We start from the raw sequence: 42,458 nt of genomic DNA, 5'->3' as shown, positions 1-42,458 counted from the left end.
CGAGCGCGTTCAGCGACCCGCAGTGGATCCAGGTGGATCTGGGCAGCTCGCAGCAGGTCTGCAAGGTGATTCTGAACTGGGAGACCGCTCGCGCGCAGACCTTCAAGATCCAGGTGTCGCCGGACGGGTCGTCGTGGTCGGACGCGACCGCCACGGTGACCGGTGTCGCCGGGACGCAGTCGCTCGACGTGTCGGCGACCGGCCGCTACGTGCGGATGTACGGGCTCACCCGCGCCACGGCGTACGGCTACTCGCTCTGGGAGTTCGCCGTCAACACCACGGGCGGCGGTGACGACGGCGGCGGCGATCTCCCCGGCGGCGGCGACCTCGGGCCGAACGTGAAGGTCTTCGACCCGTCGATGTCGAGCGCGAGCATCCAGGGCACACTCGACACCATCTTCGGCCAGCAGGAGTCGAACCAGTTCGGCAGCCAGCGCTACGCGCTGCTGTTCAAGCCGGGCACCTACAGCGGCCTCAACGCCCAGATCGGCTTCTACACCTCGATCGCCGGTCTCGGCCAGTCGCCCGACAACGTGACGATCAACGGTGACATCACCGTCGACGCCGGGTGGTTCAACGGCAACGCCACCCAGAACTTCTGGCGGTCGGCGGAGAACCTGGCCGTCGTCCCGGTCAACGGCACCGACCGGTGGGCCGTGGCCCAGGCCGCGCCGTTCCGGCGGATCCACGTGCGCGGCGGGCTGAACCTCGCCCCCAACGGGTACGGCTGGGCCAGCGGCGGCTACATCGCCGACAGCAAGATCGACGGCACGGTCGGCCCGTACTCCCAGCAGCAGTGGTTCACCCGCGACAGCACCATCGGCGGCTGGACCAACGCCGTGTGGAACATGGTGTTCTCCGGCGTCGTCGGCGCCCCGGCGCAGAGCTTCCCGAACCCGCCGTACACGACGCTCGCGACCAGCCCGGTCACCCGCGAGAAGCCGTACCTGTACGTGGACTCGGGCGGCGCCTACCGCGTCTTCGTCCCCTCGCTGCGGACCAACTCCAGCGGTGTGAGCTGGGCGAACGGCGCGACCCCCGGCACGTCGATCCCGCTGACGCAGTTCTATGTCGCCAAGCCGTCCGACAGCGCCGCCACGCTCAACCAGGCGCTGAGCCAGGGCCTCAACCTGCTGTTCACGCCCGGCATCTATCACCTCAACCAGACGCTCAACGTGACCCGGGCGGACACGGTGGTCCTCGGGCTCGGCTACGCCACGCTGATCCCGGACAACGGAGTCGTCGCGATGAACGTCGCGGACGTCGACGGCGTGAAGATCGCCGGTCTGCTCTTCGACGCCGGCACGGTCAACTCACCGGTGCTGCTGCGGGTCGGCCCGGACGGCGCCTCGGCGAGCCACGCCGGCAACCCCACCTCGATCCAGGACGTGTTCTTCCGGATCGGCGGCGCGGGACCCGGCTCGGCCACGACCAGCGTGGTCGTGAACAGCGACAACACGATCATCGACCACATCTGGGCGTGGCGGGCCGACCACGGCGCGGGCGTGGGCTGGAACACCAACCCCGCCGACACCGGCCTGATCGTCAACGGCGACAACGTCACGGCGTACGGCCTGTTCGTCGAGCACTACAGGAAGTACGAGGTGATCTGGAACGGCCAGGGCGGTAAGACGATCTTCTTCCAGAACGAGCTGCCCTACGACCCGCCGAACCAGGCGTCGTGGATGAACGGCTCGACCCGGGGCTACGCCGCCTACAAGGTGGCCGACAGCGTGACCAGCCACGAGGCCTGGGGCATGGGCAGCTACTGCAACTTCAGCACCGACCCCTCGATCGTGGCCGAGCGCGGCTTCGAGGCCCCGAACAGATCCGGGGTGAGGTTCCACGACCTGCTCACGGTGTCGCTGGGCGGGGTCGGCACGATCGCCCACGTCATCAACGACACGGGCGGCGCGGCCCAGGGCACGGCCACCGTTCCGGTCAACGTGGTCAGCTACCCCTGACGGTCGCCGGCCCCTGACAGCAGGGCGCGGCGGGAGGCTCGTCGCCTCCCGCCGCGCTCCGCGCGTCCACGGGGATCCACTACATCCGGGCGCCGGCGGGCTCGAGCGTGTGGATCCGCACGGCGTGCCGTACGCGCATCTCGAGCTCGTCCAGCTCGGCCGGGGTGGCCGCGTCGATGAGGAACGTCACCGCGCGGTCGTCGGAGCTGTGCAGCGGCCCGAGCTCGGCGCCCCGGTCCTTGAGCACGAGCACGGCGCGCAGGGTGGGCGGGTCGTCCGGGGCGCCGGGCTCGACCTCGGGCCACAGGCCGCCCTCGCCCACCCAAGCCGGTGAGATACCCGGCCAGTCCACCGTCACGTCGCCGAGCCGTCCGGGCTCGTGCTCCAGGTAGACCTGCCGGGCGTACCGGCGCGGCGCGGGATAGTCCGCGGGCTCTCCCAGGGCGATGCGGATGATCTCCGGCTCCATCGGGGCGCCGGTCGCGAGCGAGTAGAGGATCGACAGGCCGTCGCCGGGAGTGCGCGCGGCCACCTCCATCAGGTAGGGGCGGCCCGCGTCGTCCACCCGCCACTCGGCGTGCGCGATGCCGTCGGCGAAGGCCAGCCGTTCGAGCATGCGCCGGTTGGCGTCGAGGATGATCCGGTTGACGCCCTCCAGCTCGTTCGGGACCGAGTGGGACAGCTCGACGAAGGTGCGGGTGCCCGACTCGGTCGTCTCCTTGCGGGTCACCGAGGCGAAGACGACCCGGCCGTCCTGCACCAGGCTCTCCACGGAGAACTCCTGGCCGGTCACCTTCTCCTCCACCAGCACCGTCTCGTGCGGCAGGTACGCGTCGAGCTGGGCGCGCAGCTCGGCCGGGTCGCGGACGGTCTCCACACCCGAGCTGGAGTGCCGGCTCGCGGGCTTGACCACGGCGGGGAACGAGACGCCGGCGGCGGTGAACGTCGCGCGCTCGGCCGGGGGGACGACCACCGAGGCCGGGCTGAACTCCGGCAGATACCACCGCTGGAGGTACTTGCTGCGGCAGGCGCGGGTGGCCCGCAGTCCGGGGGAGGGCAGGCCGAGAGCGTCGGCGAGCAGGCCGGTCGGCTCGACCAGCGTCTCGCCGACCGCGTAGACGCCGGTGATGTCGTAGCGGTCCCGCCACGCCCGTACGCCGGAGATCACGCCGGCGGTGAACGAGTTGTCCGTGTTGACGTCGCCGTCGGTGAAGGCGATCTCCTCGATGACCGATGCCGGGTGCTCGGGGTCGCGCATCTGGGCCAGGGCCTGCTCACGCCAGGAGGCCGGCGTGACCACGAGGATCCGCAGCCCGCGGCGGGACAGTTCGCGCAGATAAAGAGGGGCCCGGCAGATCACCAGGAATGATCCGGTAAGTACGAATGCTCGAGGTTTCACTTTCGCCACCGCCGTTTCTCGCACGTGCTCACAGGCACTTCGCGAACGGACATTAGTTCCGCCATTTTTGGACGGTCAACGAAATTTCCCGATCATTCGGGATGACCCGTTTCCCGATAGGGGTGGACCGGGGTCGCCGGCCGGCCTTCGTCCCTCCGACCTCGGGGGTACCGAGAAGTCCGAGGTCGTCCCGGATTGTCCGGCCGTGCTGTGGGGCCGTTAGGGGTTGTGAGAAATGTGCGCCGGATCGAATCCTGAATTAGCCCGACAGGGCCGGAACATCGGTGCACCCCCGATTGGAGGGCTGTTCACATGGCTGGCAACGGCGCCGGAGAAGACGGTCTGGAGACGCTGCGGGCCTCACTCGACCGCATCGACGAGTCGCTACTCGACACCCTGCGCAGGCGTATCGAGTGCTGCGTGGAAATCGCGCATTTCAAGCGCGAGCACAACGTCCCGATGATGCAGCCCCACCGCATCGGCATCGTGCAGCGGCGGGCCGCCCGATACGCGCAGGACCACGGAATCGACCCCGACTTCCTGCGCCGCCTCTACGAACTCGTCATCGCGGAGACCTGCAGGGTCGAGGACCTGGTGATCGGCGATGTCGCCGCTCGGTGAGCGCGGCGCCGGCGGCTCACCCGGCTATTCCGACACGGCTTGGAGGAACCCCGGAATGAGAACGATCCTGATCGACAATTACGACTCGTTCACCTACAACCTCTACCAGCTCCTGGGTGAGGTGAACGGACAGCCGCCGGTCGTGGTGCGCAACGACGCCGACTGGTCCCAGGTGCCGATCCACGAGTTCGACAGCGTCGTGATCTCCCCGGGTCCCGGCCGGCCCGAGCGGGCCCGCGACTTCGGCGTGAGCGCGCGGGCCATCCGCGAGAGCGGGCTGCCCGTGCTCGGCGTCTGCCTCGGCCACCAGGGCATCTGCCACCTGTTCGGCGGGACCGTCACCCACGCGCCGCAGCCGATGCACGGCCGCGTCTCGCAGGTGCGCCACACCGGCGCCGACATCTTCGCCGGGCTGCCCTCGCCGTTCTCGGTCGTGCGCTACCACTCGCTGGCCGCCACCGACCTGCCGGACGAGCTGGAGGCCGTGGCCTGGACCGACGACGGCGTCGTCATGGGGGTCCGGCACCGCACCGAGCCCGTCTGGGGCGTCCAGTTCCACCCCGAGTCGATCAGCAGCGAGCACGGCCGCGAGCTGCTGGCCAACTTCCGCGACCTCGCGCTGGCCCACCGCCGGGCCAGGGAGGAGCGCGCCGCCGCCGCCCGCTCGCCCTACCGGGTGCACGTGCGCAGGCTGCCGCTGCTGCCGGACGCGGAGACCGCCTACCGCGAGCTGTTCGCGGGCAAGGAGCACGGCTTCTGGCTCGACAGCAGCTCGGTCATCGAGGGGCTGTCGCGGTTCTCGTTCATGGGCGACGGCTCCGGGCCGCTCGCCGAGTACGTCACCTACCGGGTGGCGGAGGGAACGGTCACCGTACGCCGGGCCGACGGGTCGCGGCAGCGCGTCGAGCAGCCGTTCTTCGAGTACCTCGACGAGCAGCTGCGTGAGCGCGCCGTGCCGGCGCCCGAGGGCCTGCCGTTCGACTTCAACCTCGGGTACGTCGGCTACCTGGGCTACGAGCTCAAGGCCGAGGCGGGCGGCCAGGCCGCGCACCAGGCCGAGGAGCCCGACGCGGCGCTGCTGTTCGCCGACCGGATGCTCGTGCTCGACGACGTGGAGGGCGTCTGCTACCTGCTCGCGCTGACGACGAGCGCGGACGGGGACACCGACGGCGGCGCGATCGCCTGGCTGGACGAGGCCGCGGCGCGGCTGTTCTCCCTGCCGAGGCACGAGCCGGCCGAGCCGGCCGCGTTCGCGGGGGTCGGCATGACCGACCCGGCGATCGCCGGCGCGGTCGAGATGCGGCACGACAAGCAGGGCTACCTCAGCCGGATCGGCGAGTGCCTGGAGGAGATCTACCACGGCGAGTCCTACGAGATCTGCCTGACCAACGCGGTCACCGTCCGGGCCGAGATCGACCCGCTGCGGACCTACAGCCACCTGCGGAAGATCAGCCCGGTGCCGTACGGCGCGCTGCTCGACTTCCCCGACGTCGCGGTGCTCAGCGCCTCGCCCGAGCGGTTCATGACGATCGGCCCCGACCGGGTCGCCGAGTCCAAGCCGATCAAGGGCACCCGGCCGCGCGGCGCGACGCCCGAGGAGGACGAGGCGCTCCGCCACGACCTGCTCAGCCGCGAGAAGGACCGCGCCGAGAACCTCATGATCGTCGACTTGATCCGCAACGACCTGAACACCGTCTGCGAGGTCGGGTCGGTGCACGTGCCCCGGCTCTTCCACGTCGAGACGTACGCGCCGGTGCACCAGCTCGTCTCCACGATCCGCGGCACGCTGCGGCCGGAGGAGTCGGTGGTGACCTGCGTGCGGGCCGCCTTCCCCGGCGGGTCGATGACCGGCGCTCCCAAGATCCGCACGATGGAGATCATCGACCGCCTGGAGGAGGGCCCGCGCGGCGCCTACTCCGGCGCGCTCGGCTGGTTCTCCCTCGGCGGGGCCACCGACCTCAGCATCATCATCCGCACTCTCGTCGCCACCCGCGACCGGGTCAGCTTCGGCGTCGGCGGCGCGATCGTGGCCCTGTCGGACCCCGAGGAGGAGTTCGAGGAGACGGTCGTCAAGTCCCGCGCCATGATCACCGCGGTGCTCGAAACCGCGGCCCAGGCCGTGGGGGCCTGACGATGGACCGCGGGGACCACACGACGGCCTGTGACCGCCCGGCGGCGGATCACGGGGAGACGGGCCTGCTGCGGCGCTGCGTCGTCGTCGGCGGCGCGGGCGCCGTGGGCGGCCTGTTCGCCGAGCACCTGCTGCGGTCCGGCGCCGAGGTGCTCGTCGTCGACCCCGCGCCCGGCGCGGCCCCCGGGGCATCGGCCGCCGGGTCCGCGCGGGCCGTGAACGTCGCCTCGCAGGATGTCACGGCCGGGAGCCCCGCCGGGGCGCCCCCGGCCGGTGAGGCGAGGGTCCTGCGGGGCGACATCACGGACATCGGGCCCGAACTCGCCGGCGAGATCGGGCGGGCCGACCTGGTCCTGCTCGCGGTGCCCGAGCAGGTGGCGCTGGCGGCGGTGAAGCAGGTGGCCGCGGCGATGCGGCCGGGCGCGCTGCTCGCCGACACGCTCTCGGTCAAGGGCCCGATCGCCGAGGAGATCCTGGCTCATGCCGGGGACGTCGAGGCGGCCGGTCTCAACCCGATGTTCGCCCCGTCGCTCGGCTTCGCGGGGCGGCCGGTCGCCGCCGTCGTGGTCCACGACGGTCCCCGCGCGAGGGCGCTGCTGCGGCTGGTCGAGAGCTGGGGCGGCCGTGCCGTACGGCTCGGCGCGCACGAGCACGACCGGCTGGCCGCGGCGACGCAGGCGCTCACCCATGCGGCGGTGCTGTCGTTCGGGCTCGCGCTGGCCGGCCTCGGCGTCGGCGTCGCCGAACTGGCCGCTGTCGCCCCGCCGCCCCACGCCACGATGCTCGCGCTGCTGGCCCGGATCGCCGGGGGCACCCCGGAGGTCTACTGGGACGTCCAGTCGGCCAACCCGCAGGCCGCCGCCGCCCGCGCGGCGCTGGCCGAAGGCGTACGCACGCTCGCCGGTCTCCTCGACGGGCGGGCGGACGGGGAGGCGGAGTTCGCGGCGGCCCTGGGCGCGCTGCGCGACCTCCTCGGCCCCGATCTCGGCTTCTACCGCGACACCTGCGCCGAGATGTTCGGCGCACTGCCCTCCTACGAGCCCCGCTCCCCCCACGAGTCCAGCCTCCACGAGCACAGCCACCACGAGCCCAGCCTCAACGAGCACAGTCCCTCCACGAGCACGTCATCTCCCGTCACTACCGAAAGGTGAGATCGATGACCATCTCCATCTCCCACGAGACCGTCCTCACGCCGGAGCAGCGCGCCCGGATCGCCGCGGACCCCGACCTCGGCGGCGGCAACCTGCTGACGAAGGCCATCGAGGCCAACCCGCACCCGGAGCTGCCGTTCATCCACCTGGGCCGGCCGCTGACCAACACCAAGGGTGAGCAGCAGACCGAGTTCAGCCTGCTGGAGCTGGACGAGCTGGCCCAGAGCTGGTCGGTGTGGTACCTCCGCCAGGGCGTACGGCCCCGCGACCGGGTGGCCATCTACCTGGAGGACTCCTTCGCCTACTCCCTGCACTTCTACGCGCTGGCCCAGATCGGCGCGGTGGCGGTGCTGGTCAACAGCAAGGCCTCGCGTTACATCGCCACCGAGCTGTGCCGCCAGACCAACCCCATCGGCATGTACACCGACCTCGCCCATCTGGAGATCCTCGGCGAGGAGTTCCACCTGCTGCCGGGCCTGCGGTGGACGCAGGTGGCCGAGGAGCTGCCCGCGCCCCCGCCCGCCACGCTGCCGCAGGAGGCCCGTTTCCGCCACGTCGGCGAGGACCCGGTCTCGATCCTGCACTCCTCCGGCACCACCGGGCGGCCCAAGCCGGTCATCCAGACCCACCGCTCGTGCGTGGCCGGGCCGCGCTTCCGTCTCGTGGACCACCACGAGCAGCCGGGCGCCGTGATGATGACCGCGCTGCCGCAGTCGCACCTCGGCTGCATCGCCTACACGACGTACGCCATGCTCGGCGGCACGCCGATCGTGCCGTGGTTCGACACCAGCGGCCCCGAGCTGGCCAAGGCCGTCGAGAAGTACCGCCCGACGACCGTCATGGCCTTCGGCCACGCGTACGCCGAGCTGGCCGGCGCGGACCTGCCGGCCGGGACGATCGACTCGGTCAACGTCTGGATCTCCATCGGCGACGCGGTGCACGAGAAGCACATCAAGGCGATCCTCGCCATGCGCGACCCGTCGCTGCCGCCGGCCGCCTTCTTCGACCGCCTCGGCACCACCGAGCTGGGCTGGGGCGTGCTGCTGAAGGTCCGCACGCTGTCCGACGAGCGCAACGACCGGTGCGTGGGCAAGCCGGTCGGCGTCGCCGAGGTCGCCGTGCTGCGCAGGGACGGCACGGTCGCCGACGTCAACGAGGTCGGGCTGCTCGGCGCGAAGGGCCCGGCGATCACCGCCGGATACTGGAGCGACTCCGACACCACCTACCGCAGCAAGCTGTCGGGCTACTGGCTGACCGGCGACATGGCCTACCGCGACGAGGCGGGCAACTACTTCCAGGTCGACCGGGCGGTGGACGCGATCGAGACCCCGACCGGCACCGGCTACTCGGTCTTCATGGAGGAGCTGCTGCTCAACGACCTGCCCGAGGTCCTCGACTGCGCCGTCGTGGCGGGCATCCACCGCGGCCGGACGGTCCCGGTGGCGGTCGTGACGTCCAGCGCCGCCAGGCCGGACGCGCAGAAGCTGCTCAACGAGGCGAACGAGAAGCTGAAGGCCGCCGGTCACCCCGAGCTGACCATGCTGGAGGTCGCGCGCAACGAGGAGGACTTCCCGGTCGGCGTCACCGGCAAGGTCCTCAAGCGCCGGCTGCGGGAGAAGTACAGCTCGCTGTCCACCTACATCCGCGAGAACGGCGGCAAGTCGCTCGGCACGATCCTCACCGACGTCTTCGTCTGATCCCGCCCTGCCGACGCCCCGATCCCCGCCACCCGCACGCGGATCAACGGCGATCCGCACCGATCCGCGCCGCCGGGCCGGAGTTCCCCCCAAGAACCGGCCCGGCGGCGCACACGCGGACGACCCCGCCGCCCCGACACCACGAAGACCCGACCACACGGATGTGGAGAACTGCCATGACTGACGCCGAGCTGTTGCTGGTGTTCGACTCGACGATCGATCCGTCCGGGATCGCCGGGTGGGCCCAGCACTTCGACTCCACCGGCACAACGACCACGACGTACCGTCTGGGCGGGGCGGACGTGATGGTGGCGCAGGGGCCCGGCACCCTGCTGCCCCTCCCGGCCGACCTGCCCCGGCCGCGGCAGACGGCACGGGCGAGCGGCGGCTTCCGGCTCGGCCGGCGCGAGCTGTTCCCCGCCGGCACGGCCGTGAGCATCGGCTCCGCGGTGATCGGGGACGGGGACATCGCGGTCTTCGCCGGGCCCTGCGCCGTCGAGAACCCCGGGCAGATGATGTCCACGGCCAGGGCCGCCGCCCGGCACGGCGCGGTCGGCCTGCGTGGCGGCGCGTTCAAGCCGCGCACCACGCCGTACTCCTTCCAGGGCCTCAAGTGGGCGGGCCTGGACCTGCTGGCGCAGGCCAGGGAGGAGACCGGCCTGCCGATCCTCACCGAGGTGGTCGACCCCCGGCACGTCGACCGGATGGCCGAGGTGGTCGACGGCTTCCAGATCGGCACCCGCAACATGCAGAACTTCGAGCTGCTGACCGAGGTGGGCCGCAGCGGCATGCCGGCCGTGCTCAAGCGCGGCTTCGGCTGCACGGTCGACGAACTGCTCACCGCCGCCGAATACATCCTCGCCGAGGGCAACGACCAGCTCGTGCTGTGCGAGCGGGGGATCAGGACGTTCGAGGGGGCCACCCGCTTCACGCTCGACCTGTCGGCGGTGGCGCTGCTCAAGCGGCGCACCCACCTGCCGGTGATGGTCGACCCCAGCCACTCCCTCGGCATCCCCGAGCTCATCGAGCCGCTCACGCTGGCCGCCGTCGCGGCGGGCGCGGACGCCCTGCTGATCGACGTGCACGTCCAGCCCGAGCAGGCGCTGTGCGACGGCAAGCAGGCGCTGCTCCCCGAGGACTTCGCCCGGCTGATGAGCCGCCTGGAGATGCTCGCGCTCGGCGTCGGCCGCCGCATGGCCCCGGCCCCGGCCGCCGACTACTCCGAGATCCACGACGCCCTCACCCCCGACGTCGTCTAGGGAGTGTCCCGTGATCTTTTGCCGTAGCGAGGATCGTCCAGGTGGATGCCTCGCAAGGCCGAGGAGGAGGCCATAGCGGAGCTATGGGCGACGACGAGAACGCAGCGAGGCGCCATCTGGGCGACCGCAGTAGGCGAAAAAGATCACTGGACACGACCAGGCCCGGCTGCGTACGAGTGCCGGTCGAGGAGGTGGAGCGATGCGCGCGGCGACGAACACGCGCCCGGCGGACACCGCCGACGGCGCCGACGGCACCGCCGTCGACACTCACTGCCCGTACTGCGCGTTGCAGTGCGGCATGACCCTCAGCCCGGCGGGCCGCGCCTCGGTGCGGGTGCGGCCCCGCGACCCGTCCGCGGGCGGACTGTGCCAGAAGGGCTGGGCCGCCGCGGCCCTGCTCGGCTCGCCGGCCCGGCTCACCACGCCGCTCGTCCGGGACGGCGGGACCCTGCGCCCGGCGAGCTGGGACGAGGCACTCGGCCTCGTCGCCCGCAGGATCACGGAGATCGCCGCGGAGCGCGGGCCCGACGCGGTCGCGGTCTTCGGCGGCGGCGGACTCACCAACGAGAAGGCATATCTGCTCGGCAAGTTCGCCCGGGTGGCGCTCGGCACCTCCCAGATCGACTACAACGGCAGGTTCTGCATGTCGTCGGCGGCGGCCGCGGCGCACCGCGCCTTCGGCCTCGACCGGGGGCTGCCGTTTCCCCTGGCCGACCTGGAGGGCGCGGACGCGGTGCTGCTCGCCGGGGCCAACCCGGCCGAGACGATGCCGCCGTTCCTGTCCCACCTGCGCCGCGCCATGGACGCCGGGGGGCTGATCGTGGTCGATCCCCGGCGCACTCCGACGGCCGAGCGCGCGGCGCTGCACCTCGCGCCGGCCCCGGGCACCGACCTCGCGCTCGCGCTCGGCATCCTCCACGCCGCCGTGAGCGACGGCCACCTCGACCAGGCGTACGTCGCCGAGCGGACGACGGGCTTCGAGGAGACCTGGCGGGTGGCCGCCGCCTGGTGGCCCGAGCGGGTCGAGCGGGTGACCGGCGTCGCCGCCGCCGACCAGCGCAGGGCCGCCGCGATCCTGTCCGAGGCCGCGAGCGCGTACGTGCTGACCGCCAGGGGGGTGGAGCAGCACGCCACGGGCGTGGACACGGCCGGGGCCTGGATCAACCTGGCGCTCGCGCTGGGCCTGCCCGGCCGCCGTGGCTCGGGCTGGGGCTGCCTGACCGGCCAGGGCAACGGCCAGGGCGGGCGCGAGCACGGGCAGAAGGCCGACCAGCTGCCCGGCTACCGGCGGATCGACGACCCGGCGGCCCGCGCCCACGTGGCACGGGTGTGGGGGGTCGAGCCGTCCGCGCTGCCCGGCCCGGGACGGTCCGCGTTCGAGCTGCTCGACGCGCTCGGCACCTCCGGCGGCCCGTCCGCGCTGCTGGTCTTCGGCAGCAACCCGGTCGTGTCGGCGCCGCACTCGTCCCGGGTGGCCGAGCGGCTGGCCGCGCTCGACCTTCTCGTGGTCTCCGACATCGTGCTGTCGGAGACGGCCAGGGCCGCCGACGTGGTCCTGCCGATCACGCAGTGGGCCGAGGAGGACGGCACGCTGACCAACCTCGAAGGGCGCGTGCTGCTGCGCCGCCGCGCGCTGACCCCGCCGCCCGGGGTGCGCACCGACCTGGAGGTCCTGCACGACCTGGCCGTACGGCTCGGGCAGCCGCCCGAGCGCTTCCCCGCCGACCCCGAGACGGTCTTCACCGAGCTGCGGGCGGCGTCGGAGGGCGGCCCCGCCGACTACTCGGGCGTGACCTGGGACCGGCTGCGCGCCGGGGAGCGGCTCCACTGGCCCGTTCCGGCCGGGCCCGCATTCCGCCGGCCGGGGCATCCGGGGACGCCGCGGCTGTTCCTGGACCGGTTCGCCCATCCCGACGGGCGGGCCAGGTTCGCCGCCGTGGACCACAAAGGGCCGGCCGAGCCGCCGGACGAGGAGTTCCCCCTGTACGCGATCACCGGGCGGGTGCTCCAGCACTACCAGTCGGGTGCGCAGACCCGGCGCGTGGAGGAGCTGCGCGCGGCCGTGCCCGAGGCGTACGTCGAGGTGCACCCGGACACCGCACGCCGGGCCGGGCTGGGCGACGGCGCGGCGGCGGCGGTCGCGGGCAGGCGCGGGCGGGTCGTCGCGACGGTGCGCTGCGTGCCGTCGATGCGGCCCGACGTGGTCTTCCTGCCGTTCCACTTCCCGGGCGCCCAGCGCGCCAACCTCGTGACGAATCCGGCGCTCGACCCCGTCAGCCGGATGCCCGAATTCAAGGTCTGCGCCGTACGGCTGACGCCGGCGGGGGAACGGGAGGCGCAGTGAAAACCAGGGTCGTGATCGCCGGGTACGGCATGGCCGGCGCCCGGCTGGCGGAGGAGATCCGCCGCGGGGACCCGGCGGGAGAGCGCGTCGCGATCGTCGCGATCGGCGACGAGCCGCACCCGCCGTACAACCGGGTCCTGCTGTCGAACGTGCTGGCGGGCGCGATGTCCGCTGACTCGGTGCGGCTGCAGGAGGAGGGCTGGGCCGCCGCGCACGGCGTCGAGGTGCGCCGGGGCCGCGAGGTCGTCTCGATCGACCGGGCCGGGCGCGCCGTCGCCCTCGACGACGGCACCCGGGTCGGCTACGACGTGCTCGTGCTGGCGACCGGCGCCCGTGCGTGGGTGCCACCGGTGGAGGGGCTGACCGGCGACGACGGCGGTCTCACCCCCGGCGTGGCGACGTTCCGCACGCTGGACGACTGCGCCGCGATCGCGGCCGGAGCGCGCGGCGGCGTGCGCGTGGCCGTGCTCGGCGGCGGCCTGCTCGGCCTGGAGGCGGCACGCGGCCTGGCGGCGCGCGGCAACACCGTCACCGTCGTCCATCCGCGCCGCCACCTGATGGAGCGCCAGCTCGACGACGGTGCGGGCCAGGTGCTCGCCCAGGTCCTGCGCGGCCTCGGCGTCCGGGTGCTGCTGAACTCGCGGGCGGCCCGCTACCTGCCCGGCGACGGGCTGAAGCTGGACGACGGCCGGCTGGTCGAGGCCGACCTCCTCGTCGTGGCGGCGGGCGTGCGCCCGCAGACCGCGCAGGCGTCGGCGGCCGGGCTCGCGGTCGACGGCGGCGTGCTGGTGGACGACGACCTGCGCACGAGCGACCCGCTGATCCACGCCATCGGCGACTGCGCCCGGCATCCCGGCACGGTCCCCGGTCTGGTGCAGCCCGCCTGGGAGCAGGCCGCCGCGCTGGCCGCGCTGCTCACCGGCACGCGCTCGCCGTACCGCGGCACGAAGGTGGTGACCCGGCTCAAGGCGAGCGGGGTGGACCTGGCCGCGCTCGGCGACGTGCACGCCGCGCCCGACGACCCCCGCGCCGAGGTGCTGTGGCTGAGCGAGCCGGCCCGGGGCCGCTACGCCAAGCTCGTCGTCCGCGACGAGCGGGTCGCGGGGGCCATCGCGCTCGGCGTGCCCGACGCCGCCGCCACGATCACCCAGTACTACGACCGCGGCCTGCCCGTGCCGCCCGACCGGCTCGCGCTGCTGCTCGGGCGGGCCATGCCGTACGGCGAGGGCGGGGCCCCCGGCGGCGGGGACGCGGCGGCGCTGCCGGGGACGAGCGTGGTGTGCCGCTGCAACGCGGTCAGCAAGGACAGGCTGGTCGCCGCGTGGCGATCCGGAGCCCGCGACCTGACCGCGCTCGCCTCGGCCACCCGGGCGACCACGGGCTGCGGCACCTGCGCCGACACGGTGTGCGGCATCGCCCGCTGGCTCGCCCGCGCGGACAAGGAAGAAGCCGCGGGGGTGGCGCATGCCCCGTCCTGAGACCCCGACGACGACCACGCTGACGAGGAGATCCGCATGAGTGACACGACGACGACGGCGGCCGCGCGGCGCGGCCGCGGATGGATCGAGCACTGGAACCCGGAGGACGAGGAGTTCTGGGAGACCACCGGCCGCCGGGTGGCCCGGCGCAACCTGATCCTTTCGGTCTTCACCGAGCACCTGGGCTTCGCGATCTGGGTGCTGTGGTCGGTGGTGGTGCTGAGCCTGCCCGCCGCCGGGCTGCCGATGAGCGTGTCGGAGTCGTTCTGGCTCGTCTCCGCGCCCAACCTGGTCGGCGCGGCGATCCGGATCCCGTACACGTTCGCGGTGCCGCGCTTCGGCGGCCGGGTGTGGACGACGATATCGGCGGCGCTGCTGCTGGTCCCGTCCTCGCTGCTGGCGTTCGTCGTGCCCAGCGGGTGGCTGGCCGCGCAGGACCACGACACGAGGTTCTGGGTCCTGCTCGCCTGCGCCGCCGTGGCGGGCGTCGGCGGCGGCAACTTCTCCTCCTCGATGGCGAACATCTCGTTCTTCTATCCGGAGCGGCGCAAGGGCTTCGCGCTCGGCCTCAACGCGGCCGGCGGCAACCTCGGCGTCGCGGTCGTGCAGCTCCTGGTGCCGCTGGTGGTCGTCGCCGGCGTGCCCGTGGCGGCGTCGGGCACGCGGGTCCACCTCGCGTACGCCGGCCTGGTGTGGATGCCGTTCATCGTGATCGCCGGGATCGGCGCCTGGCTGTTCATGGACAGCCTCGCCGAGGCCAAGGCCGACCCCCGGTCGTACGCCGCGGCGCTGCGGCACGGGCAGACCTGGGTCGTGTCGCTGCTCTACGTCGGCACGTTCGGCTCGTTCATCGGGTTCTCCTTCGCGCTGCCGCTGGTGATCAGGACGACGTTCCCGGAGTTCCTGGCCCAGCATCCGTTCATCCGCGACTACCTCGCCGGGCTGGGCTTCGTCGGGGCGCTGGTCGGCTCCGTCGCCCGGCCGCTCGGGGGACGGCTGTCCGACCGGTACGGCGGGGCCCGGGTCACGCTGGCCGTCTTCGCCGGGATGGTGGTGGCGACGGTCGCGGCGGCGGGCGGGGTGATGCGCCACGACTTCGGCCTGTTCTTCTGCTCCTACCTGGTCGTCTTCGCCTGCTCCGGGGTGGGCAACGGCTCGACGTACCGGATGATCCCGGTGATCTTCGGCGAGCTGGGGCGCAGGGAGGCGGCCAGGCGCGGTCTCGACCCGGCGCTGACCGCGCCGGACTACAAGCGCAGGGCGGCGGCCGTGATCGGCATCGCCGGGGCGATCGGCGCGTTCGGCGGGTTCCTGATCCAGCAGGTGTTCCGCCTGGCGAGCACCGACGCGGCGAGCGCGATGAAGAGCGTCACCGGAGCCGCCGCGGCCCGCGTCGCCCAGGAGCACGCGGGCTGGTCGCTGCCCGCCCTGTGGATCTTCGTCGGCGCCTACGTGCTGCTCTCCGGGCTCACGTGGTGGACCTACCTGAGGCGCGGGCCGAGCCGCGCGCCGAGCTTCGCCTACGCCCGAGTGTGAATTTTCGTAGCACCCCGGCGTAACCAAAGTTGTAGGCCGTATGCCCCTTCCGTCATCCGGCCCGGTCATTAGGGTGCGCGGCCGTTGTGGCGGTCATACGCGCGTGCCAGCGTGCTGGTCAGAGGGCCCGCGAGACGGCTCGAACGGGATGTGGAGGGATTTCGATGGCACGTCGCATTCGCGTCGGCAAGCCGACCAGGAAGCCCCAGTCGAACGCGCCCGACCTCCGCACCCCGTCGGGCCGCGAGCTGCCCTACTGACCGAGACCCACGCACAGCACATCAGCCGCTTCCAGCAGAAAGAGGGGAGGATCCCGGTGAGCAATCTCGTCATGGTCATGCCCTACCGGGCGTTCGTCATCAAGGCCCGTGAGGAGGGGCACCGGATCTGCGCGGTCTGGGATCCCACCCTGCAGACGCCGGACTACCTGGCCGGCATCGCCGACCTGACCGACGCCTTCGTGCTCGCCGACTTCGGCGACCCCGTCGCGTTCGACCGGACCGTACGGCAGGCGGTGCGCGACTTCGGCGCCGACCTCGTCTACCACATCGGGGCCGAGGAGAGCATGCTCGCGACCTACCGCATCGCGGAGGACCTCGGCAAGGCGGTCAACCCCGCACGCTCGATCGAACTGCTCAACGACAAGCTCCAGCTGCGCCGGCTGCTCGCCGAGCACGACCTGTCGCCGGTGCGGTTCGCCCACGCGGCGCGCTGGCAGGACGTGCCCGCCCTGCTCGACGGCTTCGACCTCCCCGTGGTCGTCAAGCCGACCGAGCTGGCCGGCAGCCGGGGCGTGTACCTGCTGCGCGAGCCCGGCCAGGTCGCCGAATGGGGCGCGCTGCTCGACTCGTACGGCTACGCGGGCCCGGTGCTGGTGGAGGAGTATCTGCGCGGTCCCGAATACAGCGTGGAGTCGCTCAGCGACCACGGCCGCCACCAGGTGGTCGGCGTCACCCGCAAGGTGCTCGGCCCGCCGCCGCTGTTCGTCGAGGCCGGGCACGTGCACCCCGCGCCGGCCGGGCCGGACACCGCGGCGATGGCGGAGCTGACGGTCGAGATGCTGCGGCTGACCGGCTACCAGACCGGCCCGGCCCACACCGAGATCATCTGGACCGCGGCCGGCCCCCGCATCGTCGAGTCGCAGGCGCGGCTCGGCGGCGACCAGATCCCGCGCCTGGTGCAGCTCGCCACCGGGCTGGACATCGAGCGGGCCGTGTTCCGGATCCTCGACGGCAGGGAGCCGGGCACGGTCGAGCGCCGTGCGGTCGCCCACATCTCGTACTTCAGCCTGACCCCCGGCGAGGTCCGCGCCGTCACCGGCGTGGAGGAGGCCAGGGCGCTCGACTTCGTCGACATGCTGGAGTTCCCCTTCCGGCCGGGCGACCGGATCCCGGAGACGGTGGACTGGCGCACCCGGCACGGCTTCGTCGTCGTGACGGGGGAGACCGAGGAGCAGGCCGTCGCGCGGGCGCGGCACGTCCACTCGCTCGTACGGGCCGAGGTGGGCGAGCCCGTCGCGGCCGGGGCGGGCGTGACACCGTGAACCTGGCCGCGCTCCACCCCAATCTGCGCGTCCGCATCGCGGTCGGCTTCCTGCAGCGCCTGCTCGACTCGATGGTCATGTCGTTCATGGCCATCTACCTCGCCTTCGAGTACGGCGTGGCGGTCGCGGGCGTGCTGGTCGTGACCGTCATGGTGCTCGGCGTCGTGGGCACGCTGGCGGGCGGGCACATGTCCGACGCCCGCGGGCGGCGGCGCACGCTGCTGCTCGGCGAGACCGGCGTCTGCGTGACGTTCGCGCTCATGGCGGTCGCCGACTCGCCCGCCTGGCACAGTCCGGCGCTCGTCTACTGCGGCTACCTCGTCAACAAGTTCGCGGCGAGCTTCGCGATGCCGGCGAACGACGCGATGATCCTCGACGTCACGACCCCCGAGAGCCGCAAGCTCGTCTACACGATCAACTACTGGTCGATCAACCTCGCGCTGGCCTTCGGCGCGCTGCTCGGCGGCTTCCTCTACAACGGGCACTTCACGCTGCTGCTGGCCCTGGCCGCCGCGGGCACGGTCGCGATCGCCGCGGCCACGTACTTCCTCATCGCGGAGACCAAGCCGGAGGAGACCGAGCAGGGGCTCGGGGAGACCGGCGCGACGGCCGGGCCGCGCGGATCGATCCTGCGGGACTTCGCCAACGGCTACCGGCTGGTGCTCCAGGACCGCGCCTTCGGCCGGTTGCTGGTCGCCGCCACGCTGTTCATGTCCATCGAGCTGCAGCTGATCAACTACATCGGCGTACGGCTGGCGAGGGACCTGCCGGCGCAGAACCTGCTGTCGATCGGCTCGTGGTCGATCCGCGTGGACGGCGTGGAGATGCTCGGCATCCTCCGCGCGGAGAACACCGTGCTGGTCGTGGCGCTCGCGCTCGTCGCCCACCTCGTGCTGCGCCGGGTGCCCGACCGGGTCCGGATGTATGCGGGGGCGGGGCTGTTCACCGCCGGATACATGGTGCTGGCGGTCAGCGACACCGGCTGGGTCCTGCTCGTGGCCGCGCTGGTGCTCACCGTGGGCGAGCTGATGGACGTGCCGGTGCGGCAGGCGCTGCTCGCCGACATGGTCCCGGCCGCGTCCCGCACCCGCTACATGGCGGTCTACAACCTCAACATCCGGGTGGCCCTGGTGGTCGCGTCGCTGTGCATCACGGTCGGCTCGGTGCTTCCCCCATGGGGCATGGCCGCGCTGTACGGCGTCTTCGGCCTGGTGATCATCTGGCAGTACCACGCGATCCTCACCCCCTCCGCCGCCCGTGCCGAACTCGCGCGGGCGTGACCAGGGAGACCCCATGAACCTGACCATGCAGGACACCCGGCAAGAGATCAGGCGAGAGACCGGCGCGGTGCTGCGGGGCGCGGAGCTGGAGTATCGGCGGCACGGCGACTGCTGGGTGAGCCCGGTGGCCGGCCCGCACATCGGCGCGCGGCACTCCACCGTCGACGCGGTCCGCATCCCCGCGGGCCGCCAGTGGTCGCCGCCCGGCGCGGCGGCGGCCGAGCAGGTCGCGGTCGTGCTGGCCGGCGCGGGCGTCGGCACCGTCGGCTACGAGATCAGCCGGATGCGCGCCGCCTCGGCGCTCTACTCGCCCATGGGCAGCCCGTACTCACTGTCGGCCGGCGACAGGGAGATGACCGTCTACATCTGGAGCGCCGTGCCGTCGCAGGGCGGCACGGCGCCCGCCGTCCGGCCCGGCGCCGGCCAGGCCCTGTTCCGCTCACTGTGGAACGGCGAGACCTGGCTGACGCCGCCCGCCGCGAACGTCCTGTTCCGGCCGGAAGCCGGACACGCGGGGCTCTGCCTGCGCTGCGGGATCATGCTGCCGGGGGAGACGCTCGGCGTCCGCCGGCGGGAGGAGAGCGAGACGGTGCACTTCGTCTTCGAGGGCGAGGGGCAGTTCTTCCTGCACGACCGGTGGGTGGACCTGGGCCCGGGCGACGGCGTCTTCGCACCGCCGGGGGTCCGGCACGGCGCGCGCAACCCCCATACGGGTCGCCTCGCCAGCCGCTTCGTCGTGTTCGGCGGCTCCGTGGCCGAATCGCTGTCATATCCGGCCGATGGTTTGCCGGATTCGCAGCGCGGACGGCCGTGGCAGTAGGGAAAAATAGGGGCGGAAAAATCCGCCTCGCGCAATCTGAGTGGTATCAGGTGCATCCTCGCGTTTCTTGTACCTCCATTACTTTCAGCGGTGTCCACGTGAATGACGAAGCGATATCGAAACTCTTCAAACGGCCACGGTGGAGCGGGTCGCGGGCGGCGTCATGCGGCGCGTGAACCTCGGCGGGCAGGGTCTCGTCTCCACGAGCCTCGGGCTCGGGTGCACCGCGCTGACCGGCGCGTACGGCCCGGTCGACCCCGATGAGGCGATCCGGGTCGTCCTGCGCGCGCTTGACGGCGGCGTGTCGCTGATCGACCTGATCGACGCGGACGGCGAGGCCGAGCGCCTGGTCGGCAAGGCCGTCGCCCACCGGCGCGACGAGGCCCTGATCGCGACCGCACCTGGCACGGCCCGATGGGAGGGGCGAGGCTGCGTGTCCCGCCCCGAGGACCTCGGCCGCGCCTGCGACGCGTCCCTGGCCCGACTGGGCGTGGAGCGCATCGATCTGTTCGTTGTGGACCCCGGCGCCACCGTCGCGCCGATCGAGGAGACGATGGGCGCGGCCGGCCGGCTCCAGGACGCCGGGAAGATCGCGCACATCGGCGTCCGCGGGCTGGACGGCGACCTGTTGCGGCGCGCACACGCGGCGCGGCCCGTCGCCGCCGTCGCGGTGGAGTACTCCCTGTGGCAGCGCCGGGCGGAGTGGGAGGTGCTGCCGGTGGCGCGCGAGCTGGGGATGGGCGTCGTCGCCGGCAGGCCGCTCGGCCGGGGCTTCCTGACCGGCAGGATCACCTCGCCGGTCCAGCTCGGCCCGGGAGACGTGCGCCGCACGGACCCGCGTTTCTCGCCGGAGAGCCTGGAGGCGGAGCTGCTGCGGCTGCGCGACGCCCAGAGGGTGGCGGCCGACATGGACGTCGGCATCGGGCGGCTGGCCATCGCCTGGCTGCTGACGCGCGGCGACGACATCGTGCCGGTGCCGAGCACCCGCGACCTGGTCCACCTGGAGATGAACCTCACCGCGGCCGGCATCCTGCTGCCCGAGCCGGTGAAGGCCCGCCTCGCCGGGACGTATCCGCTGCGGGAGGAGTGAGTTCTCCGCGGACGGGCGCCGCGGCTCGGGGAATCTAGCGCTGTCCCCGCAGGCCCGGGGTGTTCGGGCGGGGGCGGGGCGCCGGCTGGTCGCGGCGCGGCGAGATGAGCGAGGCGGCCAGCGCCTTGTTGACCGCGTCGATCCGGGAGACCGCGCCGAGCTTGGTGAAGATGTTGTGCAGGTGCCGCTTGATCGTCGCCTCGGTGAGCGTGAGCCGGGTGGCGATCTGGTAGTTGCTCAGCGCCTGGGCGGCGAGTTCGAGGATCTCCCGCTCCCTGTCGGTCAGCACCACCTTCGACCCGCCCCCCTGCACCTGGGCGAAGGAGTCGCGCGAGACGGCGAGCACGAGCCGGTCGGGCTCGTTCCTGACGCTCCTGACGGCCGAGATCAGCTCCTGGCGGTGCACGCTCTTGAGCAGGTAGCCGCGGATGCCCGCCGCCAGCAGGCGGCTCAGCAGCTGCGGGCCGTCGTACATGCTGAGGATGATGATCTGCGACTCGGGCGAGATCGCGCGCATGCGGGTCACCGTCTGCGTGGCGTCGTCGCCGGGGATCTCGACGTCGAGGAGGACCACTTCGGGCTGCTCACGCTCGACCAGGGCCACCGCCCCCTCGGAGTCGCCCGCCTCGCCGACGACCTCGAAGTCCTCCTGGGTCTCGAGGATCTCGCGGAGGCCCTCGCGGAACAGCGCGTGGTCGTCGATGACGGCGATTCTGATCATTTTGTCCGATCCGCTCATTCTGCCCCCTCGCCTGGCGGCTCGGGGTCGCATGAGCGAATCGCACTGTGTTGACTGATTCGCTCGCTGCGCTCGCTCATGGTTGTCTGATTCGCTCGCTGCGCTCGCTCATGCCGGGAGCCCTGAGAAGGGCACGTACAGTTCGACGTGCGTGCCGTGGCCCGGCCTGCTGGTGATGGTGGTCGTCCCTCCGATGATCGCGGCCCGTTCCTGCATCGACAGCAGGCCCACTCCGTCCGACCGGCGGCCTCCTTCGGCGAAGCCCAGGCCGTCGTCCTCCACCGACGCCCGCAGTTCGTGGGGGGCGAAGGCGACCCGGATCAGCACCTTGGCGGGGTCGCCGTGCTTGAGCGCGTTCCTGGTCGCCTCACGCAGGATGAGGAAGGACTCGTCACGCACCGCGGGGGAGGCCCACGTCTCGTCCCCGCTGACCCGCAGCCGGATGTCCACCTCGTCCATGTCCACGGTCTCGAGGTAGTAGAGCAGGGCCTTCTCCAGGCTGTTGAGCGGCTCCTGCGGGTGCAGGTCGCTGGTGACCGCGCGCAGGTTCTGCATGGTCTCCAGGATGGCCTGCTGGGCGGTCTCCACTTTGGCGGTCGCCGTCGCGGGCTTGCTCGCCCGATGAAGATCGTACAACTCCAGTTGCCGGTGGGCGACGCTGAGGCCGTGCCCGAGCCGGTCGTGCAGTTCCCTGGCGATCCTGCGGCGCTCCTCGACCTGGGCCTCGTGGACCTTGTCGAGCAGGAAGCTGGAGTAGCTGGCCGAGGCCTCCCTGATCCGTGTCGTGATGCTGCGCTCCAGCCCGAGGACGACCAGTGTGAGCAGCCGCATCGACTCGGCGTCGCCGGGCATGCGCTCCAGCAGGCAGGTCACGACCGCCTGGAACCACACCGACGCCGCGCGGAGCGATTCGTCCGGGTGGACCCCGCTCGCCGCCCTGGTCACCCCCACTTCCCACGCGATCATCTTGTGGGAGTCGCCCACCCTGATGGTGCCGGCCCGCAGAGTCTCCGCGACGTCGTCGAGGATCTGCTCCGCGTTCGCCATCGCCTGTCGCAGGGCGATCGGGTCGCGGCTGATCGGGCTGTCCAGCGCCGCCAGGTTCCGTGCGTACGCTTCGAGAATCTCGGAGCGATGCTCTTCAAGGAATGCCTCGAAGTCCGGGACCGCCGGTCCGAGTTCTCCGTCTCCCGCCAATGGACCCTCCGAGAGGAAGCGGACGAGTGCCTCCATCCTGGACTAAGCCGCACGTCCAGACAATAAGAATTGTGACACCAGTGGGAGAAGAACAGCCAAATGCACAGCGTATTGCGTCGTCATGAACGCGCGGTAGGGCAGGCGGCGGCGCACCCGGGACCCCCGGGAAAGCGGAGTAAGAGTGATCACGACGAGCAGCGAGGCGCCGGTGAGCATCGCGGCCGGCGCCATGCCGAGCGGCACCCGCAATAGTAGTGCGACCCCGCTGAAAGCGAGCGCGACGGAGGCGGCGACCGCCGACAGCAGCAGCCTGACCGGCCATTCTCCGCGACTCACGGCGAACGAGACGCGCCCGGCGGAGCGGTCGCCCGCGATGTCGGGCAGGTCCTTGGCCGGTGTGCCGACCAGGCCCATCCACAGCGAGGCCGCGACGGCGAACGCCGGCAGCGCGATCGCCGCCTGCCCGGAGGGGCCGGTCCCGCACGAGGTGTAGCCCGCGCAGTAGGACAGCAGGCCGGACAGCCCGCCGATCACCACGGTGGCGCTGGACCACTTCTTCAGCTGGAAGGGCGGCGCCGAGTAGAGGTAGCCGAGCACGAGCACCGTCGTGACCAGCCAGATCATCGGGCCGCCGAGCAGCAGCGCGCCGAGCAGGGCGGCCGCGGCGGCGGCCCACGCGATGACCTTCGCCTGGCCGGGGTCGAGGTCGCCCCGGGCGATCGGCCGGTGCGAGCCGTTGACGCGGTCCTCTCGCACGTCCATCACGCCGTTGAACAGGTAGACGAAGAAGATCGCGCACTGCCACACCAGCGCGCCCGCCACGAGGCGGAACGGGTCGGCGGGGGCGAGTCCGGCGTCCAGGGCCGCGCCGGCGGCGAACCGCAGGAAGAAGATGGCCAGAACGGACGGGCGCGCCTCGGTCATGCACATTCCGAGGATTCGGAAAGGCGAAATTGAAATGGCCGGGAACGCTGCTCTGCTGATCGACATGATTCGGAGTATGTGTCCGATTCAGGGGGGCGTTAAGAGGGCCGCCCGGGAGGTTGTACCGGGCCTACAACTTTCGATACCCCTACCGATCGTACGGGTGAGACGGGGCGCACTCTAGTTGCTTCTCCCTTGCCCCTTGACCAGGGCGCTTGTAGCTTCGGCAACGTACCGGTCAGCGAATCACCAGCAATTTGGACGGCCTTCCGGAAGGAAGTAGGCGCGATTCGCGGACAGCTTTCGGAGAAACGGTCGGTCGCGAATTCGGTGGCAAGGTCGCCGATGAGAAAGGAATTCCTCATGAGCAGCTCTCCTTCCCGTTACTCGGCCTTCACCCCCGTCCGCCTGGCGGACCGGCGCTGGCCGGACCGGACGATCGAGGCCGCACCGCGATGGCTGTCCACCGACCTGCGCGACGGCAACCAGTCGCTGGTCAACCCGATGAGCCCGGAGCGCAAGCTCGCGATGTTCGACCTGCTCGTACGGATGGGCTACAAGGAGATCGAGGTCGGGTTCCCGGTGGCGAGCCAGGACGACCACGACTTCGTGCGCATGCTCATCGAGCAGGACCGAATCCCCGACGACGTGCGGATCTCGGTTCTGGTGCAGGCGCGGGACGAGCTGATCCGGCGGACCGTGGAGAGCCTGGCCGGCGCGCCCCGGGCCAACATCCACCTCTACAACGCGACCGCCCCGCTCTTCCGCCGGGTGGTCTTCGGCATGACCCGCGACGAGTGCAGGGACCTCGCCGTCGAGGGAACCCGCCTGATGATGAAGTACGCCGAGGCCACCCTGGGCGACTGCGACCTCGGGTTCCAGTACTCGCCCGAACTGTTCAACGAGACCGAGCCGGAGTTCGCGCTGGAGGTCTGCGAGGCGGTCATGGACGTGTGGCAGCCGGAGGAGGGCCGGGAGATCATCCTCAACTTCCCGACCACCGTCGAGCGGTCGCTCCCGCACGTCTTCGCCGACCAGATCGAGTGGCTCGACCGCAACCTGTCGCGCCGCGAGCACGTCTGCCTGTCGATCCACCCGCACAACGACCGGGGCACCGGCGTGGCCGCCTCCGAGCTGGCGCTCCTGGCCGGCGCCCAGCGGATTGAGGGCTGCCTGTTCGGCAACGGCGAGCGGGCCGGCAACGTCTGCCTGGTCACGCTCGGCCTGAACATGTACACCCACGGGGTCGACCCCGGCATCGACTTCTCCGACATCACCGAGATCCGGCGCACCGTCGAGTACTGCAACGAGATGCAGGTCAGCCCCCGCCACCCGTACGGCGGCGACCTCGTCTACACGGCCTTCTCCGGCTCCCACCAGGACGCCATCAAGAAGGGCTTCGACGCGCTGGCCGCGGAGGCCGGCGAGGCCGGCGTCAGCGTGGACGACCTGCCGTGGCGCATGCCGTACCTGCCGATCGACCCGAAGGACGTCGGCCGCACGTACGAGGCGGTCGTGCGCATCAACAGCCAGTCGGGCAAGGGCGGCGTGGCCTACATCCTGAGCGCCTGGCACGGGCTGAACCTGCCCAAGAGCCTGCAGGCGGAGTTCGCCCGCGTCGTGCAGGCGCACGCGGACGGCTCGGGCGGGGAGATCACCCCGGCCGTCGTCCGCGACCTGTTCGACGAGGAGTACCTGTCGCGGACCGAGATCACCGTCCCGCTCGGGCTCGGCGGCCGGCCGCTGCAGACCACGCTGTACGTCGACGGCGCGCGCTTCGACGTCACCGGGCCGCGGGCCGACGCCATCCGCACCCTGGGCGCCCGGCTGGCGGTCTGGAACGTGGACGTGCAGATGGTCCACCGCACCGGCGTGGAGGCCGCGGCCGGGAGCCCGGAGGACCAGGAGGTCGCGGTCTACGCCGAGTGCGTGATCGACGGGCGGCAGGTCTGGGGGGTGGGCCTCGACCGCGACGTGGTCGCCGCGTCCTTCGCCGCCGTCCGCTCGGCGCTGGCCCGTGCGGGCGAAACGGACGCGGAAGGCACGGCGAAGCAGGCCGGCGAGGGCGTTTCCGCTCGAATGACGCTGGTCGCCTGAACGCGGTTCGACACAGCAGCTTTACCTAAGTCACGGCACATTGTGAACCCGGCCGCGCGGCCGGAAAACGAACGGAATTCGGGAGGCTCATTATGGCCCTGGTGGAGCGGGAAGAGGTGTTGGCCTCCCTTGAGGACATGCTGGCCGACGCCGTCACCGGCAGAGGAAAGATCGCGATCGTCGGCGGGCCCGTCGCGACGGGGAAGACCGCACTGCTCAACACTCTGGTCGAGGACGCGCTGGAGCACGGCGCCCTGCCGCTGACCGCGACCTGCTCGCAGTCGGAGTCGGGACTGGCGCTGGCCGTGCTGTCGCAGATCCTGCACAACGCGCCGCTCACCCCCGAGGAGGAGGAGCGCACCCGCAACCTGCTGCACGAGGGCGCCCGCTGCGCCATGTCGGCCGACCCGCTGGCCGACTACGTCGACCAGGTCGACGCCCACATCGTGCACGCCCTGTGCATGGTGCTGCTCGAACTCGCCGAGCGGCACCCCCTCATGATCGTGGTGGACGACATCCAGCACGCCGACCGCGCCTCGCAGCTCTGCCTGGCCTACCTCGCCCGCCGGCTGCGCTTCGCCCACATCCTGGCGATCTTCAGCCAGTCGGAGGAGGCGTGGAACGCCCCCTCGCTGTTCCAGACCGAGCTGCTGCGCCAGCCGCACTGCCGCCGCCTCCCGCTGTCGGCCCTGTCCCGCGAGGGTGTCGAGATCATGGCCGCCGACATCGTGGGCGACGACGTCGCCCGGCGGTTCGCCGCGGACTGGCACGCGGTCAGCGGCGGCAACCCGCTGCTCGTGGGCGCGCTCATCGAGGACCACCTCGCCGCGGCCGACGCCGGAGGCGCCCCGGCCGAGAGCGAGCCGGACGCGGGGATCGACGAGATCGTCGCGGGCGACGCCTACCGCCAGGCGGTGCAGTCGTGCCTGCGCCGCGGGCACCCGCTCGCGGCCCGCGTCGCCCGGGGTCTGGCGGTCGCCGGCGACCCCGGCCACCTCGACCGGCTGCTCGACCTCGACGCCGGTGTCGTCGTCCAGGCGCTCAACGCGCTGCACAACGCCGGGCTGGTCGGCGCCGACCTGCACCTGCGCCACCCCCAGGCGCGCGCCGCCGTGCTCGCCGACCTCGACCGGCACGATCGGACCGACCTGCACCGCAGGGCCGCCGAGCTGGCCTACGGCCAGGGCGCCCCGGCGGCCGTGATCGCCGAGCACCTGCTGGCCGCCCAGCACAACGGGGGGTCCTGGGCCGTGCCGATTCTGGAGGAGGCGGCCCGGCAGGCGCTCAGCGAGGGACGCGTCGAGCCCGCCGTCGACTACCTGCGGCTGGCCGACGGGGCGTGCACCGACGACCAGCGCCGCGCCACCATCAAGACGACGCTGGTGCGGGCGGAGTGGCGGCTCAACCCCAGCGCCCCCGCCGTCCACCTCGACGAGCTCACCGACGCCATGCACCGCGGCCACCTGCGCGGCTCGGACGCGGTCGTGCTGGCCAAGGCGCTGCTGTGGCACGGCCGCTTCGACGACGCCCGTGACGTGCTCGACCACCTGGGCCGGATCGGCTCGATCATGGACGCGGAGACCGTGGCCGAGATCCGCGCCGCCCGGCCGTGGCTGCGCTGCTCCTACACGCCGTTCCTGGCGCACATCCCGAGGGTCACCGACATGAGCACGCAGGCGCCGCCGTCCGCGCCGGTCATCGGCCGGCTGGAGGCCGCCACCGCGCTCGCGGCGGTGCTGACCAAGGGCCCGCACCCGCAGACGCTGGCCGACGTGGAGCGCATCCTGCGCGGCTCCCGCCTCGACGACATGTCGATGGACGCCGTCGAGTGCGCCCTGCTCGCGCTGATCTACGGTGAGCGGCCCGACCTGGCGGCCCCCTGGTGCGACCTGTTCTTCGAGGAGGCCGCCAGCCGGCGTGCGCCCAGCAGGCAGGCCCGCCTCGCGGCGCTGCGTGCCGAGATCAGCCTGCGGCAGGGCGACCTGGAGGGCGCGGAGAGCCTCGCCCAGATGGCCGTACGGCTCATCCCGCCGACGAGCTGGGGGGTCGCGGTCGGCGGCCCGCTGTCGGTGCTGCTGACGGCGGTGACCGCGATGGGCCGGCTCGACGAGGCCGTGCAGCTGGTGAACCAGCCCGTGCCCGAGGCCATGCTCCAGACCCGATACGGCCTGCACTACCTGAACGCGCGGGGCCGCTACCACCTGGCGACGGGCGACCTCGGCATGGCGCTGCGCGACTTCCAGACGTGCGGCGAGCTGATGGGCTCCTGGAGCCTCGACTCGCCGGGGCTGGTCTCCTGGCGGACGGGCGCGGCCGAGGCGCTGATCGGCATGGGCCGCGCGGAGCGGGCCCGGCCGCTGCTGGACGAGCACGTGGCGCGCTGCGCCCCTGGACCGGTCCGCGCCCGCGGCACCGGCCTGCGGCTGACGGCCGCCGCGAGCGAGCCCCGGCAGCGTCCCCCGCTGCTGCGCCGCGCCGCCGACATGCTGCAGGCGAGCGGCGACCAGTACGAGCTGGCCCGGGCCCTGGCCGACCTGGCCGACGCCTACCAGGCGGTGGGCGAGCTGCGCCGCGCCCGTACGGTCGCCAGGCAGGCGCAGCGGATCGCGGAGGAGTGCGAGGCCGTCCCGCTGGTCAACGCGCTCACCCAGGGCGGTCCCGGGCAGCCGGCCGAGCCGCCCCGCACGGAGAGCGGACCGGGGACGCTCAGCGAGGCCGAGCGCCGGGTCGCCTCGCTCGCCGCGGTCGGATACACCAACCGCGAGATCGCCGACAAGCTCTACATCACGGTCAGCACGGTCGAGCAGCACCTGACGCGGATCTACCGCAAGCTCAACGTCACCCGCCGTTCCGACCTGCCCGCGAGCCTCGAGTTCAGCACCTCCGCCTGAGACAGCTCCACGACCTGGGCCGGCCGGGCTTCCCCGGCCGGCCACTTCCCTGACTGGAAGGTGAACGCGCATGACTCGGACGAGCGCCACACCTGTCACCCCTGCCACCCCCACCCCTGCCACCACCCCTGCCACCACACTGGCGGGCCGCCTCACGGCGGCCCAGGGCGCCGCCATGTACGTCGGCGCGGTGCTCGGCACCGGCGTCATCGCCCTGCCCGCGCTCGCGGCCCAGGCGGCCGGACCGGCGTCGCTGCTGGCCTGGCTCGGCCTGGTCGTGCTGTCGGCCCCGCTGGCCGCGGCGTTCGCCGCGCTCGGCGCGCGCCATCCGGACTCCGGCGGCGTGTCGACCTACGCCCGCCTCGCCTTCGGGGACCGGGCCGCGGTCGTCGTCGGCTGGTGCTTCTACTTCGCGATCCCGCCGAGCGCCGCCGCCGCGGCGCTGTTCGGCGGCGAGTACGTCGCCGCGGCGGTGGGCGGCGGGACCGGCACCGCGACGCTGACGGCGGCGGGGCTGATGGCGGTCGTGACCGTGTCGAACGCCTCCGGTCTGCGGGTGACCGGCCGGGTCCAGCTCGGGCTGGCCGGACTGCTCGTCGCGTTGCTCGTCGTCGCCGTGGCGCTGTCGCTCCCGCATGCCGACATGGCCAACCTGCGGCCGTTCGCCCCGCACGGCTGGACGGCCGTCGCCCCGGCGGCGGCCCTGCTGGTGTGGAGCTTCGCCGGCTGGGAGGCCATCACACACCTCGCCGCCGACTTCCGCAGGCCGTCAAGGGACCTGCCCAGGGCCGCCGCGGCGGCCGTCGTGGTCGTCGGCGTGCTGTACCTGTCGGTCGCCTTCGCGACCGTCGCCGTCCTCGGCCCGGCCGCCGGGGCCGCGCGGGCGCCCCTCGGCGACCTGCTGGCCCTCGGCCTCGGCGGCAACGCCCGGCTGCTCGCCGCCGTCGCCGCGCTGCTGCTGACGCTCGGCGCGATGAACGCGTACTGGGCCGGGGCGGCCAAGCTCGGCGCGGCCCTCGGCCGCGACGGCGCCCTGCCCGGGTGGCTCTCCCGCGGCAGCGTCGCCGGGGAGGTGCCCCGGCGCAGCCTCGCGGTCGTCGCCGTGCTGTCCTTCCTGGCGCTCGCCGTCGTGTACGCGGCGGGGACGGGCATCCGGCCGCTGGTGCTGATGACCAACGGGTCGTTCGTGGTGGTCTACGCGATCGGCGTGGCGGCCGCCATCCGGCTGCTGCCGCGCGGCCGGGCCAGGGCGGCCGCCCTGCTCGCGCTCGTGGCGGTCGCCCTGCTGGTCGCCGCGTCGGGCGTCTACCTCGTCTGGCCGCTGCTGGTCGGCGGCGCCGCCCTGGCGTACGCGCGGTTCACCCGCGGGGAGGCGGCCGTCCCGGCCGGACATTGACGAAAGTGAAGGGTCACCGGCGACTTTCCGCGAGTGCCCGCCGTGCCGTCCGGTCCCTAGGGTCGAGGGGCCGGACGGACCGGCGGGGAGCGGCACGGAGGGGAACCGGTGGGCGACGAGATCGAGGACGTCCCGGACATCAGCGCCGAGTGGTATCGGGAGGTCACCGCGTTCGCCCTGCACACCCCCGCATGGGTACGCGACGCGGCGGCGGTCGCGACGGACGCCGTCCCCGCGGTCCTCTTCGCGTTCCTCGTCTTCGGCTGGTGGCGGGCGCGGCGGGGGGACGACCGCAGGATGGCGCTCGCCCTGCTCGCACCGGTCGCGGTGGCGACGGCCTACCTCGCGAGCGAGGGCGTCAAGAGCGTGCTGCGGCTGCGGCGCCCCTGCTGGGACCTGACCGACGTGGTCACGGTGGCGCCCTGCCCGCCGTACGGCGACTGGTCGCTGCCGAGCAACCACGCGACCTTCGCCGCGGCGGGGGCTGTCGCGCTGGTCGCCCTGTGGCGCGGCGCGGCGGTGGCGGCGCCGGCGTTCGCGCTGCTGGAGGCGTTCTCCCGGGTATTCGTCGGCGTCCACTACCCCCACGACGTGGCGGTGGGGCTGCTGTTCGGCGCGCTGATCGCGCCGCTGGTCCTGCTGGCTCTGCGGAACCCGGCGACCGCCCTGGTCGCCGCGATGCGGCGGCGCCCGGCGCTGGCGGCGGTGCTGACTACCGCCCGCCCGCCAGCCCCGCCTCGTGGGCGATGATCGCCGCCCGCACCCGGTTGGGCACGCCCAGCTTGCTCATGATCGTGCTCACGTAGGTCTTGACGCTGCCTTCGGCGAGGTGCAGGCGGGCGGCGACGCCCGCGTTCGACAGGCCCTCGCCGACCAGGGCGAGCACCTCGCGCTCCCGGTTGGTGAGCCCCGCGACCTGCTCGCGGGCCGCGGCCGAGCGCGACAGCCGGTCGCCGGCGAGTCCCCGGATGACCCGTGCGGCCACCGGCGGCGACAGGTACGCGCCGCCCTCGGCGGCCGCCCGCACCCCGAGGGGGAACTCGCGCGGATCCCCGGTCTTCAGCAGGAACCCCGCCGCGCCCTCGCCCAGCGCCCTGGCGACGTAGGCGTCCTCGCCGAAGGACGTCATGATCAGTACGGCGGTGCCGGGGGCGGTCCTGCGCACCTCGGCCGCGGCGGCCAGCCCGTCCAGACCGGGCATCCGGATGTCGACGACCGCGACGTCGGGCCGGTGCGCCAGGACGGCGTCCACCAGCTCCCGTCCGTCGGCGGCCTCGGCGACCACGTCGATGCCCGGGTCCGCCGCCAGGATCGCCCGCACCCCGGCCCGGATCACCGGTTCGTCGTCGGCCAGGACCACCCGGATCGCGTGCATGCCCTCGATGCTACGGAAGGGTGGAGAGTCGCCGGACGCCGTTGAGGAGGGCTGCCGTTCAGGAGGGCTGCCGTTCAGGAGGGACGCGGTTCAGGAGGGCAGGAAGGCCTTGGCGACCAGCCGGCCCCCGGCGAAGCACAGCCGGTAGAGCTCCAACTCGCCGAACGGCTCGGGGCTGGTGCTGTAGTAGCGGCACCGGGCGCCCGGCGGGATCGGCGGCTCGGGCCAGGACGGATCGTCGATCCTGGTCCTGGCCGGGAGCACCGCGGCCACCTCGGACTCGGCCTGCCCCACCCGCAGCTTCGCGAACTCGGCCGGCGGCAGGACCGAGGTGGCCGCCTCGTAGACCGTGAACCCCAGCACGAACGCCGCCACTCCGCCCGCAGCGGCCAGGCAGACCAGCGCCGCCGCCAGCCGGGTGCGGCGCACCCGCCCGCGGGCGAGCGCCAGATCCAGCTCCACCGGCCGCGACGCCGTACGCGGCCCGCCAGGCGGGGGGACACGCGGGGGCGCGGTGTGCGGGAGCCGTACGGTCAGGGTGAATCCGCCGTCGGCGGGACCGCTCCGCAGGGACCCGCCCTGCAGGCGGACCCGCTCCGCCAGCGCCCGCAGCCCGTGTCCGCCCGTCACGCCGCAGCCGGGCCGGTGCGGCGCGGCGTTGGCGACGGTGACCACGGTCTCGCCCGGTGCGTGCGCGAGCCGTACGGTGACGGTGACGGGGGCGCCGGGCGCGTGCTTGGCGGCGTTGGTCAGCCCCTCGCGGACGACCCGCCGCACGGTGGCGAGCGCGGGCGCGGGGATTCCCGCCTCCGCCTGCGCGCCGTGCAGCGTCACCGCCATCCCCGCGGCCGCGGCACGCCGGACCAGTTCGTCCACGCTCTCCCCGGGCGAGGACGGCGTGTCCTCATGCTCCGGGTCTCCGTGGTCTGGGTCTCCGTGCTCAGAGTTTCCGTGCTCAGAGTTTCCGTGGTCTGCGCCGCCATGCTCCGGGCCGTCTCCGAGCACGGCGACGACGTCGCGCAGGCGCTCCGCCGCGGCCGTGACCGCCGCGCGGGCCTCGCCCGCCGCCCTGCGCTCGCTCTCGGGGAGGCCGGCGGTGACCTCCAGGGCCCCGATCCGCAGCGCGACGAGGCTCAGGTCGTGACCGAGCAGGTCGTGCATCTCCATCGCGATGGCCGCCCGCTCGCGCAGCCGCGCCTGCTCGGCGAGCATGCGCCGCTCGCGCTCCAGATGCCCGGCGCGTTCCCAGCCAGCCCTGGTCAGGGCGAGACTCTGGTGCCGTGCGTGGCCCGCCAGCCACGGGACCAGGCCGAACAGCGCGATGCCCGTGACGGCGAAGAAGCACGCGCCCGGATCCCACCGGCCAGCGAGAAGCCACCGTACGGACGGGACGACAGCGGCGGCGGCGACCGCGGCGGCCGACAGGCCGAGCAGGGCGGGCCGTGCCCGGGCCATGCGCACCCCGGCCAGGTAGCTCACCACCGCCAGGGCGAGGAAGAAGACGGTGGGGTCGCCCCGCACGGCCACCGACCCCGCCCACAGCGCGGCCGTCACGAGCATCGCCACGAGCGGCCGGGGCCGGGCGAGCGCGACGGCGACGCCGATCGCCGCCAGCCTGGCGATCACCTCGGGCCAGGTGTACCTGTCCGCCAGGGTGTGCGTGAGGCCCGCCCACCACGCCGGCAGGCCGAGGAGGGCCCAGAGCAGGACGTCCTTGAGGTATGCCGCTTTCCTCCCCACTCAGGCAACGGTATCCGCAGGTCGCGGGACCCGGACGAATCCGTGCAGGGTCCGCGCGCTGGCGTGGCCGGACAGGGACATGAGCATCGGCGCCGACCAGCCGTCCTCGCCGAGGTGGGCCAGGCGCGAGTGGCGCAGGCGGTGCAGCGTGTATCCGCCGCCCTCTGAGTCGAGCTCCGCGGTGGCCCGTTTGAACAGATACTCCGCCCGCTCGTACGACAGGCGGCCCCGGCCCGTGTGGGGGCACAGGTCGGCCGCCGCCGGCATGCGGCCCGGCCCCGGCCTGCGGTCGGCGAGGAACAGCGGGCCCCGGCGGCGGTCTCCGACGAGGAGGGGAAGGAGCGCGGCCGTGCCGGACTGCCAGCGCAGCCAGTGCCCCCTGGCCTTCACCTCGCCGCGCATGCCGGGCAGGTCGAGGTCCTCCACGTTGAGCGAGAGCGCCCATTCCGCCGGTGCCGCGCTCTCGTACAGCAGCAGCCACAGCGCGCGCTCGCGCAGCGGGAGGTCCGGCCGCTCCCACAGGCTCTCCAGGCGCGCCCGGTCGATGGGACGGGTGCGGCCCCGGGGCTCGGGCCGCCGGTCGAGCGGAGCGGCGAGGTCGGCGGCGGCCCAGCCGTGCCCGGCCGCCCACGCGGCGAACGACCGCAGCGCCCCGCGGTGCCGGTTCCAGGTCGCGCCCGCCGCCGTGCCCCACGCCGCGGCGAAGACCTCGGCGACCCGGTGGGACGTCACGTCACGCAGTGGGACGTCCTCGCCGAGGTGCCGGCACAGCCGCGTCAGGGTCTGTTTGTAGGAGCGGACGGTGTCGGCGCTCAGACCGGGCCGGGTCAGGAACAGCGTCATCGCCCTGCCGAGGGTGACCGCCGCGCTCGCCGTTCCGGCCGCCCCGGCCTCGTTCAGGGCTTCCCGGGTATCCCGAGCTGTCTGGGCTTTTTGGGTTTCCCGGCCTTCCCGGGCCTCCTGGCCGTCCTTGGTTCTCCGGGCTTCCTCGGCTGTCCCGGCTTCCTCGGCTTTCTGGGCTTCCTCGGCTGTCCGGGTGCAGGTCGTGGCGCGCCGCAGCAGCACTGCCCGTTCCGCGCTGTTGCGGGTGAGGGACGCGGCGCGTTCGAACTCCGTCCGGGCCTCGTCGTGCCGGCCGAGCCGGGCCAGCAGGTCCCCGCGTACGGCGGGCAGCAGGTGGTAGCCCTTGAGTGCCGGTTCGCCGTTCAGCGTGTCCACCAGCGTGAGACCGGCGCGCGGCCCGTAGGCCATGGCGAGCGCGACCGCGCGGTTGAGCTGGACGACCGGCGTGGGCAGCACCCTGACGAGGGCCTCGTAGAGCGCCGCGATCTGCGGCCAGTCGGTCTCCTCCGGAGATGCGGCCCGCGCGTGGCAGGCCGCGATGGCCGCCTGCAGCACGTACTTGCCGAGGGGGCCGCCGGCCTGCCGCGCCCGCAGCAGCGCCGCGAAGCCGCGCCGGATGAGCAGAGGGTCCCAGCGCCCCCGGTTCTGCTCGTGCAGCACGACCGGCTCCCCCGACGGGCCGGTACGCGCGGCGGAGCGCGACTGCTGCAGCTCCATCAGCGCGACCAGGCCGTGCACCTCGGCCTCGTCGGGGGTCAGCTCGGCCAGGACGCGGCCCAGGCGCAGCGCCTCCAGGCAAAGGGACGGGCGCATCAGGTCGTCGCCGGCCGTCGCCGAATATCCCTCGTTGAACACGAGATAGATCACTTCGAGCACCGACGACAGCCGGGCCGCCCGCTCGGGCCCCGACGGGACCTCGAAGGGGACGTGCGCGTCGGCGAGCGCCCGCTTGGCCCGCACGATCCGCTGCGCGACGGCGCTCTCGGAGACGAGGAAGGCCCTCGCGATCTCGTCCGTCCGCAGGCCGCCGATCAGCCGCAGCGTGAGCGCGACCCGGGCCTCGGTGGACAGCACCGGGTGACAGGAGACGAACATCAGCCGCAGGACGTCGTCGCCGACCTCCCCGTCGAGCGCGTTCACCACGTCGTCCACGTCACGTTCGCCGTCGTCGGGGCGGGTGGCGAGATCGTGGGCGAGCTGCTCCTGTCCGCGGTCGCGCCGCTCCTCCCGGCGTAGGTGATCGACGGCGCGGCGCTTGGCGACGGCCATGAGCCAGGCGCCCGGGTTGTCCGGGACGCCCGCCTCGGGCCACCGCTCCAGCGCGGCGAGGACGGCGTCCTGCGCCAGCTCCTCCGCCAGGCCGACGTCGCCGATCATCCGCACGAGGCCGGCGACGATCCTCGCGGACTCCATCTTCCAGACCGCGTCCACGAGACGATGGGCGTCCAGGCTGGTCACCCGACCGATGACAGCATCGGCCCGCCCCGCCGCGCAACCCGGCGCGTACGCCGCCGGAGGCCGGACGCCTGCCCGTGCCGGTGTCTCGCGGTGCCGTCTCCCGACTCCCGTCAGCGCGGGCTCGCTCGGTTGTCCGCCTTTCCTCGTTGCCGAACGGACCCAGGGAGAACGACCGGAAACTCGCGCGCGGACCTCGAACCGCTCGTGGTGTGATGAGCCGATGTGAACGAGAAAAACCGCTACGTCGGCGGCCCCGATCTGCTGGTCAGGATGGAGCAGAACCTCGCCGGACACGCCTGTCATCTGCACCGGCACGTGGAGGGCGCCGCTGTCACGGAGACAGACGACCTCCTGATCGCCGACAGCGGCCTGGACGACGACACCTTCAACATCGTCGCGGCGGCGCGTTTCACCGCAGGCGCGGCCCCCGCCCGGATCGCGCAGACTCTCACCATGCTCGCCGCCACGCAGCGGCCCTTCTCATGGTGGGTCGGTCCCGCCTCCACCCCGGCGAACCTCGCCTCGCTCCTGGAAGACGCCGGTCTTCCGGCGTCCGAAACCGAGATGGGCATGTGGAAGGACCTGCGTGCGGTGCCGTCCGTGCCACGGGCCGGGGAACTCGACGTCTGCCGCGTCACGACTCCCGGGCAACTCGCCGACTACGCGGCCGTCCTGGCGGCGAACTGGAACCCACCCGCCGCCACGGTGCGCACGTTCTTCGCCGATGCCGCCACACGGGCGCTCGCCCCCGACTGCCCGGCCCGCTATCTGGTGGGCTACGTCGGCGGCCGCCCCGTCTGCTCCGCCGAGGTCTTTCTCCACGCGGGAGTCGCCGGCATCTACAACATCGCCACCTTGGCGTCGGACCGCCGGCGCGGGTACGGCGGCGCCGTCACCTCGGCGGCCCTGCGCGTCGCGTACGTCGAGGGTCACCGCACCGTGGTCCTCCAGGCGTCTTCGGCCGGGGAACCCGTCTACCGCCGTCTCGGATTCACCCCCTGCGGCCGCTTCAGCGAATACGCCATCACTCCCTGACACCGGAGAGCCCGCGAGGATCGGCCCGCGGCGAGGTGGCCGGACCGATGCTCGTGCCTCGGCCGACGCTGTGGGCGGTCGCCGGCATGGCGTGGGCGAGCGGCCCTCCGACCAGCGAAGGTGGAGAACCGGTACGCCGCCGCTCCTGTGCGTCGACCTCTTACGCCTCAAGACCGAACACCGCGGAGACTCGCCGCGCGAGATCTTCCTCGGTGTTCCCGGACGCCACCCTGAGCCCGTAGAGGCCCAGATTCCGGGTCTGCCTGCTGATCCGGTCGGTGAACAGTGCGTCGCGCTGGAGCAGGTTCTGCAGGGCCCGCTGCGGGTCGCCGGTCTTGGCGAGGAATCCCCAGGCCGGTCCGCCACGGCTGTCGAACACCGCTTGGCGAAACTGGGGAGTCGGCAGCAGCCACACGGCATGGCGCCGTTCGGCGAGCAGGGGTTGGACGAGGCCGGGCAGCAGCCGGAAACCCTCGGCGACCACCGGCAGGTCGGCGGGGAGGGCTAGAAGGTCTTCGACGATCAGCTTGAATCCTTCGCCGTGGAACCAGTGGAAGGTATCGAGCATCTCGCGCGGACTTCTGGCCACCCAGCGTTCGTCCATGTCCATGGCAGCGAACTTGCCCAGGTAAGGCGCTTGTTCCACGGGCATGCGGCGGGCGTGGTCGGGCATGACCGCGTCGGTGTCGTACAGACGCATCCCGTACCGATCGGCGAGGCGTCGGGCGATGGTGGATTTTCCGGACCCGCTCCCGCCCCCGATCCAGTAGACGTGGCGCAACCGTTCCCTCCACACCCCGGGAGAAGCACTTTCGTCCGGTGCAGCGTGCATTCATCAGCTCCTGTCGAGCGTCTGCCCGCCGGTGGGCGTTGAGGACGAGCGCCCGGTGCACAACCGAGGCCGGACCCGCGTCCATCGGTTACGGTCGCCGGGGGCTGGCAGGCTGGTGGCCTCGGGGAGATTTACCCACATGGCCTTACGAGGCGGCGCCTCAGGCGTTGCGAGCCCATCCAGAGCGTCTCGCATCACGTCCCGATCGAGGGGGCCACCACCATCGGCGGGCCGCCCGAGCGTGCGCGCTCGTCCACACGCGCGGTCAGCTGCGCCAAGAGCCCGGTCCCGGCCTAAGGCATCCCTGAAGCGCTCGTCCCGGGCTCACGGGGTTCTGATGGTGGGGAGACTCTTACGCCAGGCGATCGGGGGCGTCTTCGGGGCCGAACACCTGCTGGATCGAGCCCTCGCCGTCGCCGACGATCTTCCAGAAGCGGCGGGCCAGCTCCACGGCCTCCTCGCGGGAGCGCGCCTCGACCAGGGCGAAGCTGACGATGGCCTCCTTCGCCTCGATGAAGGGGCCGTCGGTCACGGTGATCTCGCCGCCGGAGGAGATCATCCGAACACCGCCCGGCTCCAGCCCGCCCGTGGCCAGCAGCACGCCGGCCCGGGTCATCTCCTCGATGAAGGCGCCCATCTCGGCCATCATCGCCGCGTCGGGGTTCGGGTCGGTGCCCTTGGTGGTCATCAGAAACCGCATCGTCGTTCTCCTTCTTTCCGATCCTCTGGTCTGGCCGGGCCGTTCGCCGGTCCCGCCGTCACCTCCACGTCGTACGGGGCGAGCCGGAATCGACCGGCTCCGATCCTGACACGTCGTGACCTGGGCCTTCGGCTCGATGTGACAGGGAATGCGTATGTGACAGGGAATGCGCACTAGCGGCTGTCGCCGCAGGTGGGCGGGGGAGGCGGCGGGCGGGCGGCACGGGCGGACACGAATGGTCGAATCGCGCGGCCGCCGTTCGACGCGTGAGCGAGGCCGGACACCACATCGGCCGGGACCACACCGAAGACCCGAACACCGAAGAAGGGAACACCATGACCGCCACGCAGCACACCACCCCGCTCACCTCTCCGCTCACCGTGCGGCCGGCCGCACGGCGCTCCGCGCCGGGCCAGGCGGGTGCCGCGAGCCCGGCGGTCTCCACGGGATCGACGCGTGCGCTGCTCACCTGCGCCGTGCTCACCACGCCGGTCTTCGGGATCGTCTCGCTGACGCAGGCGTTCACCCGCGAGGGGTTCGACCTGCTCCGTCACCCGCTCAGCATGCTCAGCACCGGCGACCTCGGGTGGCTGCAGATCGGCAACTTCTGGATCACCGCCGTCCTGACGGTCGCCGGGGCGATCGGACTGCGCAGGGTCATGCGCGGCACGCCCGGAGGGACGTGGGCGCCCAGGCTGCTGCTCGTCGAGGGCGCCGGACTCACGGCGGCCGGGGTCTTCAGCATGGACCCGGGGGACGGCTTCCCCGCCGGCACCCCGCTGGGGGCCCCGGACGGGATGAGCTGGCACGCGATGCTGCACATGGCGTCCGGCTCGGTGGCCTTCACCGCGCTCATCGCGGCCTGCTTCGTCCTCGGCCGGCACTTCGCCCGCGCGGGGCGGGCCCGGCACGCGGTCGCCTCCCGGCTCGGCGGCCTGGCTCTCCTGCTGGGCAACGGATGGGCCATGTCCGGCGGGCGGGCCGGCTCCCTCACCCTGTGCGTCGGCGTGCTCGTCGCGATGGCCTGGGTCTCGGCGGTCGCCGCCGCCAAGCGCGCGGACCTCGGCCGACGCTGACCCGGGCGACGCTGCCCCGCCCGACGCTGACCCGGCCGACGGGGAGGCCGCGCAGTGCTCCTGGTGATAATCACTGGGAGCTCTGTGCCGTCTGGTGATACCTTCGGCGTCGCCGTGCATCGCCGTGACCCGAGGAGGTGAGACCGATCAACGCTGTGTCAGGTCGGGGCTCCCTCCGTTTCATGGTCTAGGGAGCGCCCGCAGAAGGCATCCCGAAAGGCGTGTAACGCTTTGCGCTTCATCTCTCGGACGTCGTCGGACGGCGTCACCGAACAGCTGTTCATCCTCGGCGAGATTCCCGGTGTGCTGTGGACGCCGGAAGACGCCGCCGGGGCTCGTCCCCTGATCCTGATGGGCCACGGCGGCGGGCAGCACAAGAAGGCCCCCGGCATCGTGGCCCGCGCGCGCCGCTTCGTCACCGAGGGCGGTTTCGCAGTGGTGGCGGTCGATGCGCCCAACCACGGCGATCGGCCGAAAACCGAGGAGTTCGCCGAGGTCGTGGCCCGGCTGCGGGCCGGAATGGCCGCGGGGGAGGACGTCGCCCCGCATCTCGCCACCATGCACACGTTCCTGGCCGGTCACGCCGTACCCGAGTGGCAGGCGGTCCTGACCGCTGTGCAGGAACTCGACGTCGTCGGCGCCGGCCCTGTGGGCTACTTCGGCATGTCGATGGGCTGCGGGCTCGGCGTGCCCTTCGTCGCCGCCGAGCCCCGGGTCCGCGCGGCGGTGCTGGGCCTGCTCGGCGTGGACGGGCTGGCCGAGGTCGCGGCCCGGGTCACCGTCCCGGTGCGGTTCCTGCTCCAGTGGGACGACGACAAGGTGCCGCGGGCCCAGGGCCTGGCGCTGTTCGACGCTCTGGGGGCGGCCGACAAGACGCTGCACGCAAACCCCGGCGATCACGGGGAGATCCCCGAGTTCGAGACCGGCAGCTCGCTGCGGTTCTTCGCCCGGCACCTCGGTTAGAGCCCGTACGGCGTTCGGACCTTCAGGCAGGCCCGAGGCTGCGAGTGCACACGATTCCCGCCGAGTGCAAGGGACCCTAGGCACCCCACCAGGGGGTGCCTAGGGCTCCGCCTGTTCGGCACACGTCGGCAGGATCAGCCGCAGTAACGCGCCGCTTCGACACGGCACGGCTTCGGCCGTCCCGCCATGAGCCTCGGCGACCTGCCGGACGATGGCCAGGCCCAGTCCGGAGCCAGGGTGCGCGCGGGCCGTGGGTGATCGGTAGAAGCGGTCGAAGACGAATTCGAGGTCGCTGTCGGGAATCCCTGGGCCGGCGTCTGCGACCTCGAGGGTGCCCGCCGTGACGCTGATCCTGATCCGGCCGTCGGACGGGCTCCATTTCACGGCGTTGTCGACGAGGTTCGCGACGGCGCGTTCCAGGGCGTCGGGGTCTCCATGGACGAGAGTGGGCGCGCAGGTCAGCTCGAATCCGATCTGCGGGGCCCGGCGCGCCGCGCGGGCCGCGACACGCTCGGCGACGAGGTCGAGGCGGACGTCTTCCGTGTGGAACGGGGCCTGGCCGTAGCGGGCCAGGTCGATCAGGTCGTTGACCAATGTCGTGAGTTCGCCGGCCTGGCCGAGCGCTTCGGCGGCGAGGAGTGGGGCCTGCGCATCGGCCGGGTTCTCCGACAGCAGCTCGAGGTTCACCGTCAGGCTCGTCAGCGGTGTGCGCAGTTCGTGGGAGGCGTCGGCCACCAGACGGCGCTGGGCGCCAACCGATTCGTCCAGGGCGGCGGTCATCGCCGCGAACGCCGAGCCGAGCCGGCCGATTTCGTCCCGGCCGTCGGCGGGGATCGGGATGGACAGGTCGCCGGTCGTGCGGATCAGTTCGACGGTCTCGGTGAGCTGGTGCACCGGGCGGAGGACGCGGCGTGCTGCCAGGCGTGAGGCCAGTGCCGCCAGAAGTCCGGCGGCCACCGTCGAGCCGGCGAGCAGCCAGGCGAGTTCGCGTAGCGTGGGTGCGGGATCGGATTCCGGGATGGCTGTGCGTACGAGCGTTCCCGATGATTCGGGCAGTTGGGCGGTGTAGACCCGGTAGGCGACTCCGTCGTAGACCGCGTCACGGAAGTAGGCGCCGGCGGTGCCGTCCGCGACGGCGACGTCGCGGGCGGTGAGGTCGACGAACTCCGTCGACGGCCCGACCTGGACCGGGCCCGGCACGATCTGCAGCTGGGTGCTTCCGATCCCCAGCGGAGCAGTCGGGAAGCCCGGCTCCCCGTTGGCGTCCCTGAACTTGGCCTTGATGGCCGCGGCCACCTCCGGCGCCCGGCCGGCGGCCGCGACCAGGGCGCTGTCCATCTGGCCGCGAAGGTTGGCGTTCACGGCCGGATACAGGACCACCGACACGAGCACCAGGGCGCCCGCGACCACGGAACCGCCGGCGATCGCCAGCCGGGTGCGCAGGTTCATGGCTCCTCACGCAGGACATACCCCAGGCCGCGCACCGTCTGGATCAATCTGCTGCCGCCGTCCGCTTCGAGTTTGCTTCGCAGGTAGCTGATGTACACCCACAGTGCGTTCGACTCGGGGCCGAAGTCGTAGCCCCAGACGGACTCGAAGATCTGGGTCCGGCTCAGCACCCGGCCGGGGTTGCGCAGGAACAGCTCCAGCAGGGACAACTCCGTTTTGGTCAGATCCAGGCGCCGGCCGGCGCGCTCGGCCCTGCAGCCGCTCACGTCCAGGTCGACGTCGGCGAAGCGCAGCACCTCGGACCTGGCGCCGCTGCGCCGGAGCAGGGCTCTGAGCCGGGCCCGCAGCTCCTCCAAGGCGAAGGGCTTGGCCAGGTAATCGTCGGCCCCCGCGTCGAGCCCGGCGACCCGGTCGATGACCAGGTCCCGGGCCGTGAGCATCAGGATCGGCGTGTCGTGCCCGCCCTCACGTAGCGTCCGGCACACCTCCAGCCCGTTCGGTTCGGGCATGAGGACGTCGAGAACCACCGCGTCCGGGCGGAACATGCCGTGCTCGGCGAGGGCGGACGCCCCATCGGCGGCGGATGACACGTCGTAGCCGTCCCGGCGCAACGCATGCTCCAAGGACCGCCGCACAGCCGGGTCGTCGTCCACCACGAGTATCCGCATGGTCGCCCATCCTCGCCCTCGATGCTGAAGTTGTGGCTGTCAGCCCTGGCTCAGTGACCGCTTCAGCTCCCTCAGCGCGGCATCGAGCTGGTCGGAGCCGACCCCGAGCGAGGCGGCGATGTCACCGAAGGCCTTGGATGTCGGACGGACTCTGCCCAACGCCACCAACGCGGCCAGAGCGGCCTTGGCCTTGGCCTGATCGACACCGAGCGCCGCGGCCAGGGACGCCGACGCGGCGTCGGTGGTGAACGGCGAGTCCGGCGAGCCGTCCCGGGCCTTCGTGCCCATGCTGTCCAGCTTGCCCTGATTGTCGCCATCGGGCGCGGGCTCGGCGACCATTGGCTGCAGAGCGTCCTGGACCTGTGGGATCGGCAGCCCGAGGTTGGTCGCGACCGCTGCGATGAAGGCGTCCGGCGTTACGCTGGCCGAGTTGGCCAGCGACGTCTTGGCCGCGACCAGCGCGGCGTCGAGCCGCTCGGTCGTCACTCCGAGCTTCGCCGCGATCGCGGCCAGATCGGCATCCGCGGCTCCTCTGGGCTTCCCCTCCAGCGGTTTTTGCGGGCCGTCCACGCCCTTCTTGTCCATGCTGTTCAGCTTGCCTTGGTCGTCACCTGTCGGCGCGGGCTCGGCGACCATTGGCTGCAGAGCATCCTGAACCTGTGAGACCGGCAGCCCGAGGTTGGTCGCGACCGCTGCGATGAAGGCGTCCGGCGTTACGCTGGCCGAGTTGGCCAGCGACGTCTTGGCCGCGACCAGCGCGGC

General features: G+C 72.6%; 32 protein-coding genes. 20 read left to right on the top strand and 12 right to left on the bottom strand.

Going from position 1 to position 42,458, the window contains the following annotated elements:
• Positions 1-1,964 (top strand): galactose-binding domain-containing protein (locus tag ACIBK1_RS00590; RefSeq protein WP_396731253.1); only part of this gene is annotated, 1,964 nt, incomplete at its 5' end.
• 79 nt (positions 1,965-2,043) lie between these two features.
• On the opposite strand, the gene ACIBK1_RS00585 is transcribed toward ACIBK1_RS00590, so the two are convergent.
• Positions 2,044-3,363, bottom strand: a complete 1,320-nt coding sequence (locus ACIBK1_RS00585) for an ATP-grasp domain-containing protein (RefSeq protein ID WP_051762008.1) — start codon at positions 3,361-3,363, stop codon at positions 2,044-2,046.
• Positions 3,364-3,675: 312 nt separating this feature from the next.
• Between ACIBK1_RS00585 and ACIBK1_RS00580 the strand changes: the two genes are divergently transcribed.
• From ACIBK1_RS00580 to ACIBK1_RS00525, 12 genes are all read left to right on the top strand, one after another.
• Positions 3,676-3,984 carry a chorismate mutase family protein gene (locus tag ACIBK1_RS00580; RefSeq protein WP_030509683.1) on the top strand — a complete coding sequence of 103 codons (309 nt, stop codon included), beginning with the start codon at positions 3,676-3,678 and terminating at the stop codon, positions 3,982-3,984.
• Positions 3,985-4,039: 55 nt separating this feature from the next.
• A complete protein-coding gene (gene pabB, locus ACIBK1_RS00575) occupies positions 4,040-6,115 on the top strand; it encodes an aminodeoxychorismate synthase component I (protein ID WP_396731250.1) in 2,076 nt (691 codons plus the stop codon).
• A 2-nt stretch (positions 6,116-6,117) separates the two neighbouring features.
• Positions 6,118-7,266, top strand: a complete 1,149-nt coding sequence (locus tag ACIBK1_RS00570) for a prephenate dehydrogenase/arogenate dehydrogenase family protein (RefSeq protein ID WP_396731247.1) — start codon at positions 6,118-6,120, stop codon at positions 7,264-7,266.
• A gap of 5 nt (positions 7,267-7,271) precedes the next feature.
• A complete protein-coding gene (locus ACIBK1_RS00565) occupies positions 7,272-8,963 on the top strand; it encodes a class I adenylate-forming enzyme family protein (protein ID WP_030509686.1) in 1,692 nt (563 codons plus the stop codon).
• 176 nt (positions 8,964-9,139) lie between these two features.
• Complete coding sequence (gene aroF, locus ACIBK1_RS00560; RefSeq protein WP_051762009.1) at positions 9,140-10,222, top strand: 3-deoxy-7-phosphoheptulonate synthase; 1,083 nt, start codon at positions 9,140-9,142, stop codon at positions 10,220-10,222.
• A gap of 298 nt (positions 10,223-10,520) precedes the next feature.
• Positions 10,521-12,566, top strand: coding sequence for a molybdopterin oxidoreductase family protein (locus ACIBK1_RS00555; RefSeq protein ID WP_036407697.1), 2,046 nt, complete (start codon positions 10,521-10,523; stop codon positions 12,564-12,566).
• Positions 12,563-14,044 carry an FAD-dependent oxidoreductase gene (locus tag ACIBK1_RS00550; protein ID WP_396731244.1) on the top strand — a complete coding sequence of 494 codons (1,482 nt, stop codon included), beginning with the start codon at positions 12,563-12,565 and terminating at the stop codon, positions 14,042-14,044. Before ACIBK1_RS00555 ends, ACIBK1_RS00550 begins: the two co-directional genes overlap by 4 nt.
• Positions 14,045-14,080: 36 nt before the next feature.
• On the top strand, positions 14,081-15,580 hold the full coding sequence (locus ACIBK1_RS00545) for an MFS transporter (protein WP_396731241.1): 1,500 nt from the start codon (positions 14,081-14,083) through the stop codon (positions 15,578-15,580).
• 316 nt (positions 15,581-15,896) lie between these two features.
• Positions 15,897-17,123, top strand: coding sequence for an ATP-grasp domain-containing protein (locus ACIBK1_RS00540; protein ID WP_396731238.1), 1,227 nt, complete (start codon positions 15,897-15,899; stop codon positions 17,121-17,123).
• The gene (locus ACIBK1_RS00535) at positions 17,120-18,403 is read left to right on the top strand and encodes an MFS transporter (RefSeq protein ID WP_396731235.1); all 1,284 of its coding nucleotides are present in this window, start codon (positions 17,120-17,122) and stop codon (positions 18,401-18,403) included. Before ACIBK1_RS00540 ends, ACIBK1_RS00535 begins: the two co-directional genes overlap by 4 nt.
• A 13-nt stretch (positions 18,404-18,416) precedes the next feature.
• Positions 18,417-19,223: a cupin domain-containing protein gene (locus tag ACIBK1_RS00530; RefSeq protein ID WP_051762012.1), complete on the top strand. Its 807-nt coding sequence runs from the start codon at positions 18,417-18,419 to the stop codon at positions 19,221-19,223.
• 139 nt (positions 19,224-19,362) lie between these two features.
• Positions 19,363-20,313, top strand: coding sequence for an aldo/keto reductase (locus ACIBK1_RS00525; RefSeq protein ID WP_081903734.1), 951 nt, complete (start codon positions 19,363-19,365; stop codon positions 20,311-20,313).
• 34 nt (positions 20,314-20,347) lie between these two features.
• Here ACIBK1_RS00525 and ACIBK1_RS00520 read toward each other — a convergent pair whose 3' ends face one another.
• The 3 genes from ACIBK1_RS00520 to ACIBK1_RS00510 form a co-directional block, all read right to left on the bottom strand.
• Entirely contained in the window at positions 20,348-21,034 is a 687-nt protein-coding gene (locus ACIBK1_RS00520) for a response regulator transcription factor (protein ID WP_231514002.1), read from the bottom strand.
• A gap of 126 nt (positions 21,035-21,160) precedes the next feature.
• Positions 21,161-22,249: a sensor histidine kinase gene (locus tag ACIBK1_RS00515; RefSeq protein WP_030509696.1), complete on the bottom strand. Its 1,089-nt coding sequence runs from the start codon at positions 22,247-22,249 to the stop codon at positions 21,161-21,163.
• 42 nt (positions 22,250-22,291) lie between these two features.
• On the bottom strand, positions 22,292-23,173 hold the full coding sequence (locus ACIBK1_RS00510; protein WP_051762014.1) for a UbiA family prenyltransferase: 882 nt from the start codon (positions 23,171-23,173) through the stop codon (positions 22,292-22,294).
• 363 nt (positions 23,174-23,536) lie between these two features.
• On the opposite strand from ACIBK1_RS00510, the gene leuA reads away from it, so the two are divergent.
• From leuA to ACIBK1_RS00490, 4 genes are all read left to right on the top strand, one after another.
• The gene (gene leuA, locus ACIBK1_RS00505; RefSeq protein ID WP_081903737.1) at positions 23,537-25,270 is read left to right on the top strand and encodes a 2-isopropylmalate synthase; all 1,734 of its coding nucleotides are present in this window, start codon (positions 23,537-23,539) and stop codon (positions 25,268-25,270) included.
• Positions 25,271-25,362: 92 nt separating this feature from the next.
• Positions 25,363-28,161 (top strand): helix-turn-helix transcriptional regulator, encoded by a 2,799-nt coding sequence (locus ACIBK1_RS00500; RefSeq protein WP_030509699.1) that lies wholly within the window; start codon positions 25,363-25,365, stop codon positions 28,159-28,161.
• Positions 28,162-28,231: 70 nt separating this feature from the next.
• Positions 28,232-29,557, top strand: coding sequence for an APC family permease (locus tag ACIBK1_RS00495; RefSeq protein ID WP_051762015.1), 1,326 nt, complete (start codon positions 28,232-28,234; stop codon positions 29,555-29,557).
• Positions 29,558-29,665: 108 nt separating this feature from the next.
• Entirely contained in the window at positions 29,666-30,307 is a 642-nt protein-coding gene (locus ACIBK1_RS00490) for a phosphatase PAP2 family protein (RefSeq protein ID WP_396731229.1), read from the top strand.
• Here ACIBK1_RS00490 and ACIBK1_RS00485 read toward each other — a convergent pair.
• The 3 genes from ACIBK1_RS00485 to ACIBK1_RS00475 form a co-directional block, all read right to left on the bottom strand.
• A complete protein-coding gene (locus ACIBK1_RS00485; protein ID WP_030509702.1) occupies positions 30,270-30,932 on the bottom strand; it encodes a response regulator transcription factor in 663 nt (220 codons plus the stop codon). The two genes, ACIBK1_RS00490 and ACIBK1_RS00485, sit on opposite strands and share 38 nt — an antisense overlap.
• A 90-nt stretch (positions 30,933-31,022) precedes the next feature.
• Positions 31,023-32,672 carry a sensor histidine kinase gene (locus ACIBK1_RS00480; protein WP_051762017.1) on the bottom strand — a complete coding sequence of 550 codons (1,650 nt, stop codon included), beginning with the start codon at positions 32,670-32,672 and terminating at the stop codon, positions 31,023-31,025.
• Positions 32,673-34,973: a sigma-70 family RNA polymerase sigma factor gene (locus ACIBK1_RS00475; RefSeq protein WP_231514003.1), complete on the bottom strand. Its 2,301-nt coding sequence runs from the start codon at positions 34,971-34,973 to the stop codon at positions 32,673-32,675.
• Between the two features lie 222 nt (positions 34,974-35,195).
• Between ACIBK1_RS00475 and ACIBK1_RS00470 the strand changes: the two genes are divergently transcribed.
• Complete coding sequence (locus ACIBK1_RS00470) at positions 35,196-36,008, top strand: GNAT family N-acetyltransferase (protein WP_231514004.1); 813 nt, start codon at positions 35,196-35,198, stop codon at positions 36,006-36,008.
• Positions 36,009-36,168: 160 nt separating this feature from the next.
• On the opposite strand, the gene ACIBK1_RS00465 is transcribed toward ACIBK1_RS00470, so the two are convergent.
• Both ACIBK1_RS00465 and ACIBK1_RS00460 read right to left on the bottom strand, forming a co-directional pair.
• The gene (locus ACIBK1_RS00465; protein ID WP_051762018.1) at positions 36,169-36,840 is read right to left on the bottom strand and encodes a shikimate kinase; all 672 of its coding nucleotides are present in this window, start codon (positions 36,838-36,840) and stop codon (positions 36,169-36,171) included.
• Positions 36,841-37,192: 352 nt separating this feature from the next.
• The gene (locus tag ACIBK1_RS00460; protein WP_030509707.1) at positions 37,193-37,540 is read right to left on the bottom strand and encodes a YciI family protein; all 348 of its coding nucleotides are present in this window, start codon (positions 37,538-37,540) and stop codon (positions 37,193-37,195) included.
• Positions 37,541-37,875: 335 nt separating this feature from the next.
• Between ACIBK1_RS00460 and ACIBK1_RS00455 the strand changes: the two genes are divergently transcribed.
• Together ACIBK1_RS00455 and ACIBK1_RS00450 are read left to right on the top strand one after the other, a co-directional pair.
• Entirely contained in the window at positions 37,876-38,616 is a 741-nt protein-coding gene (locus ACIBK1_RS00455) for a DUF998 domain-containing protein (protein ID WP_396731224.1), read from the top strand.
• 231 nt (positions 38,617-38,847) lie between these two features.
• A complete protein-coding gene (locus ACIBK1_RS00450; RefSeq protein WP_396731221.1) occupies positions 38,848-39,579 on the top strand; it encodes a dienelactone hydrolase family protein in 732 nt (243 codons plus the stop codon).
• A 99-nt stretch (positions 39,580-39,678) separates the two neighbouring features.
• Here ACIBK1_RS00450 and ACIBK1_RS00445 read toward each other — a convergent pair whose 3' ends face one another.
• From ACIBK1_RS00445 to ACIBK1_RS00435, 3 genes are all read right to left on the bottom strand, one after another.
• Positions 39,679-41,028 (bottom strand): sensor histidine kinase, encoded by a 1,350-nt coding sequence (locus ACIBK1_RS00445; RefSeq protein ID WP_357317282.1) that lies wholly within the window; start codon positions 41,026-41,028, stop codon positions 39,679-39,681.
• The gene (locus ACIBK1_RS00440; protein ID WP_396731218.1) at positions 41,025-41,696 is read right to left on the bottom strand and encodes a response regulator transcription factor; all 672 of its coding nucleotides are present in this window, start codon (positions 41,694-41,696) and stop codon (positions 41,025-41,027) included. Before ACIBK1_RS00440 ends, ACIBK1_RS00445 begins: the two co-directional genes overlap by 4 nt.
• Positions 41,697-41,735: 39 nt before the next feature.
• A partial coding sequence (locus tag ACIBK1_RS00435; RefSeq protein ID WP_396731215.1) for a hypothetical protein occupies positions 41,736-42,458 on the bottom strand: 723 nt, incomplete at its 5' end.

Source organism: Microbispora rosea (assembly GCF_044460045.1).
GTDB classification, from domain to species: Bacteria; Actinomycetota; Actinomycetes; order Streptosporangiales; family Streptosporangiaceae; genus Microbispora; species Microbispora rosea.
This window is presented reverse-complemented; position numbering and strand designations above follow the sequence as displayed.

What these genes read in the sequence shown, in the direction of transcription:
- ACIBK1_RS00580 (WP_030509683.1), top strand. Translation starts at nt 3,676, where the DNA reads ATGGCTGGCAACGGCGCCGGAGAAGACGGTCTGGAGACGCTGCGGGCC.
- pabB (WP_396731250.1), top strand. Translation starts at nt 4,040, where the DNA reads ATGAGAACGATCCTGATCGACAATTACGACTCGTTCACCTACAACCTC.
- ACIBK1_RS00570 (WP_396731247.1), top strand. Translation starts at nt 6,118, where the DNA reads ATGGACCGCGGGGACCACACGACGGCCTGTGACCGCCCGGCGGCGGAT.
- ACIBK1_RS00565 (WP_030509686.1), top strand. Translation starts at nt 7,272, where the DNA reads ATGACCATCTCCATCTCCCACGAGACCGTCCTCACGCCGGAGCAGCGC.
- aroF (WP_051762009.1), top strand. Translation starts at nt 9,140, where the DNA reads ATGACTGACGCCGAGCTGTTGCTGGTGTTCGACTCGACGATCGATCCG.
- ACIBK1_RS00555 (WP_036407697.1), top strand. Translation starts at nt 10,521, where the DNA reads ATGACCCTCAGCCCGGCGGGCCGCGCCTCGGTGCGGGTGCGGCCCCGC.
- ACIBK1_RS00545 (WP_396731241.1), top strand. Translation starts at nt 14,081, where the DNA reads ATGAGTGACACGACGACGACGGCGGCCGCGCGGCGCGGCCGCGGATGG.
- ACIBK1_RS00530 (WP_051762012.1), top strand. Translation starts at nt 18,417, where the DNA reads ATGAACCTGACCATGCAGGACACCCGGCAAGAGATCAGGCGAGAGACC.
- ACIBK1_RS00520 (WP_231514002.1), bottom strand. Translation starts at nt 21,034, where the DNA reads ATGATCAGAATCGCCGTCATCGACGACCACGCGCTGTTCCGCGAGGGC.
- ACIBK1_RS00510 (WP_051762014.1), bottom strand. Translation starts at nt 23,173, where the DNA reads ATGACCGAGGCGCGCCCGTCCGTTCTGGCCATCTTCTTCCTGCGGTTC.
- leuA (WP_081903737.1), top strand. Translation starts at nt 23,537, where the DNA reads ATGAGCAGCTCTCCTTCCCGTTACTCGGCCTTCACCCCCGTCCGCCTG.
- ACIBK1_RS00500 (WP_030509699.1), top strand. Translation starts at nt 25,363, where the DNA reads ATGGCCCTGGTGGAGCGGGAAGAGGTGTTGGCCTCCCTTGAGGACATG.
- ACIBK1_RS00495 (WP_051762015.1), top strand. Translation starts at nt 28,232, where the DNA reads ATGACTCGGACGAGCGCCACACCTGTCACCCCTGCCACCCCCACCCCT.
- ACIBK1_RS00485 (WP_030509702.1), bottom strand. Translation starts at nt 30,932, where the DNA reads ATGCACGCGATCCGGGTGGTCCTGGCCGACGACGAACCGGTGATCCGG.
- ACIBK1_RS00465 (WP_051762018.1), bottom strand. Translation starts at nt 36,840, where the DNA reads ATGCACGCTGCACCGGACGAAAGTGCTTCTCCCGGGGTGTGGAGGGAA.
- ACIBK1_RS00460 (WP_030509707.1), bottom strand. Translation starts at nt 37,540, where the DNA reads ATGCGGTTTCTGATGACCACCAAGGGCACCGACCCGAACCCCGACGCG.
- ACIBK1_RS00455 (WP_396731224.1), top strand. Translation starts at nt 37,876, where the DNA reads ATGACCGCCACGCAGCACACCACCCCGCTCACCTCTCCGCTCACCGTG.
- ACIBK1_RS00445 (WP_357317282.1), bottom strand. Translation starts at nt 41,028, where the DNA reads ATGAACCTGCGCACCCGGCTGGCGATCGCCGGCGGTTCCGTGGTCGCG.
- ACIBK1_RS00440 (WP_396731218.1), bottom strand. Translation starts at nt 41,696, where the DNA reads ATGCGGATACTCGTGGTGGACGACGACCCGGCTGTGCGGCGGTCCTTG.